The 57671-nt window shown below is 37.9% G+C and carries 59 protein-coding genes (2 of these 59 cut by a window edge); 35 read left to right on the plus strand and 24 right to left on the minus strand.

Annotated features, from left to right (window positions below; genetic code table 11):
* From F938_RS12240 to F938_RS12280, 9 genes are all read right to left on the minus strand, one after another.
* Positions 1-448: the 5' portion of a M48 family metalloprotease gene (locus F938_RS12240; RefSeq protein ID WP_005032149.1), read on the minus strand. The gene continues 1445 nt to the left of window position 1, outside the view; 448 of the gene's 1893 nt are visible here — the first part of the coding sequence; it begins with the start codon at positions 446-448; the stop codon falls past the left edge of the window.
* 86 nt (positions 449-534) lie between these two features.
* Positions 535-2079: an amidophosphoribosyltransferase gene (gene purF, locus F938_RS12245; protein WP_004824330.1), complete on the minus strand. Its 1545-nt coding sequence runs from the start codon at positions 2077-2079 to the stop codon at positions 535-537.
* A 24-nt stretch (positions 2080-2103) separates the two neighbouring features.
* On the minus strand, positions 2104-2697 hold the full coding sequence (locus F938_RS12250; RefSeq protein WP_005032151.1) for a CvpA family protein: 594 nt from the start codon (positions 2695-2697) through the stop codon (positions 2104-2106).
* Positions 2698-2699: 2 nt separating this feature from the next.
* A complete protein-coding gene (locus F938_RS12255) occupies positions 2700-3704 on the minus strand; it encodes a quinone-dependent dihydroorotate dehydrogenase (protein WP_005032153.1) in 1005 nt (334 codons plus the stop codon).
* A gap of 90 nt (positions 3705-3794) precedes the next feature.
* The gene (locus F938_RS12260; protein ID WP_010591075.1) at positions 3795-4274 is read right to left on the minus strand and encodes a type II secretion system protein GspM; all 480 of its coding nucleotides are present in this window, start codon (positions 4272-4274) and stop codon (positions 3795-3797) included.
* Positions 4274-5416, minus strand: coding sequence for a type II secretion system protein GspL (gene gspL / locus F938_RS12265; RefSeq protein WP_005032155.1), 1143 nt, complete (start codon positions 5414-5416; stop codon positions 4274-4276). The genes F938_RS12260 and gspL overlap by 1 nt, the downstream gene beginning before the upstream one ends.
* 37 nt (positions 5417-5453) lie before the next feature.
* Complete coding sequence (sixA, locus tag F938_RS12270) at positions 5454-5909, minus strand: phosphohistidine phosphatase SixA (RefSeq protein ID WP_004824336.1); 456 nt, start codon at positions 5907-5909, stop codon at positions 5454-5456.
* Positions 5910-5988: 79 nt separating this feature from the next.
* Entirely contained in the window at positions 5989-7062 is a 1074-nt protein-coding gene (locus F938_RS12275; RefSeq protein ID WP_004824339.1) for an NAD(P)H-dependent glycerol-3-phosphate dehydrogenase, read from the minus strand.
* 84 nt (positions 7063-7146) lie between these two features.
* Positions 7147-7722, minus strand: a complete 576-nt coding sequence (locus F938_RS12280; RefSeq protein ID WP_005032158.1) for a nitroreductase family protein — start codon at positions 7720-7722, stop codon at positions 7147-7149.
* Between the two features lie 296 nt (positions 7723-8018).
* Between F938_RS12280 and F938_RS12285 the strand changes: the two genes are divergently transcribed.
* Positions 8019-8399, plus strand: coding sequence for a hypothetical protein (locus F938_RS12285; RefSeq protein ID WP_005032160.1), 381 nt, complete (start codon positions 8019-8021; stop codon positions 8397-8399).
* 76 nt (positions 8400-8475) lie between these two features.
* Here the strand turns inward: F938_RS12285 and rhlB are convergent, their stop codons facing one another.
* Entirely contained in the window at positions 8476-9627 is a 1152-nt protein-coding gene (gene rhlB, locus F938_RS12290; RefSeq protein ID WP_004824345.1) for an ATP-dependent RNA helicase RhlB, read from the minus strand.
* Positions 9628-9734: 107 nt separating this feature from the next.
* Positions 9735-9947, minus strand: a complete 213-nt coding sequence (locus tag F938_RS12295) for a cold-shock protein (RefSeq protein ID WP_004824348.1) — start codon at positions 9945-9947, stop codon at positions 9735-9737.
* Positions 9948-10326: 379 nt separating this feature from the next.
* On the opposite strand from F938_RS12295, the gene F938_RS12300 reads away from it, so the two are divergent.
* The 8 genes from F938_RS12300 to F938_RS12335 all read left to right on the plus strand — a co-directional run bounded on the left by F938_RS12300 (position 10327) and on the right by F938_RS12335 (position 15797).
* Complete coding sequence (locus tag F938_RS12300; RefSeq protein ID WP_004824350.1) at positions 10327-10581, plus strand: sulfurtransferase TusA family protein; 255 nt, start codon at positions 10327-10329, stop codon at positions 10579-10581.
* 138 nt (positions 10582-10719) lie between these two features.
* A complete protein-coding gene (gene rpoH, locus F938_RS12305; protein WP_004824351.1) occupies positions 10720-11589 on the plus strand; it encodes an RNA polymerase sigma factor RpoH in 870 nt (289 codons plus the stop codon).
* Positions 11590-11746: 157 nt separating this feature from the next.
* Positions 11747-12112 (plus strand): DUF423 domain-containing protein, encoded by a 366-nt coding sequence (locus F938_RS12310; RefSeq protein ID WP_005032162.1) that lies wholly within the window; start codon positions 11747-11749, stop codon positions 12110-12112.
* Positions 12113-12162: 50 nt separating this feature from the next.
* The gene (gene thiS / locus F938_RS12315; RefSeq protein WP_004824354.1) at positions 12163-12360 is read left to right on the plus strand and encodes a sulfur carrier protein ThiS; all 198 of its coding nucleotides are present in this window, start codon (positions 12163-12165) and stop codon (positions 12358-12360) included.
* Positions 12361-12374: 14 nt separating this feature from the next.
* The gene (locus F938_RS12320) at positions 12375-13175 is read left to right on the plus strand and encodes a thiazole synthase (RefSeq protein ID WP_005032163.1); all 801 of its coding nucleotides are present in this window, start codon (positions 12375-12377) and stop codon (positions 13173-13175) included.
* Between the two features lie 437 nt (positions 13176-13612).
* The gene (locus F938_RS12325; protein WP_005032164.1) at positions 13613-14314 is read left to right on the plus strand and encodes a hypothetical protein; all 702 of its coding nucleotides are present in this window, start codon (positions 13613-13615) and stop codon (positions 14312-14314) included.
* A complete protein-coding gene (locus F938_RS12330; protein ID WP_005032165.1) occupies positions 14298-14996 on the plus strand; it encodes a hypothetical protein in 699 nt (232 codons plus the stop codon). The genes F938_RS12325 and F938_RS12330 overlap by 17 nt, the downstream gene beginning before the upstream one ends.
* A 90-nt stretch (positions 14997-15086) precedes the next feature.
* Positions 15087-15797: a hypothetical protein gene (locus tag F938_RS12335; protein ID WP_005032166.1), complete on the plus strand. Its 711-nt coding sequence runs from the start codon at positions 15087-15089 to the stop codon at positions 15795-15797.
* 42 nt (positions 15798-15839) lie between these two features.
* On the opposite strand, the gene F938_RS12340 is transcribed toward F938_RS12335, so the two are convergent.
* The 3 genes from F938_RS12340 to gstA form a co-directional block, all read right to left on the minus strand.
* Complete coding sequence (locus F938_RS12340) at positions 15840-16154, minus strand: putative quinol monooxygenase (protein ID WP_005032167.1); 315 nt, start codon at positions 16152-16154, stop codon at positions 15840-15842.
* A gap of 44 nt (positions 16155-16198) precedes the next feature.
* On the minus strand, positions 16199-16780 hold the full coding sequence (locus tag F938_RS12345; protein ID WP_005032168.1) for an NAD(P)H-dependent oxidoreductase: 582 nt from the start codon (positions 16778-16780) through the stop codon (positions 16199-16201).
* A gap of 208 nt (positions 16781-16988) precedes the next feature.
* Positions 16989-17600 (minus strand): glutathione transferase GstA, encoded by a 612-nt coding sequence (gstA, locus tag F938_RS12350; protein ID WP_004824362.1) that lies wholly within the window; start codon positions 17598-17600, stop codon positions 16989-16991.
* 216 nt (positions 17601-17816) lie between these two features.
* Here gstA and F938_RS12355 point away from each other — a divergent pair, with 216 nt between their 5' ends.
* From F938_RS12355 to F938_RS12365, 3 genes are all read left to right on the plus strand, one after another.
* Entirely contained in the window at positions 17817-19283 is a 1467-nt protein-coding gene (locus tag F938_RS12355; protein WP_005032169.1) for a SulP family inorganic anion transporter, read from the plus strand.
* Between the two features lie 241 nt (positions 19284-19524).
* A complete protein-coding gene (locus F938_RS12360) occupies positions 19525-20217 on the plus strand; it encodes a response regulator transcription factor (RefSeq protein ID WP_005032170.1) in 693 nt (230 codons plus the stop codon).
* Positions 20163-22106 carry a sensor histidine kinase gene (locus tag F938_RS12365; RefSeq protein ID WP_005032171.1) on the plus strand — a complete coding sequence of 648 codons (1944 nt, stop codon included), beginning with the start codon at positions 20163-20165 and terminating at the stop codon, positions 22104-22106. Before F938_RS12360 ends, F938_RS12365 begins: the two co-directional genes overlap by 55 nt.
* A gap of 53 nt (positions 22107-22159) precedes the next feature.
* Here the strand turns inward: F938_RS12365 and F938_RS12370 are convergent, their stop codons facing one another.
* The 4 genes from F938_RS12370 to F938_RS12385 form a co-directional block, all read right to left on the minus strand.
* A complete protein-coding gene (locus tag F938_RS12370) occupies positions 22160-24613 on the minus strand; it encodes an ExeM/NucH family extracellular endonuclease (protein WP_005032172.1) in 2454 nt (817 codons plus the stop codon).
* A gap of 229 nt (positions 24614-24842) precedes the next feature.
* Complete coding sequence (locus F938_RS12375; protein ID WP_005032174.1) at positions 24843-26489, minus strand: AMP-binding protein; 1647 nt, start codon at positions 26487-26489, stop codon at positions 24843-24845.
* Between the two features lie 264 nt (positions 26490-26753).
* Positions 26754-27887, minus strand: coding sequence for an acyl-CoA dehydrogenase (locus tag F938_RS12380; RefSeq protein WP_005032176.1), 1134 nt, complete (start codon positions 27885-27887; stop codon positions 26754-26756).
* 214 nt (positions 27888-28101) lie between these two features.
* Positions 28102-28872 carry a 3-hydroxyacyl-CoA dehydrogenase gene (locus F938_RS12385; protein WP_004824374.1) on the minus strand — a complete coding sequence of 257 codons (771 nt, stop codon included), beginning with the start codon at positions 28870-28872 and terminating at the stop codon, positions 28102-28104.
* 190 nt (positions 28873-29062) lie between these two features.
* On the opposite strand from F938_RS12385, the gene F938_RS12390 reads away from it, so the two are divergent.
* The 5 genes from F938_RS12390 (at position 29063) to F938_RS12410 (ending at position 33772) form a co-directional block, all read left to right on the plus strand.
* Complete coding sequence (locus F938_RS12390; RefSeq protein WP_005032178.1) at positions 29063-30100, plus strand: AraC family transcriptional regulator; 1038 nt, start codon at positions 29063-29065, stop codon at positions 30098-30100.
* Positions 30101-30337: 237 nt separating this feature from the next.
* Complete coding sequence (locus tag F938_RS12395) at positions 30338-30685, plus strand: hypothetical protein (protein WP_004824377.1); 348 nt, start codon at positions 30338-30340, stop codon at positions 30683-30685.
* 278 nt (positions 30686-30963) lie between these two features.
* Positions 30964-31935 carry an aliphatic sulfonate ABC transporter substrate-binding protein gene (locus F938_RS12400; RefSeq protein ID WP_005032180.1) on the plus strand — a complete coding sequence of 324 codons (972 nt, stop codon included), beginning with the start codon at positions 30964-30966 and terminating at the stop codon, positions 31933-31935.
* Entirely contained in the window at positions 31935-32750 is an 816-nt protein-coding gene (locus tag F938_RS12405; RefSeq protein WP_005032182.1) for an ABC transporter permease, read from the plus strand. Before F938_RS12400 ends, F938_RS12405 begins: the two co-directional genes overlap by 1 nt.
* A gap of 110 nt (positions 32751-32860) precedes the next feature.
* Positions 32861-33772, plus strand: a complete 912-nt coding sequence (locus F938_RS12410) for a bestrophin family protein (RefSeq protein WP_005032184.1) — start codon at positions 32861-32863, stop codon at positions 33770-33772.
* 573 nt (positions 33773-34345) lie between these two features.
* Here the strand turns inward: F938_RS12410 and prmC are convergent.
* Together prmC and prfA are read right to left on the minus strand one after the other, a co-directional pair.
* On the minus strand, positions 34346-35164 hold the full coding sequence (prmC, locus tag F938_RS12415) for a peptide chain release factor N(5)-glutamine methyltransferase (RefSeq protein ID WP_005032186.1): 819 nt from the start codon (positions 35162-35164) through the stop codon (positions 34346-34348).
* Positions 35164-36252, minus strand: coding sequence for a peptide chain release factor 1 (prfA, locus tag F938_RS12420; protein WP_005032188.1), 1089 nt, complete (start codon positions 36250-36252; stop codon positions 35164-35166). Before prfA ends, prmC begins: the two co-directional genes overlap by 1 nt.
* A 391-nt stretch (positions 36253-36643) precedes the next feature.
* On the opposite strand from prfA, the gene F938_RS12430 reads away from it, so the two are divergent.
* The 5 genes from F938_RS12430 (at position 36644) to F938_RS12450 (ending at position 41636) form a co-directional block, all read left to right on the plus strand.
* The gene (locus tag F938_RS12430; protein ID WP_004824395.1) at positions 36644-37075 is read left to right on the plus strand and encodes a hypothetical protein; all 432 of its coding nucleotides are present in this window, start codon (positions 36644-36646) and stop codon (positions 37073-37075) included.
* Positions 37076-37681: 606 nt separating this feature from the next.
* Positions 37682-38200, plus strand: a complete 519-nt coding sequence (locus F938_RS12435) for a glycine zipper domain-containing protein (protein WP_004824397.1) — start codon at positions 37682-37684, stop codon at positions 38198-38200.
* Between the two features lie 176 nt (positions 38201-38376).
* Positions 38377-39390 carry an LLM class flavin-dependent oxidoreductase gene (locus tag F938_RS12440; protein WP_005032191.1) on the plus strand — a complete coding sequence of 338 codons (1014 nt, stop codon included), beginning with the start codon at positions 38377-38379 and terminating at the stop codon, positions 39388-39390.
* A gap of 227 nt (positions 39391-39617) precedes the next feature.
* Entirely contained in the window at positions 39618-40097 is a 480-nt protein-coding gene (gene yiaA / locus F938_RS12445; RefSeq protein WP_005032193.1) for an inner membrane protein YiaA, read from the plus strand.
* A gap of 978 nt (positions 40098-41075) precedes the next feature.
* Positions 41076-41636, plus strand: coding sequence for an NAD(P)/FAD-dependent oxidoreductase (locus F938_RS12450; RefSeq protein WP_004824403.1), 561 nt, complete (start codon positions 41076-41078; stop codon positions 41634-41636).
* 43 nt (positions 41637-41679) lie between these two features.
* Here the strand turns inward: F938_RS12450 and F938_RS12455 are convergent, their stop codons facing one another.
* Both F938_RS12455 and ppsR read right to left on the minus strand, forming a co-directional pair.
* Positions 41680-42432, minus strand: a complete 753-nt coding sequence (locus F938_RS12455; RefSeq protein WP_004824405.1) for a hypothetical protein — start codon at positions 42430-42432, stop codon at positions 41680-41682.
* A 112-nt stretch (positions 42433-42544) separates the two neighbouring features.
* Positions 42545-43381, minus strand: coding sequence for a posphoenolpyruvate synthetase regulatory kinase/phosphorylase PpsR (gene ppsR, locus F938_RS12460; protein WP_004824407.1), 837 nt, complete (start codon positions 43379-43381; stop codon positions 42545-42547).
* A gap of 154 nt (positions 43382-43535) precedes the next feature.
* Between ppsR and ppsA the strand changes: the two genes are divergently transcribed.
* The 8 genes from ppsA (at position 43536) to F938_RS24325 (ending at position 52832) form a co-directional block, all read left to right on the plus strand.
* A complete protein-coding gene (gene ppsA / locus F938_RS12465) occupies positions 43536-45914 on the plus strand; it encodes a phosphoenolpyruvate synthase (protein ID WP_004824408.1) in 2379 nt (792 codons plus the stop codon).
* 338 nt (positions 45915-46252) lie between these two features.
* On the plus strand, positions 46253-47029 hold the full coding sequence (locus F938_RS12470) for an RDD family protein (RefSeq protein WP_005032196.1): 777 nt from the start codon (positions 46253-46255) through the stop codon (positions 47027-47029).
* 294 nt (positions 47030-47323) lie between these two features.
* On the plus strand, positions 47324-48388 hold the full coding sequence (gene cyoA, locus F938_RS12475) for a ubiquinol oxidase subunit II (RefSeq protein WP_004824413.1): 1065 nt from the start codon (positions 47324-47326) through the stop codon (positions 48386-48388).
* Positions 48389-48391: 3 nt separating this feature from the next.
* The gene (gene cyoB / locus F938_RS12480) at positions 48392-50383 is read left to right on the plus strand and encodes a cytochrome o ubiquinol oxidase subunit I (RefSeq protein ID WP_004824415.1); all 1992 of its coding nucleotides are present in this window, start codon (positions 48392-48394) and stop codon (positions 50381-50383) included.
* A 4-nt stretch (positions 50384-50387) separates the two neighbouring features.
* Positions 50388-51008: a cytochrome o ubiquinol oxidase subunit III gene (gene cyoC / locus F938_RS12485; RefSeq protein ID WP_004824417.1), complete on the plus strand. Its 621-nt coding sequence runs from the start codon at positions 50388-50390 to the stop codon at positions 51006-51008.
* On the plus strand, positions 51005-51331 hold the full coding sequence (cyoD, locus tag F938_RS12490; RefSeq protein ID WP_026040388.1) for a cytochrome o ubiquinol oxidase subunit IV: 327 nt from the start codon (positions 51005-51007) through the stop codon (positions 51329-51331). Before cyoC ends, cyoD begins: the two co-directional genes overlap by 4 nt.
* Before the next feature lie 6 nt (positions 51332-51337).
* Positions 51338-52216: a heme o synthase gene (gene cyoE / locus F938_RS12495; RefSeq protein WP_004824421.1), complete on the plus strand. Its 879-nt coding sequence runs from the start codon at positions 51338-51340 to the stop codon at positions 52214-52216.
* Positions 52217-52727: 511 nt separating this feature from the next.
* On the plus strand, positions 52728-52832 hold the full coding sequence (locus F938_RS24325) for a hypothetical protein (protein WP_260773480.1): 105 nt from the start codon (positions 52728-52730) through the stop codon (positions 52830-52832).
* A gap of 422 nt (positions 52833-53254) precedes the next feature.
* Here the strand turns inward: F938_RS24325 and F938_RS12500 are convergent, their stop codons facing one another.
* On the minus strand, positions 53255-53740 hold the full coding sequence (locus F938_RS12500; protein WP_005032201.1) for a hypothetical protein: 486 nt from the start codon (positions 53738-53740) through the stop codon (positions 53255-53257).
* Between the two features lie 259 nt (positions 53741-53999).
* Between F938_RS12500 and rpsF the strand changes: the two genes are divergently transcribed.
* From rpsF to dnaB, 4 genes are all read left to right on the plus strand, one after another.
* Entirely contained in the window at positions 54000-54386 is a 387-nt protein-coding gene (rpsF, locus tag F938_RS12505; RefSeq protein ID WP_004824425.1) for a 30S ribosomal protein S6, read from the plus strand.
* An 11-nt stretch (positions 54387-54397) separates the two neighbouring features.
* A complete protein-coding gene (rpsR, locus tag F938_RS12510) occupies positions 54398-54625 on the plus strand; it encodes a 30S ribosomal protein S18 (RefSeq protein ID WP_004719336.1) in 228 nt (75 codons plus the stop codon).
* Positions 54626-54634: 9 nt separating this feature from the next.
* On the plus strand, positions 54635-55081 hold the full coding sequence (rplI, locus tag F938_RS12515) for a 50S ribosomal protein L9 (RefSeq protein ID WP_004824427.1): 447 nt from the start codon (positions 54635-54637) through the stop codon (positions 55079-55081).
* Positions 55082-55302: 221 nt separating this feature from the next.
* A complete protein-coding gene (gene dnaB / locus F938_RS12520; protein ID WP_004824429.1) occupies positions 55303-56748 on the plus strand; it encodes a replicative DNA helicase in 1446 nt (481 codons plus the stop codon).
* Positions 56749-56784: 36 nt separating this feature from the next.
* Here the strand turns inward: dnaB and F938_RS12525 are convergent, their stop codons facing one another.
* Entirely contained in the window at positions 56785-57207 is a 423-nt protein-coding gene (locus F938_RS12525) for a DUF4259 domain-containing protein (RefSeq protein ID WP_004824431.1), read from the minus strand.
* Positions 57208-57500: 293 nt separating this feature from the next.
* Here F938_RS12525 and alr point away from each other — a divergent pair, with 293 nt between their 5' ends.
* A protein-coding gene (gene alr / locus F938_RS12530) for an alanine racemase (RefSeq protein ID WP_004824433.1) crosses the window boundary here: on the plus strand, positions 57501-57671 show its 5' end (the start). Its footprint extends 903 nt past the window's final position; the window shows 171 of its 1074 coding nt (coding positions 1-171); the start codon lies at positions 57501-57503; its stop codon lies off the right edge, out of view.

Raw genomic sequence — 57671 nt, forward strand, 5'->3', positions numbered from 1 at the left:
AAGTTAAAATAATTACAGTATCTCTTGGGTGGAAACCTGCAGTTAAGGCATTAACACCAACTTCATCCGGTAAAACATATAAAGTCGGTGCATCAATCTCAAAGGTTTCTGCAAATTTATCTGCAAGATGAATTGCTACACTTTCTTCTGGGGTACTTTCGATCTGACTTAAACGACGTGCTTTTAACTGTTTGGCTAATGAGTGTCCACCAGTACGAAAAACATAAAATTCATAGGCAATTGACCAACCAATAATGATAATAATCAACCCAATACAGTAAGGGCTTAAAACATGCCACCAAATTTGCTGTTCACGATCGACATAATGTACCAATAACCCCAAAACGGTATTGAGAATAAAAATAGTCAATATGACTGCAAGCAAACAAATACTCGCAGACCACAACATATTCTTGTTTTTTATCAAATAATGGCTGACATCTTTCAATGTAAAATTCCTCATTACATTGCAAAACACTATAAATGAAAAAAGCGGGAACTTCCCGCTTTTTCTCAATGAAAATCAATTCTGATTTACATCTCTTCTTTAATACCACATAGATCAACCGAAGATGCATCAATATTGACATCAATATAACCATCTTTTTGCTTTTTCGCAGTATCATTACGACTTTGCTCAAGATCATTTAAATATTGTTCGTCAATATCGCCAGTCACGTAAACGCCATCAAAAACCGAACAATCAAACTCTTGAACTTCTGGTACTTTACTGGTTCTCACCGCAGCTTTTAAATCATCCAAATCTTGGAAAATCAAACGATCAGCGCCAATAATATTTTGAATTTCTTCAACACTACGATGAGATGCAATCAATTCTGCTTTAGCTGGCATATCGATCCCATACACATTTGGATATTTCACCATCGGTGCAGCAGAGGCAAAATAAACATTTTTTGCACCTGCGTCACGTGCCATTTGAATGATTTCATTACAGGTTGTACCACGTACGATCGAATCATCCACCAGCAACACGTTCTTGTCTTTAAACTCAAGTTCAACTGGGTTTAACTTTTGACGTACAGATTTTTTACGTTGTTGTTGACCTGGCATAATGAAGGTACGACCGATGTAACGGTTTTTCATAAAGCCTTCACGGAATTTCACCCCGAGAATATTCGCCAATTCTAAAGCAGATGTACGGCTTGTATCTGGAATCGGGATAACCACATCAACATCATGCGCTTCACCCCATTCACGAAGAATTTTCTTCGCCAGCGTCTCACCCATTTTCAAGCGTGCTTTGTAGACAGAAATTCCATCTATAGTGGCATCTGGACGTGCAAAATACACATATTCAAAAATACATGGACGATAACGTGGTTGACTGGCACATTGCTGGGAGTAGAACTCACCTTCAGCGTTAATAAATACCGCTTCACCCGGCTCAATATCACGCTCAACTTTAAAGCCCAATGCAGTAATCGCAACTGACTCTGAAGCAATGATATATTCTTTTTCACCATTTTCAGTCAGGCGCGAACCATAGATTAATGGACGAATACCATTTGGATCACGGAACCCCACCAAACCATGTCCAGTAATCATTGCAACAACACCATAGGCACCTTTGCAACGCTCATGTACACGTTTAACTGTATGGAAAATATCGTCTGGAGATGGTGTTAATGAGGCACATTTTTGCAATTCATGTGCAAACACATTCAGCAAGACTTCTGAGTCAGAATCTGTATTCATATGACGCAAGTCAGTTTTAAACAGATCATCATGAATATCAGCAGCATTGGTAAGATTACCATTGTGCGCCAAAGTTATCCCATAAGGTGAGTTTACGTAAAAAGGTTGCGCTTCAGCACTGCTTGAAGAACCAGCAGTTGGATAACGAACATGACCAATACCATAGTTACCGAGCAATGCGCGCATGTGGCGAGTATGGAATACATCACGAACCATACCATTGTCTTTTCTCAAGAAAAGACGACCATTATGACAAGTCACAATCCCAGCTGCATCCTGTCCACGATGTTGTAACATCGTCAACGCATCAAATAACATTTGGTTTACAGGTGCTTTACCTGCTATACCAACGACTCCACACATAACTACCTCGCAGACCAGCTAGGACTAATAAAACGGATTTTTTGTCGAATGTGCTGATTGATCATCCTCTTCAGATGTTGATGATCGTTCAGTATTTCTCACAGCAGCGTCATCGGGATGCGCTTGTGACTGTATATGATTTAATGCTTCATTTGCAGCATCTTTAGAAATTTCTGAAGCTAAGGGTGCAAACGGCAAAAGTGTTTGAATAAATTTTGACTGTTTCCATGTTGGCGAACTGTCAACCCAAGGACCTAATCCTTGCATTGTTATGAGGACAATGAATAAACCTTTCAAGGTCCCCAGTGCACCACCTGCCAAACGATTTAAAGGACCTAGTTTTAAGCTCTTTAAAATTTGATTGAGAATTGCTGTTGCAATCCATGTTAAAACGATAATAACCAAGACAATAAATGCAAATGCTGCAATTTTTTGCACCACAGGATCTTGACTGAGTGCAGACATGGAAGGTGCGATGATATTGGCATATTTAGCACCAACAATCAGTGCAAAAATCCATCCTATCAAGTTCGCAAAGGCTTTCACGAATCCTTGTCGCAAACCGTTTAGCCCTCCAATGAGCAATATAATCAGTATGATAATGTCTAGGGTATTCATATTTAGGTCATAGCATTAACACAGTCTTTGATCAGTGTAGGACCTGTATAGATCATACCACTATAAATTTGAACCAAACTCGCACCTGCCTGTTGTTTTGCAACAGCGTGTTCACCCGATAAAATTCCACCAACACCGATTAACGGAATTTTACCCTGTAATAGTTTTGAAAAGGCAGCCAAACAAGCTGTGCTCTTTTCAAATACAGGTGCTCCAGATAACCCACCAGCTTCATCACCAAATGGTAGACCTTCGACACCTTCACGAGATAAAGTTGTATTGGTTACAATAAGCCCATCAATTTTAAACTGCAACAATTGTGAAGCAATAAATTCAATATCTGTTGTATCTAAATCTGGTGCAACTTTGAGAACAAGTGGAACATAGTGCTGTAATTCTTCAGCCAACTCTAACTGACGTTTTTTGAGGGTTTCTAAAAGTTCAGTCAGTGCATGACCACTTTGCAAAGAGCGCAAATTTTTCGTATTCGGTGAAGAAATATTCACCGTAATGTAAGATGCGTAGTGATAAACTTTTTCTAGACAAATTAAATAATCTGAAACAGCGTCTTCAACAGGCGTTGTGGCATTTTTTCCGATATTGATTCCAAGAATGCCTTTAAATTTTGCTGCTTTGACATTCTCAACCAATTTGTCTACCCCATCATTGTTAAAACCCATACGGTTAATGATGGCTTTTGCTTGTGGAATACGGAAAAGACGTGGGTGTGGATTGCCTTCTTGTGGTTTAGGTGTAATGGTTCCGATTTCAATAAAACCAAAACCCAAACCCGCTAAGGCATCGATATATGCACCATTTTTATCCAAACCTGCAGCTAATCCAACTGGATTAGGAAACTCAATCCCCATACAGGTGACTGGTTTTGACGCAACAGCTTGACGCATCGCACCCAATTTATGGGCAGATTTAAGCATGGATAATGTGAGTTCATGTACACGCTCTGGTGCTAAAGAAAACAACAAAGGGCGAGCAAGTGAATACAACATAGCTATAAAAGTCTACTGCTTTTTAAGTTGCCACATTATAGGCACAGTATGCTGAAAAGGCTATGCTTGAACTGTGTTTATTTTCAGTACTTACTGTACCGTCGCTGTTAATTTAATCTGTGCGCCCTCTTTAACCAGTTCCATCTTTTCCAAGCTAACACCCATCTGCGCGATTTGAGTCAGAAAGTTTGCCAGAACAGCATAATTCTGATGTTGTGCAACAATTTGAAATTGTTCACCAACCTGTTGTGAAGCCACTGAAAGCCCTTGTTGTTGTGCAACACGTTGAATTTTATCTGCGGTGGTTAATGCTAAATCATCCGCAGGTTTCATGGTAACTACATTACTTTGCATCCAAACCACGAGGTCTTTCATTTCATTTAAACGCAACTGTTGTTTTTCAGCAGCTTTATGGGTATACCACAAGGCTGCACCAACGGCGGCAACTATTACAAAAATCGTTGTGAAAATAACCATAATACGTTCACGTGCTGACATTTTTTCTAAATTGTCAGTCATCTTTTCGGACCACGTGTCTAAACGGTTTTGAAAGCTTTCCATTGTTTTCATCATTGTATCTTCACTAAACCAACCACAGTCGCACCCTGTGTCTGAATATTACCCAGCTCCGCCTTAAAACCTTGTTGGTTTAACTGCGTGACCAATGTCTGTAATGCTTCTGAACTCTTGGCAACTAAATCCATGTTCAAGACAGAAGTTTCATAATTAACTCGATTGGCAATAATCTGATGCTGCATCAAAATTGGACCAACACGACTGAGCAATTGCAATGCCTGTGTATTCGCACCCTGACTAAGTTCTAGTTTATTCTTAAACTGACGTTGAACAGATTCCTCAGTAATTCGCTGTTCATTGGGAAACCATTTTTTATACTGATCTACTGCAATCAATGCTGTTTGATCGGCAACTTTTTTCAGTTTAAACCAGCGCAGAGCATCATAACTCAGCTGTGCAACAATCAAAGCCACCACTAAAACTGCACATGCTTGCCAATAACGAGACACTCCGTCATTTGCCTGTTTGGCTTTAGGCAAGACATTAAATGGATGCTGCTTTGCCTTTTTAATTTCAGTAAACTGATAATTAAATGGCTCACGTTGTTCAGCTGTCGCTACAGCAAATAAACTGGTCGCTTGTGCATCAGTCAACGCACTATATAAAAAAGTTTTTTCTCGATCTGCAAAATCCAAATACAGACCAAGATCATCGATTGAATTACCTAGAAACTCATTCTCACGCACCAACAATTGCCCATTGACATTGGCTAAGATCAGCTGATTTTCTTCTGGAATAGACAACATTAGAAAGTCAGGCAATAAAGAAACAATCTTTAAAGGAATCAAAGACAAAGAGTGCTGAATTGTAGTGATCGTATGTTGATTCACACCCAATACTGAAACTTGATCGGGTTGCTGAAAGTGCGAAAACACTTTCATTTGGTCAATCGGTAAAATGACATATTCTTCAAGTAAATATTTAACACCATCTGGGCCCAATTGTTTATATTGAGCTTTGCTAAACTTTTGTTGAAGAATTTGCACTTCACGACTTGGAAAGAACACAACCGCTTCTTCACCTTGGTAAAGTTTAATATCTTGTATTAATTGTTCCAGACTCGAAGATGTAGTCCAATCACTTCCTCGAGACCATTGCCAAACCCCATTGGCTTCAGGCATCCATAAGTACAACATTTATCGTTTTCTGCCGTGTGTTCTTTTAACAATGCTTTTATACAGTTGGAATAAAGGCTTTATTTTGAGTAGATAGACCATTTGCAATGACCGTTTGCTCATAAATACGAGCTTCTGCCAAGGCAAAAGGATTAAAATGCTCATGTGTCAGTTGTTCAGCAATATGCCCAACCACATTCATATGACATACCACCACAATACGTTCAAATGGTAATTGTGACAACCATTCAATTGCTAATTTTGCATCATCTTCAGGCTTAATTTTGTCACAGATCAATACTGATACTTCAGGAAAATAAGCCTGTATATGGGACAATGTTTCCTGTGCTCTCAATAACGTGCTCACAACAAATACATCTGGTTGTACTGTTTCTTTTAAAAATTGTGCTGTTTGTTCCGCTTGTAAATGCCCACGTTCTGTTAAAGGACGTTTACTGTCCACACCATTGATTGCTGGGGCTGCTTCACCATGACGCACCAAAGTCAGTTGCATAAGATTTCCTTTTTAATACCGCACTGATTATAACGAGGCTTTGTTACAAATCTATCTCTCAACCTCAAATTGTAATCAATTAAACCTCATTGTGTGGCAACACAAACTCTACATCACTTCGATGTCCATTTTTCATCAAGGAAACTGCGATATTGAGTGGTGGTGCACCTTCAAAAATAACTTCATAAAGTGCTGTGGTAATCGGCATATAAACGTCCAATTCTTTAGCACGCGCATTTACTTGTACAATGGTATTGATGCCTTCTGCGGTTTGCCCCAGTTCTTTTGTCGCTTGTTCCAGTGTCTTTCCAGAACCTAATGCAAAACCAACTTGATAGTTTCGACTCAATGGACTATTACAGGTTGCAAATAAATCCCCAACCCCAGATAAGCCAAGGAATGTCAATGGATTAGCACCCAACTTAACAGCAAAACGACTCATTTCTGCTAATGCTCGGGTTAAAATCATACTTCGTGTGTTTTCACCTACTTTATACGCCACAGCCATACCCATTGCCACAGCGTAAATATTCTTCAATGCACCGCCAAGCTCGACACCATGTACATCATCACTGCCGAAGACCCGAAATAATGCACTGTGTAAAGCCTGTTGTACTGCATAACGCACCAACTCACTGTCACTTGCGATGACTGTACCTGCAGGTTGTCCAGCCACAATCTCTTTGGCTAAGTTTGGACCAGAAAGTACACCATAAGGTACTTCTGGCAGTTCTTCACGAATAATATCACTCATGAAACTAAAACTTTTGGCTTCAATACCTTTGGTTAAAGACACCACAGCTTGTGCACTAATGAACGGCTTGATCTGGCGCAACACATCACGAAATGAATGGCTAGGAATAGCAACCAGAATAATGTCACGATCACGTACAGCCTTTTCCAAATTTGACTCAGCACGTAGCCCTGCTTCTAATTGAAAGTCTGGAAGATAGCGTTTGTTGATATGCGTCGCATTGATCTCTGCCGCGATAGCTTCATCACGAATCCAAATCATGGTGTCACAACCATTGCGTACTGCTGTGTTCGCCATTGCTGTGCCGAAACTACCACCACCGAGTACAGTCACACGTAATGCTGTTTTTTGATCCAATACCACGGGTTCAATTAAATCTTTAAAGCGTAAATCCGACATTATTATTATCCTAAAAACCTATCCTAAATATTACATGTAAATGTTTAACGAGTTTTCACAGTTGATATCTCGTTATTTTTGTGATTAATTCTGCCAAAAATGAACATATGCTTGAGTGTCACTTTCGGGACGCGGTGCAATTTCTTTTGCAGCAGTACCCACATAGACAATACCTGAAATTAAATCACGTTCATCTAAACCAAGTGCTAACTTTAAGTGTTTAGATTCAACCACTGCCCCACTACGCCACATTGTTGCAAAACCTTGTGCTTGTAAAGACAATAAAAAATTTTGAATCGCTGCGCCACTACTTAATGTCTGTTCAAAAAATGGAACTTTGGGATGATCTTGAAATTTAGTCACAGCCAAAACCAAAATCGGTGCTCGAAATGGATGATGTTTTACGCGTTCAATTTGAACTGGGTCAGTTTCCCCTAAGTCCGCAATAGATTGAGCCAATAACTCACCAAAAGCTTCGCGCTGTTGACCTTCGATCACAATAAATTGTGTCGGTTTTAAACGATGATGGTCGGGTGCTGTAAGCGCTGCCTGAAATGCCACATTCAGTTGCTCATGTGAGGGCGCAGGTTCAATCAAATGACCAATGGACTGACGTTTGTGAATATTGTCATGTACTGCTTTGAAATTTAAATCTGACATTGACCTAGCTGTAATCTATTTAAATGAACTGTTTGTAAGATTAGCACACTCTAAAATCATTACGCTATCTCAGCAGAAATTTACTCAACAGCTATGTCTATTTTTTTAAATAACTCTCAGACAAAACTTTATTTTCTGAGAATTACCATGATCAACAAATAGGCGTTTTTAGCAATAAGTCCCATAAAAACTGCAAAATTTATACATGTTTTTCAATATTTAGCACATATTCTATGTTCAAATCATAGCTAATTAATAAAATTCTTTTTATTTTTCACTGATCATTTGGAGTCAATATGAATAAATTTACTGCTCTTTCACTCCTTGCCAGTTCTGCACTATTTCTTAGTGCATGTGCATCAAACCCAACACAAACATTAGCAATTCAAAAAGCCGACAATCAATATGAAGTCACAGGCTTAGGTAAAGATCAAATTATGGCAAAAAACAACGCCATTGTTGCTGCCAACAAAACTTGTGGCAAAAAAGCAGCACCTGTCTTAATCAATGAAAAAACTGAATATCATGGCAGTTTAAATGGTGTGGTCGATGAGCAGACGGGTAAAATGATCACTGCTGCGGCTGGCGTAATCGGCTCGGTCATGGGTAAAAATTATGGTATTGAAAAAGATACTGACTACCAAAGCACTTTAACCTTTAGCTGTAAAGCCAACTAATACGATGAGTTGAATTAAAAATCCCACGATTAAAGTGGGATTTTTAATTTGATCTATGCCAAGTTAATTTATGTGTTTAGCAATAACCTTCTAAACGGGTCAAAGGTAATTTCTGTCCAATGGCTTTTTCAATCGTTGGCAAATTAAAGGCATCATCTTCCGACAAGAAACTAATACTTACCCCTTGTGTTCCAGCTCGCCCAGTACGCCCAATACGATGTACATAATCATCAGACTGTTCAGGTAGAGTGAAATTGATCACATGCGATACACCATCTACATGAATACCACGACCTGCAACATCTGTTGCGATCATGATGTTATGTTTACCATTTTTAAATTGGTCTAGCATTTTCAAACGCTTGTCTTGTGCAATCTCGCCAGACAGCATGACCACTTTATAACCATCCGCCTTCAAATGATCATACAATTTACGGACCTGATCACGACGATTCGCAAAAATCATCACTTTTTCGATTGGTTCATCCGTTAAAATTTCACGTAATAACTTATATTTGTCTTTCTTTTCGACCACATAAACGCGTTGCTCAACATCAGCATTGGTTTTCTTTTCAGGTTCAATTTCTACAGTGACAGGTTCGAAAAGCCATTGTTGTGCAAGATTAAGTACGTCATAACTAAAAGTAGCTGAAAACATTAAAGTTTGACGTTGTTCTTTACGTGGAGAAAAACGCACAATGCGTTTTACTGAAGGGATAAAGCCCATATCCAATAAACGGTCAGCTTCATCAATGACTAAAAACTCAATTTGATCTAACCAGATTTCTTTTTGTTCAGTAAAATCAATTAAACGCCCTGGTGTTGCGACTAAAATATCAACAAAACCTTGATCCAACTGCTTTCTCTGCTTGTCAAAATCTACACCACCAACCAAAGTGACGACATTTAAACCGCTATATTTCACCAAATCTTTGGCGTCGTTTTCAATTTGAATCGCCAGCTCTCGTGTAGGTGCAAGAATCAAAGCACGTGGTTCACCACGAAAACGCTGTGTTTGAATCGGATTATTGAGCAAATCATTAATAATACTGACTAAGAATGCTGCTGTTTTTCCAGTACCTGTTTGAGCACGCCCAATTGCATCATGACCTGCCAAAGTATACTTCAATACTTTTTGTTGGATGGGGGTCATTTCTTTAAACCCTAAAGCATCAATCGCTTGTTTAAGTTGCGGATGTAAATTAAGGGTTTCGAAACCTGATGACATAAATACGAGCTCTAACTGTAGACACTTTGAATTGCGCCCATTATAAACAAAAAACGCCCCAATTTATAAAAAATTGGAGCGCCACTTAAATTTTTAAAAATTTAAGATTAGTCTAAAGGCTGAACTTCTTCAGCTTGAAAACCTTTTTGACCTTGTACAACGCTAAATTCAACACGTTGACCGTCACGAAGTGAACGATGACCTTCACCTTGAATAGCACGGAAATGAACGAAAACGTCATCACCGCCTGCGCGTTGGATAAAGCCGAAGCCTTTAGTGTCGTTGAACCATTTAACTACGCCTTGTTCACGAGCTGTCATAAGTTAATCCTCAGTTATTAAGAAAAGGGACCACCCGGTGTTGCAAACAGCAGAGCAAACAAAGTTTTAAAATATTTTGTAATTTCAAAGCTTGTAATCATTCTGTAAAACTATTAACAAAATCCCGGTTACATCCATTTGTAATAGGGTTCAAAACAACAATTGTTTCTGACAAATCCTAAATACGCAACGAGCTTAACATGGGTTTATGACAATTAATAGAATTTTTTTTGATAATTATTTTCGATATCAAGCTTATTTTTTAAACACCTTAAATATTATTTTTTATCAACGCAAGAATATTGCAAATTGTGTTGGGTAGTTCTAAGAAACTTGCTAAAATAATACTTCCATAACAGTGTTATATTTTTGCCATAAAATGAATGAAACTTTAGGTCAAATACCTATTGATACAAATCCAATTGAAATTGACAGTATGGGTAAACCCTGCCCTATGCCTTTGTTAATGTTGAAACGTGAATTAAAAAAAGCACTGCCTCAGCAAATGTTCTTGTTAAAGTCATCTGACCCACATAGTATGATCGACATTGCCCGTTACTGCGAAATACATCAGCTCGACTGTCAATTGACTCAAGTATCCGAGCATGAATTTCATTACTTAATTGAATCTTAATTATTTTCAATTAAAATTTATTTTTGCAAATTGGCATATATATTTACATTTCTATACCCAAATTTTCTTACTTATGTACAATATTCGAATTAAGATGAATGCATTAGTAATACGACGAAATTCCTATAAGGAGAACTCATGAGTGACAGCAGCAATCAGTTGATGCCCCTGTCCTTATCTGCACCAGGTGTTAACTTAGGTGCTTATATCAGCACCGTAAATCAGATTCCAATTTTGACAGCTGAGCAAGAAAAAGAGTTAGCTGATCGTTATTTCTATGATCAAGATTTAGATGCTGCAAAAATGTTAGTGATGTCTCACTTACGTTTCGTGGTTCATATTGCCCGCAGTTATGCAGGTTATGGCTTGCCACAAGGTGATTTAATTCAAGAAGGTAATCTCGGTTTAATGAAAGCTGTTAAACGTTTCGATCCTAATATGGGCGTGCGTTTAGTGTCTTTTGCAGTGCACTGGATTAAGGCTGAGATTCATGAATATGTGATCCGCAACTGGCGAATTGTCAAAATTGCGACCACAAAGGCGCAACGTAAATTATTTTTTAATTTACGTAGTCTTAAAAAGTCGAGCAAAAAACTGACCCTTGAAGAAGCACAATCAATTGCTAAAGACTTGAATGTTACACCAGAACAAGTCTTGGAAATGGAAGGTCGATTGACTGCTTATGATGCAGCTTTCGAAGCTCAAGGTGATGACGATGATGAAGGTTCAACCCATGTTGCCCCTGCATTATATCTAGAAGATAACCGTTATGATCCTGCGCGTTTGGTTGAAGAAGAAGATTATGAAGAACAAAGTACTTCGGCTTTACATGATGCGATGGAACAGTTAGATGATCGTTCAAGAAATATCTTGCAACGCCGTTGGTTAGATGATGATAAATCTACATTACACGAGTTAGCGGCAGAATATAATGTTTCAGCTGAACGTATTCGCCAATTAGAAAAAAATGCTATGGATAAAATTAAGATTGCCATGTCATCCAACTAACTTCTATCCGTGAAAACATCGGTTTTAATAAAAGGGCGATCTGCCCTTTTATTTTGCTTAAAGTTTTATTGAATCTCGTATCTTCATAGATTTTGCCTTTAATCCGAGTTAAATTTTATGTTATGGTTATGCGCAAATTGATGCAGATGAATGGCTTATGTGGATTGCAATTTCAGCACTGAATTTAGCACTTGCAGTAATCTTAGGTGCATTTGGGGCACATGGTTTAAAAGCCCGAGCAACAGAAGCACAGTTGACTTGGTGGCAAACAGCAACTGATTATTTCTTCTATCATGCCCTCGGTTTATTGGCATTGGCAATACTCAGTAAAGTCATTCCTCAACTTCCAATCAAAGCCAGTTTTATGCTGATCCAAATCGGAATTCTATTTTTTTGCGGTTCGCTATATATCATGGCACTTGGCTTACCACGTGGCTTAGGTGCAATTACACCGATTGGCGGTGCATTGATGATTGCTGGATGGTTGGTGCTTGCCTGGAATGCATTAAAATACGCAAAATAATTCTGTTTTGACTTTTGAAATCACAATTTGCGCAATCAAATGGAATGTCTATGCAAATTTTCTTAAATGGTGAGCCCCAAGAAACCTCTTGCCAAAATCTTTTACAACTGGTTCAAGAACTTTCACTGGAAGGTAAACGCTTTGCGGTTGAAATGAATGAAATGATCATTTCTAAAAGCAAACTTGAACTCACCCCTATTGCTGAAAAAGATCGTATTGAAATCATTCATGCGGTTGGTGGCGGCTAATTTGGAGCTCTCCCATGCTAGATTTAACGACTAAAAACTCGCCACTTATTATTGGTTCACGCACCTTCCAGTCTCGTCTTCTTGTCGGCACAGGCAAATATAAAGACATGCAGGAAACAGATTTAGCCATCCAAGCGAGTGGTGCTGAAATCGTGACGGTTGCTATTCGACGTGTAAATATTGGACAAAATCCAGATCAACCGAATTTATTGTCGGTGATTCCACCTGAGAAATATACCATCCTTCCAAATACCGCAGGTTGTTTTGATGCCAATAGTGCGGTACGTACCTGTATGTTGGCACGTGAGCTTTTGGACGGACACAACTTGGTCAAACTTGAGGTTTTGGGTGATGAAAAAACCCTGTACCCGAATGTGACCGCAACACTCGAAGCAGCACGTACGCTTATTGATGATGGGTTTGAAGTGATGGTTTATACATCGGATGATCCAATTGTTGCACAAGAACTTGAAAGTATGGGTTGTGTCGCGATTATGCCTTTAGGCAGCCTCATTGGTTCAGGGCTTGGAATTTTAAATCCACATACCATTTCCATCATCAAAGAAAATGCAAAGGTTCCAGTGTTGGTCGATGCTGGTGTTGGTACAGCGAGTGATGCAGCTATTGCAATGGAATTGGGTTGTGATGGTGTATTAATGAATACAGCAATTGCTGCTGCACAAAATCCTGTTTTGATGGCTTCAGCAATGAAAAAAGCTGTCGAAGCGGGTCGTGAAGCTTATTTGGCAGGTCGCATGCCACGTAAGCGAATGGCAAATGCAAGTTCACCTGAAACAGGTTATTTCTTTAAATAACTTCAACCAAATCGCTTGTTGATGATTCACTCAAAGACTTAGATTGTCTAAAAGGGTTTTTCGAAATTCTTTTAGACTGAAAATATCTTACTAACTGATGTTACGCACTTGATTTAAATTAAGTAGGTAAAAAAGAAAAAGCTAAATTTACACGACGGAGTCTTACATCCAAAGTTTAAATTTATGGAATAGCCTTCGGCTCAAGGTACTTTTGTTTTGTCAAAAGTACCCAAAACCATTGTCATCCGCAGAACTCGTTCACTATCGTCAAAATATTCAAAGTTTCGCAGAAACTTTACTTATTAGAAGGAGTCCTGCCTCAAGCAATTGCGGATGACGTTTTCGCGTATCCATATTCTTCTAGCTCCAAAATTTAATTTTAGAGTTACTGCGTAACATCAGTTAATAAACAGTTAATAAATCAATTGAGAAAAATGATGTTTAAAATAATAAATACATGTCTTTTCATAATGGCTTGTTTACCCGTCATAAGTTTTGCAAATCAATCAATAGGCGCTCTACAAAAATTTGTACCGCATGATTGGGAAATACTTTCTCAAGCCAAGGGTGATTTGAATCAGGATGGAAAAGAAGATATTGCACTGCTCATCCAACCGAAAAACAAACATCAACACAAACGTAAACTTTTGATATTATTAAAAACGGATCAGCAATTACAACTCAAACTAAGTCAACACATTCCAAAGTGGACCTACCGTGCAAATGAGCCTTGTGCGGAAGATGCGCTTGATGATTCATCTTTAAACATTAAAAATCAACGTTTGGAATTGTTATTCAATAGTATGTCATCGTGTAGCAATACCTATGGTTTAATTACCACATATAGTTTTAAACTAAACCAAAATCACTTCCATTTAATTGGCTATGACTCATCTTATCTGGATAAAATTACTGGTCAACAAGACGAAATTAGTATTAACTTTTTGACACGTAAAGCCAAACTCAGCACAACTCCAAATATTTTTGCTGAAGTTGAAACGCCACCTAAAGTGATTTGGAAAACAATCAATTCAGCCAAAAGCCACACTGTGGAAACTGTACCTTGGGAGAATGAAGCGTTAGTTTTCAATTTTAGTGCTCAATTTATTGGAGAAAAAAATAATGAAAAACAAAATTGATTTAGTTTTATTTTGTGCATTGACGACCTGTTCAACTTTAGCTTGTGCAAACAACACCACACCCTATCAATCATTTATTCCTAAAAAATGGAAAGTATTGAGTCAAGCACAAGGTGACTTAAATGGTGATCGGCAAACTGATGTTGCCTTGATTATTGAAAATACTGATCCCAAAAATATTGTGACCAATGATCGCTTAGGTAACCCTCAACTGAATTTAAACCAACGAAAGCTATTAATTTTACTTAAATCCCCTCAAGGCTATCGTCTTGCAGCAAGTAATTCCACTTTACCCAGCGAAGGAGACCAAGAATCTCCTTGTCTTGCCGACCCTTTAGGCGAAGGTAATCCACTCACCATCAAAAATGGATTAGTGCAAATTAATTTACATTATTGGCTCAGTTGTGGTTCATGGTATGTGAGCAATCATGTTTTTACTTTCCGCTACCAAAATCAATCTTTTCAGCTGATTGGATATGATGTTAAAGACTTCCATCGTCCGTCTGGTGAAACCAATGCAAAAAGTATCAATTTTTTAACAGGAAAAATCAAAAAAACTACGGGTGGCAATGGCTTTGAAGATCAAAAACAAACTGCCCAAGTATCATGGTCAAAGTTAAAACAAAAATATGCACTCACACTGGAACGAATTGACTTTAAAAACTATGGAGAATATGAATAAAAACGTTTTAAACTTGATCAAGCCGACATTAAATGAATGATAAAAACAAATTCATTATAGGTTTAATAAAAATTATATGGGATCAAAACAATGTATCGTAAAAATTTATTCTGTCTATTTTTTGCGCTCGCAAACTGCTCAAGCTTGGTTATGGCAGATATTGGTGAAACTACTGGACTTGAAACGTATATTCCAAAAGGTTGGAAAATACTAGGTAAAGCTGAAGGTGATTTAAATGGTGATCAACAACCCGATCTTGCTTTGATTATTGAAAATACTGACCCCAAAAATATTGTTCATCATGACTCATATGATAAAAATTCAGAAAATCAAAGACTGAACCTAAATGAACGAAAATTACTGGTTTTATTTAAAGATGATCAAACTTACCATCAAATCGCCAGTAACGATTCACTGCCAAGGGAAAACAGCAATGAAAAGAAATGCCTAATTGACCCTCTGATCGTAGACCACTCCCCCATTATCCAGAATGGATTACTCAAAATCTCTCTAAATTTTGGGTTTCGTTGTGAGTCATGGGAGGTTTTTAATAATTTATATAGCTTCCGTTATCAAAACCAAGCATTTTATCTAATTGGCTACGATTTACATTACTTTGATCGACCATCAGGCAATAGTCGTAGTGAAAGTACTGATTTTTTAACCAGAAAATTCAAACAGAGCTTAAGCACTCCTGAGCTTGACCTTAAACGTTCACCACAAATATCACAGTCAAAATTAAACAAAGCACCTTTACTCAAATTGGAGCAGATCAACTTTGCGCTTTATGTTCACCGTTAGCCTCTCCTAAAGGGAGAAGCAACAGTTTGAAGAAAAGCAGTATTAGAACCCGTGCTCTAAAATACGGATTTTAACTTCAGCCACATGGTCTTTGACTGCAAGCTGATATGCTTGCATATGCTCTGTTTGTAAGTGAGCATTAAGATGCTCAATACTTTCCCATTTTTCAAGCATGACAATCAAATCAGCATCCTGAGTTTGATAATTCACATCGACATTGGCATCAACTAAAAGCTGATAGCCATGACAGCCCTGTTCTTGCAGTACTGTTGGCGTGATTTTCCTAAAGGCTTGAATAATCTGTTGTTTATGTATGCCATTCGGATGAGCATAAATTTCAGCAATAATTGTTAACATTTTATCTTTCTCGGCATTGTCAATGGGCTATTAATTTGCATTACTTAAGCAAAAAGGCGATTCAAATGATCACGATATTGCTGCTCATATTGTTCAACGTGAGGTGCTTTAATGACATCATTCACAATAAACGTATCCAAACTTTGCATACCTAAAAATTGATTGGCTTTATGAAAAGGTAAATAAACACCATCTACCCCCACGCCATGAAAGAATTGTTCTGGGTCATCAAATGCATCTATAGGTGCATTCCATGTCAGTGACAACATATACTTTTTGTCATGAATTAAGCCGCCGGAACCATACTTTTTAGCAGCATCAGAACGAGTTCGACCATCATTGGCATATAAGCTTCCATGACCAGTGGTAAATACATCATCAATATACTTTTTCATTGTCCACGGTGCACCCATCCACCATCCTGGCATTTGATAAATCACGGTATCTGCCCAAAGGTATTTTTCTACTTCTTCCTGAGCATCATAAGATGAATCTGTACGAGTGATTTTAATGCTATGCCCTAAATCAGATAATACGTGTTCAGCTAAAGTGGTCAAGGTATCGTTTAATTCACCATTTGAATGTGCAAACTGTTTTGCGCCATTTACAATCAAAATATTACTCATTGCTCACCTGTGTCTCAGCTATGTATTAAGTTTATGGCGCCACTATAGTGAGAATTTTTATCGCAAAAAATGCAAAAATAAGCAAAATATTATTGACTAAAAATCAACAATTATGATTAACACATGATTTAAAGTACTGATCGAAATGCAATGGCAATTAATCATGCATAAAAAAACACCCGAAGGTGTTTTTAAAATGATCAGCACATCAAGGAATCAGCCCTTCATCACGCATTGCAATTTGCACAGATTGGCGTTCAGCCACTTTATTGCGTAAAGCTACAATATTGGTAAACGGCGTTAAATCATGTTGAATATAATTCGACCAGTTGGTTAGCACGAATAAATATGCATCTGCTGGACCAAAACGGTCGTTAACCAAATAATCGTATTCTGATTCTGCCAAATAATCATCAATATATTTCAACATTTTATCTAATGTAGCATAGCCACGCACTTTCTCATCTTCTGTTATTGCTGGATCAAAAAATACAGCATATTCATCATGTAGTTCTGAGTTTAAATAACCTAGCCATTCCAATACTTTGGCACGTCCCAAACCAGATGGTGGGATCAAATCTTGTTTTGGATCATGTTGAGCGATAAAAGGAAGAACCGCGACATTCTCAGTCAAAATCAAACCTGGATTAATTTCTAAAGCGGGGACATAGCCTTTTGGATTAATTTCGTAATAATCAGCACCCTTTTCTGTCTTATGCGTTTTTAAATCAACACGTTCCAGATCAAAATCAACATTAATTTCATTCAATAGAATATGAGCAGCTAAAGAACATGCACCTGGTGAATAATATAACTTCATATCTAATCCTTGTTATATGACTGTTTAAGTTGTAAATGGCTTCATCGGTAATTTCAAGTTAAGAAACATAGAAATTTGCAAATCAGCTTAAATTTATAAAACTGCTACAACTTGAATATTCAGCAAAACGAAGACTTTTTCAAGTCAAACTTAGCTGCATTTTCACTAAAAGATGTTTTAACATACGCATCTTTAAAGAATGATGAAAGGTTTGTAGTGATTAGTCTGAAAAAAGCAGAATGGTTTTCCAATATTCGTACAGATGTACTCGCTGGATTAGTCGTTGGCTTAGCACTTATTCCTGAATCTATTGCATTTTCTGCAATTGCGGGTGTTGACCCTCAAGTCGGGCTTTATGCTTCATTTTGTATTGCTGTGACCATAGCTTTTTTTGGTGGTCGCACAGCCATGATTTCCGCTGCTACAGGCGCTATGGCATTGCTTATGGTGACTTTGGTCAAAGATCATGGTCTACAATATTTATTTGCTACCACAATCTTAACAGGCATTATTCAAATCCTCGCGGGCTATTTCAAAGTCGCAAAATTACTGCGTTTTGTTTCTCAATCTGTGGTGTATGGATTTGTGAATGCATTAGCAATTTTAATTTTTGTCGCACAAATTCCCGAATTGCAACGAATGGATTTGACCGCCTATCTATTTGTTGGATTAGGACTTCTTGTTGTCTATTTATTTCCATATATTCCAAAAATTGGCAGACTGATTCCCTCACCTTTGGTATGTATCATTGTACTTAGTCTGGTCGCAATGCTGTTCAACACAGATATGCGTACTGTGAGTGATTTAGGCAAATTTCCCGATACATTGCCTATTTTTCTTATTCCTGAAATACCGCTTAACCTTGATACTTTAAAAATCATTTTTCCTTATGCAGTTACATTGGCAACTGTAGGTTTACTTGAAACCATGATGACGACCACAATTGTCAATGAAGTCACGCAAACTGAAGGCGATCGTCATAAAGAATGTCGTGGTCAAGGTATTGCCAATATCGCCAGTGGATTTATGGGTGGTATGGCAGGTTGTGCAATGATTGGACAATCGATTATCAATGTTTCTTCAGGTGCACGTACACGTTTGTCAACGCTGGTCGCTGGAGTATTTTTACTGTGTTTAGTGGTCTTTTTAAAAGATTGGTTGGCATATATTCCAATGGCTGCTTTGGTAGCAATTATGATTATGGTGGCATTCACAACTTTTAATTGGGATTCGCTCAAAAACTTTTCCAAACATCCTAAACAAAGTAATACAGTCATGCTCACAGTGGTTGTTATTGTATTGATGACCCACAACTTAGCTTTGGGTGTATTGGTTGGCGTTCTATTATCTGCACTGTTCTTGGTAAATAAACTTGAAAGCGGAGTCAGTGTTCGTTCTGAATTATCCGAAGACCAAAGCCGTCACTATTATGTTTATGGTCAGATTTTCTTTAGCAGTGCCGAAAAGTTTTTTCAATTTTTTGATTTTCATGAAACAACAGAAAAAGTCACTATTGATTTAACTCATGCGCATATTTGGGATATCACCTCGGTCAATATGTTAAAGCAGGTACAAAATAAATTTCTACAGAATAATGTTCAAGTTGAAGTGATCGGTATGAATGAAGCAAGCCGTACGCTTGTAGATCAATTTAGTTCATCAACAGCAAGCGCTACTTCATGATTTGAGAAATGTTATAAAGCATGTGGTGTACTTTTACTGCGAGTGAACTGCATGTTTAAAATTTAAACGGCATCAACTTAGGTTGTATGCTGTTTGCTTTCCGTAGACACCCTCCAAAAAACTATAATTTCCATGTTCTAAATCATGTTTAAATCGTAAAAATACCTATTATCAGGTATAGCGAAGTATCTAAATATCTGAAAAACTAGATACATTAAGCATCAATGAGCTTTTTCACATCATGAACAATGAGTTAAGTTTACCTGTACCTGTCATCATAGTAGAGGATGAACCGCTTATACAAAAAAGGCTATCAGATATATTGGTGAATATTGGCTATTCAACATCAGACTTAGCTTTTGCCCAAAGTTTAGCGCAAGCCAAAGAATTACTTGAAACACAATCTGCATCTTTTGCCTTGGTTGACTTAGGTCTCCCTGACGGAAATGGGATTGAGTTTATTGAAATTTTAAAGAACTATGATCCGACCATTACGGTTTTAGTAATCTCGGCGTGGAGTACTGAAGATGCGATTCTCAACGCATTAAGTGCTGGTGCAACAGGGTATGTACTTAAAGAACGTGATGATATTGAAGTCGCACTTTCAATTAAAAGTGTCTTACGTGGCGGTGCGCCTATAGATCCATTTATCGCGCAAAAAATTTTAAAACAATTACACTTCAATGAAAAAAATAATGGAAATAAACCGATAAATAGCCAAAAATCGATTGAAAATGAGAGTATTTTATCAAAAAGAGAACTTGGAATTTTAGAGCTGGTGTCACAGGGTTTAAGCAATAAGGAAATTGCAGATCAACTCAATTTATCTCGCTATACCGTTGAATCTCATATTAAACATATTTACCGGAAACTTGCGGTATGCAACAGAGCCAAAGCCATCGATACAGCACGCAACATGGGCTTACTCGATTAACTCTCAATATTATTGGTTTTCTGTATTTGCTTTTCGCTATGTTGCAAAATGCATCTTTTGCTCAAGCAAATCTCTTAAATCAACATCTTGAAGCAAATAGCAGCTGTCATTTTGAAATTCTTAATATAGAGGTTGCACAAGCGACGGCGAATCAACCAGAACATGCTCCTCAATCTGGCTGGGAGCGTGTTCAATTACCTGATGACTGGGAAAAGCGTTGGGCTCACTATACGGGTAGCGCATGGTATAAAATTCAATGGCGTTACCAATGTAATCAAGACCATCAAGCCGTTGCACTTTTGATAGAACGTATTAATTTAGCTGGTGCAATTTATAGCAATAATGAATTGTTATGGAAAGATAAGTCTCTCGTTGAACCATTATCAAGAAGTTGGAACATGCCAAGATATTGGGTTCTTCCGTCTTCCTCTGTTCAAAATAAGCAAAATGAAATTTTAGTCCGTGTTGTTGGTGTTTCATCACAACATTCTGGCTTAGGCAAAATTCGATTTGGGCGTGCAGAAGATATTATCAATCAAAATGATCAACTGATTTTCGAACGACGTACTTTATTTCTTATCAATATTATCATCAGCTTTGTTCTAGGAACCATTGGCTTTACGATTTGGTTGTTTCGGCGTGAAGAAAAAGCGTTTGGATGGTTTGGCTTAACCTCATTTTTCTGGGTGTTATTTGCGTATAACATTATATCCACCGTACCCCTTCCATTTACAGATACTTTATTCACAGCTCGACTGAATTTAGTCTTTTTAGTGGGTTATGTATATTGTCTATGTTTATTTGCATGGCGCTTTGCACTTCAACAATACACTTATCTTGAACGTTCGCTTTTCGCAAGCTTCATGATTTGCATCATAGCATTACTCTTTACGCCTAACGCATATTTGACCAAAAGCTTACTGATTACATTTCTTTATGCAGGTCTGGTGTTTATTTTTAACTGCATGCTGTTTCAATGGATTGCTTTTAAAAAACCCAAAGTCGACATTTTACTTTTAGCCTTTATTTTTCTAATTTACTTGGTGATTATTGTTCATGACCTCTACATCATGCTCCATCATGATGATCAGGAGCTCTATTGGACGCCATTTACAGCACCAATCACGAGTTTGGCAATTTCTTTTATTCTCGCTTATCGAATTTCACAAAACGTTTCTCGAATTGAAAAGTTCAATCAAACGCTTGAAGAAACAGTTGAGACAGTTACTTTTGATTTAGAACAGTCTTTAGAGAAAAAGCACCAACTGCAAATCGATAATATGCGTTTACAAGAACGCTTGAACTTGTCTCATGAATTGCATGATGGGCTGGGTGGTTCAATTGTACGTTCAATGATTTTACTCGAGCATAGTGAACATATCGAAAAACAACAAGTGCTCTCCATGTTTAAACTTTTACGGAATGATCTCCGACAAGTGATTGACTCAGGTACAAGTTTAGGTGAAAAAGTTCCTGAAAATCCAATCATGTGGGCTGCACCTTTAAGACATCGATTTATTCAACTTTTCGAAGAAATGGAAATTGAATCGACATGGGTATTTGCTGAAAATTGGCTACTCAAACCACCACCTTTGATTTGTTTAACCTTGTCGCGTGTAGCGGAAGAAGCTTTGACCAATATTATAAAACATAGTCAAGCTTCAGATGTCGAGGTCGCCCTAGTTGAAAATGAACGCCAGCAATTGATTTTAACCATTCAAGACAATGGCATCGGATTTGAAGTAGATCAGGTCCAGTCAGGGCTACATGTTGGCTTACAAAGCATGCAGGTTCGGGTCAAACGAATTGGAGGGAGTTTTGAAATACATTCACAGCAAGGATTTACACTCATCCGTGCTATCTTGCCCTTAAAAGATAAAAATGACTGAATTTAAAAAGAGAAACTAGATCTCTAGTTTCTCTTGGTTTGGACTGTTCAAGTTTATTTCTTTTTAGCGCGTGCCAATACCGATGTTGCTGTCAATAACATCAAGCCAAGTAAAGACCATAATCCAGTACTTCCCCCACTACTTTTTCCACTTGTTGTAGTTGATTCATTTAAGTCTAAATCTACAACAACAGGATCATGATCAGAAGAACGGAATGCATCTTCACTATAGAAAGATGCAATTTGTTCTTCTGTTTTAAACTCTTCATTATAGTCTAAAGCTGTTGGCTCATCTGCATTGATGTGCCATGCAAAAGTACGTTTAACCATTGGATATAAGTTTGCATCTGCTATGGCATGATCTAGATTACCCGCGCCGCCATTACCCGTTGCATCACTCGCAACTCCAAAGACATAGCTATATGCTAATTTACCTTGACCGATTTTTTCATCATTTAACAATACCTTATAGTTGGCTTTTTCAAAGGCTAAGATTGGGTCTTCTTTGGCATAACTGTTCATATCTCCAACCAATAAATAATTAGGCTTTTCAGCTTTGGTTGGATTTGTTGCAATCCATTGAATTAACTTTTGTACAGCAGTTACACGGGTTGGATTCCAGCAGCCTTGACCATCATTTTGATTGGCTTCAGGTGACGTTTTATCATCAGGACAACTGCCTTTGGATTTTAAATGATTCGGTATGACCGTAAAGGTTTTACCCCCTGTTAGCGCTTGGAAGCTTTGTGCCATAGTGACACGGTTTTTCTGGGTCAAGTCATCATAAACTACTGGGTTACCCACAGTTTTGACACGCTTACTGTTGTAGATAATCGCAACTGCGATCACATCAGTACCTAATTTATCCATATTTGGTGGAATAACATATTTCCAATCTGCCCCCAAAGCCTTGGTCAAATAAGCGACTGCACTTTTATCACCATAACCATTGTTGGCAATTTCCATCAAACCATAGACATCAGCATCAATTGCTTTAATCGCACTCACCGTTTTTGCGTGTTGACGATTAAATTCTGAAGAGGTATTCGCACCACGATCTGGTTTAACACCAATTAATGGAGAGTTGTCATAGTTCAATACATTAAATGCCGCCACACGGACTTGTTTGCTATCTTTAAGAGGAACATTCGCATTACGTAGGTTGGTGTCTTTGACGATTTCTGGCAGTGTTTTATTTTGAATGGGTTGTATGCGCCACGCATTGAAACGATATTCTAAAATCCCTTCAACATTCTTTAACTGATAACCTGTACGTAGAGTATTGGCAGCATTAAAATTCGCTGGAAGCCAAGGTGTTCTATTTTGATTATTATATCCATCATCTAAAATGATTTTTGATAAAAGGTTGGTTTTAGCTAATGCGACTGCTTCGGCTGATTTTGCTGGATATAAGTTGGTCGGGATATATAAACGTCCTAAACTTAATGACAACTGACCATAACGACCATAATCATAGTTTTCACTGACCGTTAAGGTTTGTGGCATTTTCACCAACATTCCCTGATAACGTTTAGGTGAATGACCAGTTGCGTCCGTTAAACTTGAAAATGGAAGTTGAATCGGTGTTGCACTGATCAAATTAGCAGCTTGATTATTACAAGTGCCAATATTGTTACTCAGTTGATCAAGCTGCAACTGATTTTGATAGGTCGTTAAACGTCCTTTGAGAATAACTTCCTCACCCACTTTTCCACCAGTGACTGTACTTCCAGCAGGAATATACACAAAAATGGCATTACTTAAATTCGCTTTGGCTTTTGTGTCAGGTGTTTGGATATAAAAACCTGAAAATCCATCTTGATAACGATAGTCAGCTGTGATTACACCACGAACAACATATTGCTGATTCTGAGTTGCAGATTGCAAATCTGCGATGGGGGTATCTGCTGTACTACAGCTCACTGCTGTTGCTGGTGGCGTTGCTGTATCTCCTCCTAAATAGATACTAAAGGCATTACGATCTGACCATTTTGTCCATTCACTATCTAAGTCGAAAGCACTATTTGGATCTACTGAACTCACATCATTTTTATTTTTTATTCTGCTTAGGCTATTTCCAGCACTCTTAAATGTTGTTCCCCAACCACCTGTTGGAGCTTCACCAATACGCCCAAAACGATCGACTGGGGTTCCTTTATATAAAAGCACCAATGCATCATCACCATTAAATGCCAAACCAGCGACCTGATTTACTTTATTCCCAATTTCTGCCTGTAATTCACTACGACCTAGAATGAATTTTGCTTTACTGGCTAAATTTCCTTGTAAAGTATATGTTGCAGTTTTGCTCGTTACTCCATTGGTATATTGTTGAATCTCATAATCCGCAAGGTTAATAGTGGATGCATCTGGATTATATATTTCTAATCCCTTTTTATTTGCTGTGCCGTCAATATATTGACTAAACATCAACTGAGCATAACTTGGAAATGAACAGCCCAATAAAGCTAGGCTTAAACATAGAGTATGAGGTTTTAAAATTTGCATGATTTTTAACGTTTGTTGAAATTTACAGCAGATTAATTTTTATTAATGACAATATCGTGAATTTGAATGATAGATTTATACGCATTTATTTATTGATGAATAATCAAACATTATATGGGTGAGTATAAGCCCTCAAAATTGCGGAAATTTTCAAATGCTCTCTTACAAAAAAAGCACCCTTTCGGGTGCAAGAGCATGGGGCTTTAACAACTTTATAAAATATTACAGATTAAGCCTCGAATTGCAGTTGCTGTAACTTAGCCACTTCCTGTTGCTTGAGTAAATTACGTTGAATTTTACCACTGGATGTTTTTGGCAAACTTTCCACAAATTCAATTTCACGTGGGTAAGAATGCTTGGATAAACGTGATCGAACATATTTTTGCAATTTTGCATTTAATTCATCAGATGAAACAACTTGAGGTTTTAGTACAATAAAAGCTTTTACAATTTCTGTTCGTTCAGGGTCAGGTTTACCAATCACGGCTGATTCTAAAACCTCTGCACACTCCAACAGGGTGCTTTCTACATCAAACGGACCAACACGATAGCCTGACGTTGTAATGACATCGTCTGCACGACCAATAAAATCAATCCCACCTAGTTCATTAAGTCGAACTGTATCTCCAGTTAAATAATAATCTCCCATAAAAGATTTACGGTTATTCCCACCATATCCTTTAAACCAAGTGAGCGGTGATTGCTTGAAGTCAATCGCCAAAGTTCCGATCTCGCCCACTGTCACTTCTTTATAATCTTGATTTAAAACTGCAAAACGATGCCCAGGATTTGCAAAACCTGCCGAACCTACCTTGATTGGATGTGCTAAAGCGTGATGGTTTCCAATCACCATGCCTAACTCTGTTTGTCCATATTGATCATATATATTAACGCCTAGATCATGGTTAAACCAATGAATCACTTCAGGGGTCAAAGGCTCTCCCGCACTACTGACCACACGTAAATGGTCTTTGATTGAACCATCGAATTGTTCTTTAAAACCAAAGAACATTCGAAAAGCCGTAGGAGAACCTGTTAAATTACTGACTTTATACTTCTGTATAACCTCTAAGGCATGATCGACACTGAATGCATGCTCATCCATAATAATACTGTGTCCGAGTCCCAGCGGACCTGTAATACCATAATATAAACCGTATGCCCAACCTGGATCGGCAAGATTCCAAAATGAATCTTCTTCGCGTAAATCAACGGCATGACGCATATATTCTTTAAATGCTAAAACAGCTTTGAGTGGCACAGGAACTGATTTAGCTAAACCCGTAGTTCCTGATGTAAACATCATTAAAAAATCGTCTTCAAAATTTAACATAACCGGATTATGTATGGCTGATTGCTTGGTTAAGGTTTCCCAAAAATCAGCTTCTTTTATCTGACTTGAGTCCTTGAGATGGACTGTCAGAATATGAGGTAATTCAATTTGATCTAATTTGCTACGTTGTTCTTGATTGGTGACCATTAACTGCGTATTGGCTGTTGTTATACGATGTTCAATTGCCTTAGATTCAAATGCAGTAAATAAAGGTTGATAGATTGCACCAATTCGCCATGTTGCCAAAATAGTAATGAGTAATTCTGGTGTACGTGGCAATAATCCAGCAATACAATCTCCTGGTTTTAAACCAATCGATTGGAAATAATTTGCCAGCTGTCCAGAAGCTTCTGCAAGTTGCTCAAACGTCCATTGTGCTGATTCACCATTTTTTCCTTCCCAGATCAAAGCAACTTTATTTAAACCAACAAAGCGCCCACAACACTCTTTATAGGCATTGATTGATTGAGGGTTTCCAGCCAGTTGTTCGTCGATCAACTTTTCATAGTCGAATTCGAGATAAGCTTGTTGCAATGTTTTCATGGCAATATCCTTGTATTTGTTACACACATCATCTCGATGTGCAATTCCATATATCTGCGTTCTAGCTCTTATTAAAATGCCGAATCATTCAGCATTTGTTCCTATGCATATAGATAAACATGATTATAAATCATACACAATTTCCAAATACCTCAATCATTCTGCGGTGTTTGGACACTACTACTTGCGTTCCAAACAACAATAGAAAGACCAGCATTTAGCTGGTCTATATTTGCTTTTAAAAGGAGTTTTCTCAGTTGTGTGTTATTGAATCACAGCACGCGCAATGACCAAACGTTGGATATCTGATGCACCTTCATAAATCTGACTAACACGCACATCTCGATAAATCCGTTCAACAGGAAAATCTGAAACATAGCCATAGCCACCATGTATTTGAATGGCATCTGAACAAACTTTTTCAGCGATTTCCGATGCAAAAAGTTTTGCCATAGATGCTTCTTTTAAACAAGGCAAGTCAGCATCTTTCAAACTTGCGGCATGGTAAATCAATTGACGTGCTGCCTCGATTTGAGTTGCCATGTCAGCCAGTCGAAATGCCACCGCTTGGTGCTGAACCAGTTCCACACCGAAAGCTTTACGCTCATTGGCATATTCAACGGCGGCATCCAATGCTGCACGAGCCATACCTACACATTGCGATGCAATGCCAATTCGTCCTGACTCTAAATTGGATAAGGCAATTTTGTAGCCCTCACCCTCATTTCCCAATAAATTTTCAGCAGGAATTCGACAGTTTTCGAAAACAATCGTCGCAGTATCAGAACAGTGTTGCCCCATTTTGTCTTCGATACGGGAAACAATATATCCCTCCGTATCAGTTGGAACAATAAAGCAAGAAATTCCCTTTTTTCCAGCTGTCTTATCCGTCATGGCGAATACAATCGCAACTTGGGCATTTTGTCCCGAAGTGATGAACTGCTTGGTGCCATTAATGACCCATGTATCTCCATCCCGTTCAGCTTTACATAATAGAGCACCAGCATCTGAACCTGCTTGTGGCTCTGTTAAACAAAAACAACCAAGCCATCGCCCTGTTGCCAATGGGATTAAATAATCTTGTTTTTGTTGCTCTGAGCCATATTTTTGAATAATCCCACACGGTAATGAGTTTTGTACACTCACAATGGTAGAAATCGCGCCATCACCAGCCGCAATCTCTTCAATTGCAACGACCAAGGACATATAGTCCAAACCTGCGCCGCCCCATTGTTCTGATACGGTCATTCCTAATGCACCCAAATCTCCCAATGCTGCTAATTGCTGTTTCGGAAATTGTGAATGCTTATCTCGTTCAGCAGCAGTTGGCTTGAGTTCATTTTGAGCATAATTCCGCATCATTTCTTGAACCATCTTTTGATCATCATTGAGTATCATCGAGCTTCCCTTTTAGTTCGTTTTTAACAATTTTGAATATTTAAATTCCTATCTCAAAATCAAGCACAGGAACTGATCAACAAAATTTAAAGTCAAATTTGCCCAATACCACCTTTTAAGCAGTATGGGACATTATTTTTCAGGTGTTTTGCTTTATAAATGGCGTAATCAACAGTTGAAGCTAATCCCATCTAAAAGCATAAAGGGATGTAACTTACTTCGGTTGCATACGAATCGCGCCATCTAAACGAATTGTTTCTCCGTTTAAATAACTATTTTCACAAATATGCCCAACGAGTTGTGCAAATTCTTCAGGTTTGGCAAGACGCTTAGGAAAAGGCACCATTTCCCCTAAAGCATCTTGAACATTTTGTGGCAAAGCTTTCAACATCGGTGTCTCCATAATGCCGGGAGCAATCGTCATGACACGAATTGCATGTTGCGACAACTCTCTTGCCAAAGGTAAAGTCATTGCGACAACAGCTCCTTTGGACGCAGCGTATGCAGTTTGCCCAATTTGTCCATCAAAAGCCGCCACTGAAGCTGTGTTGATAATGACTCCACGATCTTCTTCACCAGCTGCAAGTTCATAACGTGAGATAACATCTGCGGCAAAACGAAGCATATTAAATGTACCTGATACATTAATATTTAAAACCTTCTGAAATGCATCCAAAGCATGGATACCGTTTTTCCCTAATACCTTTGCAGAAGGACCAATACCTGCACAGTTAATTAAACCGTTAAGTTGTCCATAATCTTGTTCGAGTTGTTTAAAGAATTGTTCTACCGCAATTTCATTGGTCACATCCAATGGTACAAATTTGGATTTTTCACCAAGACGTTTTTGCATTTCTTCACCCAGTTCATGGTTCATATCTACCATGATCACGCTTGCGCCTTGAGCCACCAAATGTGTTGCCGTTGCAGCACCGAGTCCAGATGCACCACCTGTTACCACAAAGACTTTTCCTTCAATTTTCATTTTTCTTCCTTAATTCATTGTTTAAATAAATAGCTATAGATTTTAAATTAAACCCATTTTCGACTTAAGATGAAGAGTAAACATAGTCCAGCTTGAGTACAATTTCCAAAAGTTGCATCCTGTATGATGGATTTGGACAATTTAGAATTTTTGGGTCACTTAACCACGTCTTAAATGCGCTCACAAGATAATGGAATATACTGTGAACAATCAACACTTCATTGAAAGTAAAGGAACCATCTCAATTGCACTCGTACATGAGGCGTTGATTGGTGCAAAAAACAAAGGCTTCGATATTGAAAAAATCTTAGCCAATGCCGAGATTCCGCTTGAACTTTTTAATGCGCCTAAAGCAAGAATTGCTGTTTCAAGCTATGCAAAACTTTGGACTGAAATTGCAGATCAAATGAATGATGAATTCTTTGGTATGGATTCTCATCAAATGCGCCGTGGCTGCTATAAATTACTCACGAAGATGGTGATGCAAGCCGATACACTTCACATTGCCATCGAACAAATCCTACAATTTTTTAATCTTGTTCTTGATGATTTTTCCAGTAAATTGGTAATTGATGAAAATTATGCCTACATTGTCATTACAGATAAATTACAAACCAAAGCCATGTTCTGTTATGCCACCTACATTATGCTGATTCATAGTTTGATTTGTTGGTTAGCTGATCAACGTATTCTACTCAAACAATTACAATTAAAATGCACAGCTCCTGAAGACGATCAAGATTATCGCGTTCGCTTTTGTGAACATATCACTTATCAAACAGACGAAAACTATCTGCAATTCGATGCAAATTACTTAAGTATCCCGATTAAACGTGACCAAAAATCTTGGTATACATTTATCAAAAACAGTCCTGAAAACTTGCTATTAAGGTTTAAGAATCCTTTGGCATTGAGTTCTATGGTACGAAAAAAATTACTTTCTCTTTCACCTTGTGCTTGGTTGGAGTTAGGTGATTTAGCTGAACAACTGAATATTTCTGAAGCAACAATTCAGCGTCGTTTAAAAAGCGAAGGTACAAGCTATCAACAGCTTAAAAATGATATTCGCTGTGACATGGCAATTGATCTTTTAACCAAAACAACGCATACCTTACAAGACATCAGCGAATTATTAAACTTTCAAGATGCAAGTGCATTTCACCGTGCTTTTAAAAAATGGACTGGTGTAAGCCCTGGTGCTTATCGCGAACATAAACATTTAGGTTAAAAGAATAAGCTTAAATGGCTTTGCAAAAATGATTTCATGTTCTTACTCAAGTATGTATTAAAGGTATTTTAATTTTATTCTTATAAATTTGAAAAGCTTGTATAAAGTTTTACAGCTTATCTGAACATGGTTGCAAATTCGCCATTATTAGTATATTTTTCACTCAATTCAAAGCAGTCTTTCTGCTTACTTCCTGTGGTACCCTCCTCCCCTTTAATCAGCTTTCAGGTCACTAACATGATTAAGATGATTGATGTACTAGAGCAAAATCTAGTTCAAAATTTTATCCATTCCCTTTCTGCTCAAACTGAACATTTAGATGAGTTGATAGAAGGAATTTTAAAAGCTTCAGATCGTGATGTTGCAGATGCGATCAATGACTTTCTGAACATCAACAATGCTTCAGATCTTGCTCAAGCACTCGATATCCAGCAAGAGCGTATTGAAGCGATCCAATCTGGTTTGGCAATGAAAAAAGAAAATATTGCAGATACAGCGAAAATTGTAGCACTGTGTCTTGCACTTGAAACCAATGCCTTAGACCAAGTTGAAATTGCAGATAGCCTCGAAGATTATCCAATATAAAAGTAGTTCAATAAAAAACGGTTTGAAATCAAGCCGTTTTTTTATGTTTAAATCGCAAAAAGTGCTAAGAATTTTTTTTACTATCGCTTTCTACTAATCTACTAAATACATCAAAAACAGATTAGGATAATTATTGTATATAAAAATCAATCAATTAATCGCAAAAAAATGATAATTCTGTTTTATTGAAGTGCTTATCTATTATTCTTTTTTGTACTGATGCCATAAAAACTATACATATCTACTCTGTTTTTCTCTTTGAATTTTATGGGGTATTTATGAAATCTTTTGGTCAAAAAATAACAGCTTTAGTGTCTAGCGTTGCTCTTAGCTTAACAGTTACAGCATCTTTCGCTGCCATCCCAACAATATTAAAACTCGACTATGCTTATTATGCTCCAACAAGTTTAGTCGTCAAAGAGCAAAAACTCTTAGAAAAAGCCTTGCCAAAAACAGAGATCAAATGGGTGTTCAGCCAAGGGAGTAACCGTTCGCTCGAATATCTAAACAGTGGCAGTATCGACTTTGCATCAACAGCTGGGCTGGCTGCAGTATTAAGTCGTGCCAATGGAAGCCCAATTAAAACTGTTTATATTCAAAGCCAACCTGAATGGACAGCGTTGGTGGTGGCTAAAAACTCAGCCATCAAATCACTAAAGGACTTAAAGGGTAAGAAAATAGCGGCAACCAAAGGGACTGATCCATTCCTTTTCACTCTCCAAGCACTTGAAACAGTTGGCTTAAGTAAACGCGATGTACAACTGGTACATTTACAACATCCAGATGGTAAAACTGCTTTAGAACGAGGACAGGTCGATGCTTGGGCTGGGCTTGATCCACTTATGGCTTCTGCACAGTTACAATCAGGTGCTAAGCTGCTTTATCGTAATGTTTCATTTAATAGCTATAGTGTTTTAAGTGTTAAAGATCAGTTTGCAGCACAAAGTCCTGAAGCTATAGATGCCGTAATCAAAGCTTATGAACAAGCACGTAAATGGGCAAAAGCCAACCCTGACAAAGTAGCTGAACTGTTGGCCCGTGAAGCAAAATTACCACTTGAAGTTGCTAAACTTCAACTTAGCCGAACCAATCTCGACCAAAACATTCCAACCACAAAACATTTGAATGCCTTAAAGAAGGCAGGAGCGATTTTGAATGAAGAGGAGTTAGTACGTAAAGGTACCAATGTTAACCAAGTCATCGATCAGTTATTTGACAGTAAATACGCGCAAAAGGTTGTAGGGAAATAATGAACAAAATTTCTGCTTCAGCATCACATACAAATGTGCCTACAGTTGTTAAAAACCCTGTAATTAAAGCTCATTTATTGAAGTGGCTAAAAGCAATCACCCTCCCTGTTTTGATCATACTCCTATGCGAATACCTTGTTCGCACAGGGTGGATTGAACCCTATTTACTGCCAGCACCCAGCAGTTTACTCGCATCATTTCGAGATTTGGCACAGGGTGATTTATTCACGCATGTATATACCAGTACATGGCGAGTTTTCTTTGGCTTTTTTGTAGGAAGTGCACTTGGGCTTATCTTTGCAATCGCTGTTGGTTTAAACCAACATATTGAAGCATTTTTAGAACCGACATTTTCTGCAATTAAATCAATCCCGAGCCTTGCATGGATTCCACTACTGCTATTGTGGTTAGGAATTGATGAAGCTTCAAAAATTACTTTAATTGCCATCGGTGCATTCTTCCCCACCTATACCAATACAGTTTCAGCCATTCATAATGTAGATAAAAAATTATTTGAAGTCGCAAAAGTCTATCGACTAAGCCATATGCAAATAATTTTTCAAATCGTTCTTCCTGCAGCTTCACCAGGAATTTTAGTGGGGCTGAGAAATAGTTTAAGCTTGGCTTGGATGTTTATGATTGCAGCCGAACTGATTGCAGCAACACAAGGGATTGGTTATTTACTTAGTGATGGTCGCGAAACTTCACGACCAGATATTGTAATTATCGCGATTATTTTATTGGCTGTTCTTGGTAAATTAACAGACACCATGATGAAATGGATTGAAAACTGGTTGTTACGTTGGCGGACGTAAATCAATCAAATACGGCTTTTCTAAGCCGTATTTTTTAATTTCCTTATCTGAAACTTGCATTTAGGGTTTTTCATATGGAACACTGTTGCCGTTACATTTAGGTAGACAGTATGATCATTCGCGATAAAAGTAATAGCTTTGCCCTACTTTTTGCTTGGCATGGCACCATTCTTCCCAAAGTCTTGCCTGCATTGGCATTCGTTGTGCTGATCTCCACAATTTTAGTCTATTTATCTTCCCATCATTATTTCACCTTTCCTGCCGTACCCGCAATTGGATTTACTGTATTTGGTATTATTCTTTCAATTTTCTTAAGCTTTAGAAATACTGCTTGTTATGACCGCTGGTGGGAAGGTCGTAAATTGTGGGGTGCATTGATCGCCACATCTCGCCATATTTCACGAGACAGTCATGTTTTACCTGAACAGCAACGTCAAGTGCTGATGTATCGTGTCATGCTTTTTACTTGCTTGCTCAGAAATCGCCTACGCAATCAGAATCAACCCATTGCGTTTTATAAAAACAAAGTTGCCTTAGATGACTCTATATTCGATCAACTGCCTCATCACATCAATGCCTCACAATATGTTTTAGAACAGATTCAAAAATCCTTAGTATCATCTCTTCATCAAGGTGAAATTTCAGATATTATTTACCAAGGTTTAAATCAACATATTGTTGCTTTGGGAAATATTCAGGCTGGTTGCGATCGTATTTTGAGTACACCACTACCTTATTCTTACTCAGTATTACTACATCGTACGGTGTATTGCTTCTGCTTAATTCTACCTTTTAGTTTAGAAGCCAGTCTTGGTATCTGGACACCTGTGATTGTTAGCTTAATTGCGTATTTATTTTTAGGCTTGGATGCATTGAGTGCGCAACTCGAAGAACCTTTTGGCTTACAAGAAAATGATTTGCCATTAGATGCAATTACCCGTTTAATCGAAAGAGAAATGCTGAGTTCTCTGGGCGAGGAATTGCTCGAACCGATTAAATTGGTTAAAAGTAATTTGACTTAATATGGATTTTTTAATTGATCGGATTTTTAACTTCATAGCAGTTTAATATATGCACGTCATGCAGATCATCAGTAATATAATTGGCTTGAACTTATGAAAATGAGTGTGCAAAACTTTTTAAGAAAAATAAAACTGCTTTTGGCACTCACTTTAATATTTATAGTCAAACCGCCTGATTATTCACATAAGTGATTTGGCTGATTCATTTATTTTGTACTTTTGAATCATAAACAGTATTGCTATCACGAGGCGACATGGATGTCGCCATGTTGAGCGGCGGTATTAGGATGTACCCCTCGCTCAACGGAAGATTTTTGTTACTTTTCATCTCTGAAAAGTAAAGTATCGCCTACGCAAAACAATTTAAACTCTAGAGCTAAAGCGTGGCAGTGCAAGCTTTATATCATCAAACAATATATTGATCGCTTTAATTTTATTGATCAAGAGAAATGATATTCTACTGTATGAATTTTTCAACAGATTGACTATAGAATAAAAAACAAGAATAAATAAAAAGGCTTTACCATCTGTCTACCCAAACACCTAGTAAAGCCTTATTGATACAGCAAGAAATTAATTGGGCCACTGACCTAAAGTCACACGATCATTACCGCCATAATCTTTTACAGTTCGAACCTGTTTAAAACCTGCACCCTTAAATATCTGCTGTACTGCCTCAGCTTGATCATAACCATGTTCAAGCACGATCCAACCTTGTGTTGCAAGCCATTTTTTACCCTGCTGGATAATATGTTCAATGTCTACTAAACCATGTTGATCGGCAACTAAAGCACGTTCAGGTTCAGAAGCAAGCTGTGGCATATGTTCATCCTCAGCATCAATATAAGGAGGATTGGAAACAATCACATCAAAATATTGCCGATTTAAGGCATTGAACCAACTGCCCAAATAAAACTTCACCTGTGGTAAATCATGTTTTTCAGCATTGTGTAGTGCAACCTCTAAAGTTGGCTCATAAACATCTGTCGCTGTTACAGACCAATTCGGACGTTCACTTGCCAATGATAAAGCAATCGCTCCAGTCCCTGTCCCCAGATCTACAATACGGCAATCTTCTGGTAAATCTAAATGCAGTACAGTTTCCACCAAAACTTCGGTATCAGGACGAGGAACTAAAGTATCTTTGCTCACTGTTAAATCCAATGTCCAGAACGGCTGTGAACCCGTCACATAAGCCAAAGGTTCACCAGCTTGAATACGTGCTAAACCATGCGTATATTGCTGTTCTTGTTCAGTGGTTAATTCCTGAGCTGATTTAAGTGACAAATCAAAAGCATCAATTTTTAGAATATGCTCAAGTAACCAAGCATTCTCTTGACGCTCATAACTTTCTGGCTCTCCACGTAAGGCTAATGCCTGTGCAATATTCATTATCCACCGTTTTGTTGAGCAAGCATTGCCAGCTGATCAGCTTGATATTCACGATGCAAGCTATCTAAAAGTTCAGTCAAATCACCTTCCATAACAGCATCCAACTTATATAAGGTTAAATTGATACGGTGATCTGTCATACGACCTTGCGGATAGTTATATGTACGGATTCTTTCTGAACGGTCACCAGAACCGACCAAGTCACGGCGCATTTCAGAAGTTGCAGCATCTGCCGCAGCACGTTTTGCATTTTCTAAACGTGATGCCAATAACGCCATCGCTTTGGCTTTGTTTTTATGCTGTGAACGCTCATCCTGACATTCAACAACTGTTCCCGTTGGAATATGAGTAATACGGACTGCTGAATCAGTTTTGTTAATGTGCTGACCACCTGCACCAGATGCGCGGTATGTATCGATACGCAGATCAGCAGGATTAATATCAACCGTTGTATCTACATCAACTTCTGGAAGAATTGCAACTGTACATGCAGAAGTATGTACTCGCCCTTGCGACTCTGTGGCAGGTACACGTTGTACACGATGCGCACCACTTTCAAACTTTAAGCGCCCATAAACGCCCTCACCATTGACGAGGCAAATGATTTCTTTATAGCCACCATGCTCACCCTCGTTTTCAGATAAGATTTCAATACGCCAATTTTGTGACTCAGCATATTTGCTATACATACGGAATAAATCACCTGAAAAGATCGCCGCTTCATCACCACCTGTGCCGGCGCGAATCTCCAAATATGCCGAGTTCGCATCGTTCGGGTCTTTTGGAATCATGAGAATATTCAACTCAGATTCGAGTTGCTCAATTAAAGCTTTATTCTCTTTGATTTCCTCAACAGCCATATCCTTAAAATCTGGATCGGTTAACATCACTTCAGCTGTTTCAATATCTTCTTCAGCTTGCTTATATTTTTTCCAAACTTCAGTAATTTCTGATAAATCATTATGCTCACGTGATAAATTACGAAAGCGCTTATTGTCAGAGATGACTTCAACGTCTGCCAATAATGCCTCTAATTCCTCATGCCGATCACAAAGTTGATCTAATCGTAAACGTAACGATTCTTTCATTTTAAATACATTCTCAAGCTAAGCCTTAACCACATTTTAAGATTTAAAATACAACCTCAATCACATGGCTAAGAAAATTCTAAAATTGTGCATAGTTTACCGATTCTGCCATTTAAATGACACATTTATATAGGCGCTCTGCCGTGAACTTAACGAATTTATCTGCCAATTTACGAGCTTTATGCTTATTCATAACCGTATTATCTTCATCATTTCTCCTTTTTGTCCCAGCGTTTGCATGTTTTAAAATCACTTTTAATAGAAAACATACATTCAGATACCAAACGTTATCAATTTTCGGGTTCATCTCCACATTTTTTGGAAAAACTTTTGTTACATTTGCTTCATCGAATACAGATAGAGCTGTCCATCTAAGGACATGGAGCAACAGATGAAATTTAATACAATCTTATTTAGTACTGCTTTAGCAGTAACTTCAATGTTTACAGTAAGTGCCCATGCTGACAACTCAACACGTATTGCAGCAACTTCGGCTTTAGGAAGTGTTGTTGGTACAGCTGTAGGTAAACAAATTGGCGGTAACACTGGTGCAATGATTGGTTCAGCAGTGGGTGGTGCTGGTGGTGCAGCAGCTTCAACCAATAGAAGAGATCGTACTGCTGCTGCAATCGGTGGCGGTTTAGGTGGTGTGGGTGGTTATACTGTTGGTAAAAATATGGGTGGCACTACTGGCGGCTATATTGGTGCAGCAGCAGGTGCAGCGGGTGGTTCCGTTTTAGGTAAAAAAGTATCTCAAGACCGTCATGCCGATCAACGCAAGTACAATAAAAAGTACTACAAAAAACATCGTCGTCATCACTAATTGATCCGTGAATGACATCAAGCACCTTCGGGTGCTTTTTATTTGTTATATCAGCCTTTTACACTCAATATTTAAAAATGATTCCATCTCGCCTTTAATGGTCGACTGTATCCATGCCACCCAACATGATAATGGCATCAGCTAGAATTGGATGATGGAAAAAGCAAAGAACATTTCATCTATATTAAGTCAATAATATTGTCGCTACCTAAGCCCTATATGATTAATTTAACAAGTTATTTAGCGGATTGAGATAACAATAATCTTCACGAACTCATGTTAAATTTTCATCTAATTTTAAATCTAACTGACGGCTCACCCGACTTATTTTTGCTATGAGGTGCTAGGCTGTGATAGTCGCATTTAGAGTTCAATCTTCTATTTTGTCTCGCTTGTTGCATAATTTTAATATGAATGCTCTCTGATCAATCGCGCTGAGAATAAAGTTTAACATTCACATAATATGAACCAATTAAAGAGCAAGAAATACAATCTAGAAACAAAACACAGAAATTGCTTACATCCACATCCATAATTATTGCTAATTGTTTCGTTATTCTAAGCTCAAGTTAAATAATTTGAAGAAGCTTCGACAAGGAGTTTGAAATGAAACTACAAGCAATACTTGGTGCAACTGTTCTTGCAGCAACTCTAGTCACAACTGCACATGCAGGTAACTCAACCAATACAGCCTTAACATCTGCACTTGGTGGTGTTGTAGGTGCAGCAATTGGTCAACAAATGGGTGGCTCCACTGGTGCAATGATTGGTTCAGCGATCGGTGGTGGTGTTGGTGCTGGTGCGGCATCGAATAAACGTGATAGAAATGGTGCAATCATTGGTGGCGCTTTAGGTAGCGCAGGTGGTTATACTGTTGGTCGTAATGTGACAGGTACATCCACAGGTGGATATATCGGTGCAGGTCTTGGTGCTGCTGGTGGTTCAGCTTTAGGTAAAAAAGTCAGTGAAGATCGTCGTTATGATGACCGTTATGACAACCGCTATGGACGTTATAATGACCGTTATGATCGTAACGGATACCGCAATGTAGACTATCGTTATAATAATCGTAATTATCGCCATGACAACGGGCATCACTATGGTCAATATAAAAACCGTTGGTAGAGTTAATTTCCCGCTTCTACTGATATAACAATATATTCAATCAAGCATTTACCGATGCTTGATTTTTTTTATCCGTCGTATTTTCTCAGCTTTAAATACAAATATCGACAATTTTCGATATACATTACTCAACATATATCGTAGTATTTCGATATATAGTTATATCGAGTTAAAAAATGACATCTATAGCAGATTCGGCATTAAAAACTACCAAGTTTTCTATTTTAGAGCTTGCACCTGTACGTGAAGATCAAACAGTTGGGTTTTCTCTTAAACATAGCTTAGAACTTGCTCAACATGCTGAAACCTTAGGATTCGATCGTCTTTGGTTAGCTGAACATCATAATATGGATGGCATTGCCAGTTCTGCAACAGCAGTACTCTTAGGTTATATCTTGGCAAATACGCATAGCATCAAAGTTGGTTCAGGTGGGATCATGCTACCCAATCATGCACCACTGGTGGTTGCTGAACAATTTGGTACTTTGGCAACACTTTATCCGAATCGCGTTGAATTAGGTTTAGGACGTGCGCCCGGTACAGATCCTCTGACTATGCGTGCATTAAGACGTGGTCGCCAAGAAACTGAAGATCAATTTCCACAAGATGTCTTAGAGATATTGAGTTATTTTGCAGATGCTCATTCAAACCAAAGAATTAAGGCAACACCTGGACAAGGCACGCATGTTCCAGTTTGGCTTTTAGGTTCAAGTTTATTCAGCGCTCAGCTTGCAGCAAAATTAGGGCTTCCCTATTCATTTGCCTCACATTTTGCACCGAGAATGTTGGGACAAGCCATCCAGCTTTATCGTGAAAACTTTCAACCTTCTGAATATTTGGATCAACCTTTTGTCTCTATGGGTGTACCTACTGTCGTCGCTCAAACAGATGAAGAAGCTGAATATCTTGCAACCAGTGTCTATTTGCGAATTCAAGCTTTGCTGACAGGGCAAAGTTTAAAACTCAAACCACCTGTTGAAAGTATGGAAGGTCGCTGGTCTGTTTCAGAAAAAATGGCCGTGCAAAATTTCCTCGCAATGGCGCAAATTGGCTCACCAGAAACAGTGAAAAAAGGTTTGAATCGACTGCTTGAACAATATCAAGTGGATGAATTTATTTTCACTTGTGACATCTATGACACATCGAAACGTTTAGATAACTTTAGTTTATTAATGGATTTAAAAAAATAATACAAACCCATTATCTTTTCCTCTTTACCAAAATGAAATATGAATTTTCATTTTGGTTTTTTTTGATTTCAATATCACTAAATCATTAATTTAAATATAAATTTACAGTGATTTATGATTTAAAACATAGATTAATACAACAGAAAAAATGAAAAGATTTGCCATCTCTTTTCAAATCAGCATAATAGAACATATAAAAATCAGTAGAATATCAACTAGGAACAACAATGAATCAATATATCAATAAGCCAACACCTGCTTTTGTTGCAGTGAGCTGGGTGGCACTACTTGCTGGCGCTGCCGCCTACTGTGTGGGTCTGTTTAATGCACAAATTCTCTTAAACGAAAAAGGCTATTACCTCATCTTGATTCTTTATGGATTATTTTCTGCTGTTTCATTGCAAAAAATTGTTCGAGATAAGTTAGAAGGACAACAAGTTACCGCTATTTACTATGGCTTATGTTGGGTCTCAGTGGTGATTTGTGTTGTACTTTTAGCACTAGGTTTATGGAATGCCAACATGGCTTTGAGCGAAAAAGGCTTTTATATTATGGCATTTTTACTCAGCCTATTCGGAGCTGTTGCAGTACAGAAAAACATTCGTGATTTAGAGTATTTGAGAACACATACACAACCTGAATTAACCCATTCTCTTCCATCCCAAGTGGAAATAAAAGAGATCGAAACACAGGATGATAAATTATAATTTGTTCAAGGCACTGATAATTTAGGTATTGATCAATTAATCAGATTGAGAGACACGCGATTCAATTTCAACAGATAAAATGATGGAAAACGCTTAGCCTAACTTTTGTTGGGCTTTTTTAATGCATCAAAATACAGAAGAAATTACCGAAATGTGCCTCCAAAAAAGTACCTCGTCTAGCCCTATGATCAAACCGTCTAATGATTCATACAAGTACTTTGTTATTAATCATTGATATTCAATAAACTGTATATTCCTTAGAAGATTTTGATCATTTATATATTTCGCCCTTTTGAATCATAGATGGTCTTGCTATTGTAAAGCGACATAGAGGTCGCTATGTTGAACGGGTGTATATGAGCAAAAACAAAGCACTGCTTGTTTGCAGCGCAAATAATGCTATTGGATAAAAATGAGCTGGACAAAGTAAACCATCGCCTACGCAAAACGGTTTAAACTTTTAGAGCTAAAACGTGGCAGTACAAACTTTAGATCATCAAACAATCTATTGATTTTATTGATTAAGAAAAATGATATTTCACTACATGGTTTTTTCATCAGGATGACTATATGTCTCAACAATCTTTTCATATGACAAATAATTCACTGAGTTGTTATCGAGTTGATATTTTCATCACTTGATAATGAATAATTTCGCCAATCTTTTCAAAATGAGATGAAATAGAATAAATAACAATATTGACCATTCATCACGCAGAAGAATTGAATTCAACTCTGGTGTTATTGACTAAAATCTTGACGAATATGGATATTCAAGTACATCAGAAATAGTTTTTTTTAAACCTCAAAATTGCAAAATCATATTTTCGATATAGTTTGTGTGTTTTTTCATTACAGCGTTGCGTCTATAAAATATGACTGGTGAGATTTTGAAAAGACTTTACCTCTGTGATTAAGTTGGTTATATCAATAAATGTCGCGATTCTCAGCGACCTATAAATAAAAAAAGGAATAAATATGCTCACCAGGAACAAGAGCCAAAACGAAGGTTTTTTTCAAAACCAATCCGAGTTTTTTAAGCCATATACAGGTAAAATCATTGCGTCCACAGACATGAAACTGCATGACTTTTCTGGTTTAAAAGTTGCAATTATTGGGGTTGATCAATTTACTGTAACGCAACTTGATCAGCTATTAAAGCAAGCTGAACTGGTCAAAGTTTTTCAGATTTCGCCTGCTTTTGTATTACCACAAACAGAACGTGGCATACACAAACTCATTTCGCATCCATTAATTATTAAAAATCGTCGTTTGTTTAATCATCGAATTAAAGCAATGTTGGCTATTCGATATTTAGATGCTCAAGTCCAAGACCAGTGGTTAAAACGCCAGCTTACGCCTAATCTGGCAATGAAAAATAAAGTCTTTTTGAAATCCGATAATTATTATTCAGCCTTGCAACATCCTCGATGCAAGCATATTGCTTGGCCAATTGTTAAAATTACATCCAATTCAATACACGGTATGGATGGAACAGAGTATGTCGTTGATGTTGTTATTAGTACCTATACATCATAGATTTGAATAAAATTTAATTGAAGGAGGCATGTATTGCCTCCTTTTATTTTGTCTGTCCGATATAGCGATAACTATTGGCAGTCTTTTGATAGCGCAAGTAGTTGTTCGTCAGTTTTCCAGCGTTATTGATCAGCATAATATCGATATTCTTTAAATCTTTAGAAATACGGATAAAATCTTCCAATGGACGTTCCCAGTCCTGACAATCGTTTGCAACGTCTATTGAGTCCAAATTTTTCGTTTTCGTTTCAAAAATTTGAACTGGGGCGAATTTATCTTGGTTCAATATGAATGAATTTATACGATAAGTTCTTGAGCATGTACTCCCAACAAAAACACTGGTGATTAAATATACATCTCGATTTTTTATTTTAACTTGCTCAATTTTATTGATAAATCCAACTGTTGTTAAATCTTGAGTGATTGGACCTTTTTTGCCTTTCAATTGAATCAAATTCGTGGAGTCTCGCATCGTACCGCCAGCAGAAATATCCATTGTATAAGATTTAATTTTGCGATCTGGGCTGTAATGAATTTTCAACATATTCTTTTCGGTTAGTTTAGGAAAAGAATAAGTGAAACTTGCAGGATCCTTTTTTATTTTTGTTTCAATCGCATTAGAAATATTTTCATTGTATTGATCACATTCATTTCGCGACGAACAACTATTTTGATAATATTTCTGAATCAACGTTGTTTCGAAATCCTTTAAGGATTCGGCATGCAACTGCGTTAGTATCATGCCCTGCGCACAAAAAAACATCGAAAATGAACTTATTTTTAATATCTTTTTCATATAACAACTCAACATTATCATAATCATCTATACATATTTTATAAGAGCAAAATGTGCATTCTGCTCTTAGCAGTCATTCCATCATATTCGCAAGATCAAAGCTAAGGACAATTTATCCAATTCTGCGTTTTAAGCCTGTCATTTGTAGGACTCGTGTTGAGATTTCTTCAATCGACATTTCAGAAACATTGAGATATTTGATTCCTTCAGAAATATAAATACCCTCTACAGCGCGAAGTTCCATCTGGCATTGTGAAAAACTTGCATAGCGACTATTGGCTTTGCGTTCTGAACGAATTGCAACCAAACGCTCAGCATCAATCATTAAACCAAATAGTTTATGTTTATGTTCTTTGAGTACAGCAGGTAAACGGTTATCGTCCAAGTCTTCTTCAGTGAGCGGATAGTTAGCAACACGAATTCCAAATTGTAATGACAAATAAATAGATGTCGGTGTTTTACCTGAACGAGAAACCCCAATCAAAATCAAATCCGCTTTATCATAGTGTCGCGTACGCGCGCCATCGTCATTGTCTAAAGCAAAATGTACAGCATCAATACGTGCTTTATAAGACTCAGAATCTGTTACAGCATGGGTTTGTCCGACTAAAGTTGTAGGCTGAGTTCCTAAAACATCAGACAACTTACTAATAAGCCCTTCAAAAACATCAAGATTCACTGCATTTGCAGTATTAATAATGTCACGCACATAAGGGTCAACCAAAGTATCGAATACCAATGGTTGCTGACCATCTTTATCAGCTCTTCGATTGATTTCTTCGACCACATTCATCGCCGCTTCTTCAGATGTAATGTAGGGAATGATATGAATATCAAACTTTACATGAGGAAATTGCGCTAATAATGAATGTCCAAGGGTTTCAGCTGTGATCGCCGTACCATCAGAAATAAAAAATACGCTCCGCTTTATTTGGTTACTTTCTGACATTAAAAATCTCCTCAAACATTTGTCTTAGCGATGTATAATCTTTATAGTAAGCCCATCTTACATGACTATCACTTAGTTGAATCAAAATGCTAAGTTTTTTGTTATAATTTCATGCCAAGATAGTGATTAATACTGCATAAGTGGAGTAACAACTTTGGAAGCACGCGTAATCGGTCTGGAAAAATTAGGTAAACACGACGTTGAGATCGTGGGTGGTAAAAACTCTTCACTTGGGGAAATGATCAGTCATTTAGCAAATGCTGGCGTATCTGTACCAGGTGGATTTGCAACGACTGCTGATGCATATCGCGAATTCCTAGAGCAAAGTGGCTTAAATGCTAAAATCAATGCAGAACTTGCAGCATTAAATGTTGATGATGTCATTGCACTTGCTGAAACTGGCGCAAAAATCCGCCAATGGATTGTAGAAACTCCACTTACTACAGGTCTAGAGGCTGAAGTTCGCGAAGCATTTGCTGCACTTTCTAATGGCAATCCTGACATTGCAGTTGCTGTTCGTTCTTCTGCGACTGCTGAAGATTTACCTGATGCTTCATTTGCTGGTCAACAAGAAACTTTCTTGAACATTCGTGGTATCGATAATGTTTTGATCGCAATTAAAGAAGTTTTTGCTTCTCTTTATAATGACCGTGCGATTGCTTACCGTGTACACCAAAACTTTGCACATGATATCGTTGCCCTTTCTGCTGGCGTTCAACGTATGGTTCGCTCTGAAACTGGCGCTGCGGGTGTAATGTTTACACTCGATACAGAATCTGGTTTCCGTGAAGCAGTATTCATTACCGCTTCTTATGGTTTAGGTGAAATGGTTGTTCAAGGTGCAGTCAATCCTGACGAATTCTATATTTCAAAGCCACTTCTCAAAAATGGCAAACATGCTGTTATCCGTCGTAACCTTGGCTCTAAACACCAAAAAATGATTTATGGCGAAGAAGGTGCTGCAGGTAAATCTGTCGTTGTGGTTGATGTTGAAAAAGCAGATCGCCAACAATTTGCTCTTAATGATTTAGAGCTTCAAGAGCTTGCTAAACAAGCATTGATTATTGAAGAACATTATCAAGCGCCTATGGACATTGAATGGGCAAAAGATGGTGATGATGGTCAAATCTATATCGTTCAAGCACGTCCTGAAACAGTAAAAAGCCGTGAAAATGTTGGCACAATGGAACGTTACCTTCTTAAACAAAAAGGTACGGTTCTTTGTGAAGGTCGTTCAATCGGTCAACGTATCGGTTCTGGTAAAGTCCGTATCGTGACATCGATTAAAGAAATGGACAAAGTACAAGAAGGCGACGTACTCGTTTCAGACATGACTGACCCAGACTGGGAACCAGTAATGAAACGTGCAGCAGCAATCGTGACTAACCGTGGTGGTCGTACTTGTCACGCAGCCATTATTGCTCGTGAATTAGGTGTTCCTGCAATTGTTGGTTGTGGTAATGCCACAGAAGTGCTTGTCGATGGACAGGAAGTGACTGTCTCTTGTGCTGAGGGTGATACTGGCTTTATTTATGAAGGTTCGTTAGATTTTGAAATCCAACGTAATTCTATTGAATCTATGCCTAAACTTCCGTTCAAAATTATGATGAACGTTGGTAACCCTGACCGCGCATTTGACTTCGCTCAAATTCCAAACGAAGGTATTGGTCTTGCACGTTTAGAGTTCATTATCAACCGTATGATTGGTGTACACCCTAAAGCATTACTCAACATTGACAGCCTGCCACGCGAAACTCGTGCTGCTGTTATGGCACGTACTGCAGGTTATGCATCTCCAATCGAATTCTATGTTGAAAAATTGGTTGAAGGTATTTCTACGCTTGCAGCTGCATTTGCAGATAAACCAGTGATTGTTCGTATGTCTGACTTTAAGTCAAATGAATATGCGAACTTAATCGGTGGTAAGCTCTATGAGCCTGAAGAAGAAAACCCAATGCTTGGTTTCCGTGGTGCAAGCCGTTATGTCTCTGACAACTTCCGTGACTGTTTTGAACTTGAATGCCGCGCATTGAAAAAAGCACGTGATGAAATGGGCTTAACCAACATTCAAATCATGATTCCTTTCGTACGTACTGTATCTGAAGCGAAGCGTGTTATTGAGTTATTGGCTCAAAACGGTCTGAAACGTGGTGAGAATGGTCTTAAAGTCATCATGATGTGCGAATTGCCAACCAATGCATTATTGGCTGAACAATTCCTTGAACATTTCGACGGTTTCTCAATCGGTTCAAATGACTTAACACAATTAACTCTTGGTTTAGACCGTGACTCTGGTATTGTCTCTCACCTATTTGATGAGCGTGATGCTGCGGTTAAAGCCCTCCTCTCTATGGCGATTCATGCATGCCGTAAAGCTGGGAAATATGTCGGTATTTGTGGTCAAGGTCCTTCTGACCATCCAGATCTTGCAAAATGGTTAATGGAACAAGGTATTGAGTCTGTGTCTTTAAATCCTGACTCAGTGTTAGATACTTGGTTCTTCCTTGCAGAAGAAAAAACCAAACAAGCTTAATTTGTATGCTCTAAAAAAGACCCTCCTGTAGGGTCTTTTTTATTTTTGAAATAATATTTATAACTTCAATTCATTTGAACTCAACTGCTGAATACGCAGTTATGTATTAAAATTTCCATCGCTAAGTTTTAAAGTTAAACACATTTTCACGATATTAATTCCTTATAAAAGCAACATGATATTGCTTCATATTTTAAGATTTCGTGTAAATTTAATATTAATATGTGCAAAAATCGAGTATACATAGTGGATTACAATGTAGATGAATATTGATGATAACGCTATCGTTGATCATCTACGCTTTTTGTATTTTAGATTTATTTTGAGAATTGAGTTTTATGCAAATTTACTTGGCGAGAAATAACCAACAAGCTGGACCCTATTCCATAGAACAACTGAATCAAATGCTTGCGAGTCAGCAAGTCTTATTAACTGATTTAGCTTGGCATCAAGGAATGACTGAATGGAAAGCACTTGGTGAACTTACACAAGGTAAACTTGTCTATGAACCTGTTGGTTATATTACACCGACAACTTTTACCCCTGAACATCCCACTCAACAAAACCAAGCAATTACCAACATAAAAGTTGAAAGATCCACTAAAAAAGCAATTAAAGCTGCACCTGTTGGTAAACGTATTTCAGCAAAACTCGTCGATTTTGCAGTATTGTTTTTACCGCAAATTCTTGCTATTGCTTATTTTATGCCTGAAAGTGCAGTCAACATTGCTGAAGGTGGATTTTCTAGAGAAAGCCAAATGCAGATCGCTGAAATAATCAGTAAAAGCATACCAAACTATGTCAATATTGGTTTAATGGTATTCGTATTGGCAATCTTGATTATTCAATGTTTTATGATTACCAAGTCGGGGCAGTCGATTGGTAAAAAAATATTCAAACTTCAAATCGTTGATGTGAATACCAATCAACTACCGGGCTCATTCAGAGGCTTTTTTGTACGTTCGTTTTTATTTCTGATTCTCTCTCAGTTGATGAGCATTGTTCCGCTTATTGCAATTGTATTTATTGTTGATTTATTTATGTTTTTTTCAAAAAACAACTATGCACTCCATGATCGCCTGGCAAAAACCAAAGTGATTGATCTTGCAGAATAAATGAAATGGCGGTGACCCCGCCATTTTTGATACTAAATCACGAAAAAATAATAATTTATGTTTTTGTTTTTTTTATAATTCCGACTAAAAATATCAGGTATTTTTACATTAATATATTCATGCCCTATCTATAGCTAAGTTTGCCGATATGAGGCATAATGCCCTACAACGTAGCGGTGTCAGATCATTGAGAATGTTTTCTATTTGTAAACAATAGTCATTTTCAATCATGCGACACTTTAATCGCTATCCCATATTTATATAGGGAATGGGACTCTTCACCGAGGTTGTAAAATGAGACAAACGACTTTAGCTGTATTGTCTTTATCTGCGATGGCTGCACTCTTAACTGGGTGTGGTGGTGATTTAGTACTTCTAAACTCGAAAGGTCCAGTTGCTGAAGGTCAAAGTAGCCTGATGATGACTGCGATCTATTTAATGCTTTTGGTCGTAATTCCTTCGATCTTAATGGCATTGTGGTTTGGTTGGAAATATCGCGCGTCGAATAAAGATGCAGACTATAAACCTACATGGGCACACTCAACTGCAATTGAAATTGTAGTATGGGGTATCCCGTGTATTATTATTGCTATTCTTGCGTATTTAACATGGTGGGGTTCACATAAGTATGACCCTTACAGACCATTAACAAATACTCAAGGTCAGATGGAAGAACATTTAAAAATTCAAGCTGTCGCTGAACAATTTAAATGGGTATTTATCTATCCTGAACAACAGATAGCTACAATTAACGAAGTTCGTTTCCCAGTCAATAAACCAATTGAATTTCAAATCACTTCTAACTTTACGATGAACTCTTTCTTCATTCCTAAGTTAGCAGGTCAGGTTTATGCAATGGCAGGTATGCAAACTAAGTTACATATGCTTGCAGAACATCCAAGTCCAGCAGAAGGCTACCGTGGATTCTCAGCGAACTATAGCGGCTATGGCTTTACGCAAATGCGTTTCCGTGCGCACGCTGTTTCTGATGCTGATTTCAACGCATGGGTAGACGCAATCAAAGCAGGTAAAGGAACTTCAATTAATCCTGAAGCAATCCAAAAAACCACGCTTGATGCGACTGAATTTGCTACGCTCAAAGATGGTGACCGTTCTAAACACCAAATTGAAGCAATGCTGAACAATGCGCATACGCCAGAAGAAATTAAAGCTGCACACGAAGCTGAACGTAAAGGTCCATTCCCTACTAAGCCTCATCCTGTGACTTATTATTCTTCAGTTACGCCTGACTTGTTCAAGAGCATTATCAACACTTACATGAGCAACTATCATGGTGCAGACCATGCAGGTGCTGAACATGCAGGTGCTGAACATGCAACTGCTTCTGTAGGGGAATAAGACATGTCTTTGTTATTAGGTAAACTCAATTGGGACGCGATCCCTAAAGAGCCTATTGTACTTGTGACAATGGTCGTTATGGCCCTTGGCGCAATTGCAGTTTTAGGCGGTATCACCTATTTCAAAAAATGGGGATATCTCTGGAATGTATGGTTTAAATCAGTAGACCATAAAAAAATCGGTATCATGTATATCCTTGTATCTGTAGTGATGCTACTTCGTGGCTTCGCTGATGCAATCATGATGCGTCTTCAACTGTTCCTTGCAAAAGGTGGTGGTGAAGGTTATTTACATCCAGACCACTACGATCAGATCTTCACCGCACACGGTGTAATTATGATCTTCTTCGTAGCCATGGGTCTTGTTGTAGGTATGATGAACATTACTGTACCACTTCAAATTGGTGCACGTGACGTTGCATTCCCATTATTGAACTCTGTAAGTTTCTGGTTATTTGCTGGTGCTGCTGGTTTGATGATGGTTTCACTTGTATTAGGTGAATTTGCTGCGACTGGTTGGATGGCTTACCCTCCACTTTCAGGCATTCAATATTCTCCTGGTGTTGGTGTTGACTACTATATCTGGGCACTTCAGGTTTCGGGTCTAGGTACGCTTCTGACAGGTGTTAACTTCTTTGTTACCATCATTAAAATGCGTGCGCCTGGTATGAAACTTATGGACATGCCGATCTTTACTTGGACTGCACTTTGTACAGCCGTTTTGATCATCGCATCGTTCCCAGTATTAACAGCAACTATTGCAATGTTAACACTTGACCGTTACTTCGATTTCCACTTCTTCACCAACGAGCTTGGCGGTAGCCCAATGCTTTACGTGAACTTGATTTGGACTTGGGGTCACCCAGAAGTTTATATCTTGGTATTGCCTGCTTTTGGTCTTTACTCAGAAATCGTTTCAACGTTCTCTCGTAAAACGTTATTCGGTTACAAATCTATGGTGTATGCAACAATTGCAATTACTGTACTGGCATTTGTCGTATGGTTACACCACTTCTTTACCATGGGTGCTGGTGCCAACGTTAACGCGTTCTTCGGTATCATGACCATGATTATTGCGATTCCTACTGGTGTGAAAATCTTCTCTTGGTTATTCACCATGTATAAGGGTCGTATTACATTTACATCACCAATGTACTGGACACTTGGTTTCCTTGTGACTTTCGGTATCGGTGGTTTAACTGGTGTATTAATGGCTGTTCCACCAGCTGACTTCTTAGTACACAACTCATTATTCTTGATTGCTCACTTCCATAACGTAATTATTGGTGGTGTTGTATTCGGTATGTTCGCAGGTATCACTTTCTACTGGCCAAAAATGTTTGGTTGGAAGTTAAATGAGACTTGGGGTAAAGCATCTTTCTGGTTCTGGTTCTTTGGTTTCTATTTTGCATTCATGCCACTTTATATCCTTGGTTTCATGGGTATGACTCGTCGTCTGAATACATATGACAACCCTGAATGGGATCCGTACCTAGCTATTGCTTTATTCGGTGCTGTACTTGTCGCTATCGGTATTGCTTGTTTCTTAATGCAAGTCATCGTAGGTTTCTTACAACGTCATGACAACATGGACCACACTGGCGATCCATGGGATGGTCGTGTACTTGAATGGTCTACTTCTTCCCCTGCTCCGTTCTATAACTTTGCTGAAATTCCAAAAATCAATGGTATTGATACTTTCTGGAATGACAAAGAGAATGGTGTTGCATATGCGCGTCCTGAGAAATATGAAGATATTCATATGCCAACCGACCGTGCTGCAGGCTTTGTTATTGCGTTGTTCATTACATCAATGGGCTTTGCTTTAATCTGGCATATCTGGTGGTTAGTCGTTGTAACTTTCCTTGGTGCTGTTATTAGCTTCATCGTAAGTTCATTCACGAAGAAAGTGGATTACTATGTACCTGCTGCTGAAGTAGAACGTATCGAAAATGAGCGTTATGCTTTACTTGAAAAACACTTGAAGAAGGACTAAGGATATGGCTGAAGTACTTCATCACGACAACCATGGACACGATGAGCATCATCATCACGATGATACTGACATCACAGTCTTTGGTTTCTGGACATACTTGATGAGTGACTTGATTTTATTCGGTACACTCTTCATCGCGTTCGCTGTATTAAGCAGTCATATTCCGCCTGGTACTCCAAGTCCAAAAGAGTTATTTGGTGAGTCTTTAGGTTTCGTACTTGTAGAAACTTTCGCTCTCTTGATTTCTTCTGTGACTTTTGGTTTCGCGGTTCTTGCTTCATACAAGAAAAATGTCAACCAAGTGCTAATGTGGTTAATTATCACTTGGCTCTTTGGTGCAACATTCATCGGCATGGAACTTTATGAATTTCATCATTTAGTTCTTGAGGGTCATGGTCCTAGCCACAGTGCGTTTTTATCTGCGTTCTTTACTCTAGTTGGTACGCATGGTATCCACGTAACTTCTGGTTTAGTCTGGATGATCGTGTTAATGGTTCAAATCAAGAAATATGGTTTGACATTACCAAACACGCGTCGTCTTGCTTGCCTAAGCTTGTTCTGGCACTTCCTTGACATCGTTTGGATCTGTGTATTCAGCGTAGTTTATTTACTGGGAGCTTTATAATGAGTCATGATCATAATGCTGCTGGTGCGTCGCACGGAAACATCAAACAATACTCTATCGGCTTCATCCTTTCTGTCGTTTTGACCATCATCCCATTTGGGATGGTGATGAAAGGCATGACTGGTGGTGCTGTTGTTGCAACAATTGCGATCACTGCTGTTGCTCAGGTTCTTGTACAGTTGATTTTCTTCTTGCACATGAATTCATCTTCTGAACAACGCTGGAACGTCATTGCATTCATCTATACGATTCTGACGATTGCCGTTCTCTTAATTGGTTCTGTATGGATCATGAACTACTTACATTCAAACATGATGCTCTAGGGTGTCATGTTGAAAAAATATCTATTCCTGACTAAGCCAGGAATTCTCTTTGGTAACTTCGTTACCACTTTGGGCGGCTTTTTCTTAGCCGCTCAAGGTTCAGTAGATTTCCTTTTACTTCTCATCACACTCATCGGTACAACACTTGTTGTTGCTTCTGGCTGTGTTGTGAATAACGTCATTGACCAAGACATTGACCAAAAAATGCAACGCACAATGAATCGTGCGCTTGTCAAAAAGACCATCAGTCCAACAGTTGCTTTAATATTTTCTGCTGTACTGGGTTTAATTGGCTTTGCTTTGTTGTGGTTTTTTGTCAACGCCTACGCATTTGGCTTCGCTGTACTCGGCTTTGTTGTGTATGTGATTTTTTATAGTCTTTGGAGTAAACGTACCACCATTCATCAAACTGTGATTGGAAGTATTTCTGGCGCAAGCCCTCCTGTGATTGGTTATACTGCTGTTTCCAATGAATTTGATATTGCCGCTTTGCTGATTTTTTTAGCATATGCACTTTGGCAAATGCCACATTCTTGGGGAATTGCAATCTATCGTTTCGATGACTATAAAAATGCAGATATTCCTATTTTGCCTGTAGCACGTTCGATTTTTCGAACCAAAGTTGAAAGTTTAATTTATGTTGTACTTTTTGCTGCGGTTTTAAATGGGTTATATTGTTTTGGCTATACCAACATTTTCTTTTTAATCACCTTTAATGCTTTGTGTGCCTATTGGCTCTATTTGTCTATTATTGGCTTTAAAGCAGAGAATGATCAGGTTTGGGCAAGAAAATATTTTTTGTATTCAGTAATTCTAATTACAGCGCTCAGTTTTAGCTTTAGTTTTAGTTACGTCTCCCCTGCACCACATTTGCCACTGTTTTAAAAAAGATAGAGTTTACTCTATCTTTTTTTTTGATCTTTTAATTTTCCATAAATGCATTCTCAAAATAATTGAAATCTTATTTACGTTTGAAAATATTCATCCTGTAAAAATTTATATCGAGCAAAATTTTTAATTTTTTTGACATTGCAATTATATTTAATTGAATACTATCCAACCTGATTTCGACGCACCAACTCTTTGACTTATTGAAAAAATAAATTGCTTCGCAGTCTTGCTGGGTTTTACTCAATTTCAGGATCAGCCTAAAGTTCGCGCTACTTTTCTTTCGTTAAAAGATGAATAGACAAATCTTAGCCGATAAATTTGGAATTACAGCACATCACCAATCACCAATCACCAATCACCAATCACCAATCACCAATCACCAATCACCAATCACCAATCTTTTCAATAGAATTTGGACGATTTTCAGCAAAATGGTCAAAAGCAATGTGTCTAGAATTGGTTAAAATTTTTTAGAGAAAATCAGTTGGCTGTTAAACAAGTTGCAATGCAATGTGGCTTGAATCATCAACAGGTTTTAAGGCAATTATTTATGAGGAATTTAGATATGAGTCCTGTTGAATATAAAAAACTCTATCAATATCGATTTTAAATACAATGATTTGATTGTAACTTAAAAAAATAACAATTTGATCAAATCTCCATCTTCTAAAAAATGCTTGTGTGCTAACACTGTTGTGTATTTACTCGACTTGGTGATTTAATTATTCAATATTACTTTTCAGCCTAAAAAGGCAACATGTAAAAACAAAGAAACAGCAATGCAGTTCCAACACATAGCTTACTAAAAATTAGTGACTATAATTTAAAAAGCGACATACTTATTTCAAAGCAACAATGAACATTTTTTCCAAAAGCATATATAAAAACATCTACATTCCATCCTAAGAACTTGTTTTTAATTGGATTTTATTCAACTTCAATTCTAACGACTATTTAACATGTTCAATATTCAAGCAACACCCTAATTAACCGATCCTTTGATCAGTTTAATGGCTGATTTAAAAAGTTAAATTAACTTCCAAAAAATACAGAATCATGCTCAAACCGAGCAAACAAATCATCCATTTTTTCAGCATATTTGAGATCTAATTGATGCCATAATTTTTGGGGCAGTGGGATAAATTCTAATGTGTCTGAACCATCAGAAGCTTTACAGAAACGGATTTCATACTCTGGATGTAAAATTTCATTGAGTGCTCGTAAAGTTGTATCACGATCAGCACCCTCACCTTGATAAGGAATCAGTAATGTTTTTTCACCCAACTGAATCGTAATGGTAAAACCTCGTTTGTTATTGGCAGCTTCAAATTTTGCAGACAGTTGTCCAGTTTCTAGAATTTTTTCACAATATGTGATGATTGCATCATCCTCCTCACCCCAATCCACCACCATGACAATGTCATAACGACCATCAAATACCTCAAAGTAAAACTCTTGTGTTGGATTTTCAATATAAGATTCAATGGTTTCAAGTTTCTCAATACGGTAGTTTGTCATTGTTGCTATCCTTTTTTATTCAGTTTTAATCTAAATAGTGACAATACAAAATTCAATTCACCCTCTGTAAAAATTTAGTGGCTTTTCCAATAAATAATTGAATATTAAATTGTGTTTGCTCATAAACTTTCCTATAATAGGCGCTCGCAATTTTTGCGGCATAATCTATTGCTTTTAACTCTTGTTTAAAGGCATTACAGATTGTGACTCCTTGCTTCATTCTTTTGAATGGGGCTGTATAAACCGTAAGGAGCTGACAATGCGTCACTACGAAATCGTAATTCTGGTACACCCAGACCAAAGCGATCAAGTTGTGGGAATGGTAGAACGCTACATTTCTCACATCAAAGATGCTGAAGGTCAAATTCACCGTCTTGAAGATTGGGGCCGTCGCCAATTGGCTTACCCAATTAACAAAATTCATAAAGCGCACTACATTTTGATGAACATCGAATGTAACCAAACTACGCTTAATGAATTAGAAGAATTGTTCCGTTATAACGATGCAATCCTTCGTAACGTGATTATCCGTCGTGAACACGCAATCACTGAAGAATCATTACTTGCTAAGAGTGCTGAAGAAAAACGTGCGCGTAAAGCTCAACGTGAAGAAGCACAACAAGCTCAAGATTCTGTTGAAGCATAAGGAGAACATCAATGGCACGTTTTTACCGTCGTCGCAAGTTCTGCCGCTTTACAGCTGAGAACGTTACGTACATCGACTACAAAGATATCGACACTTTAAAACAGTACATCACTGAAAATGGCAAGATTGTTCCTAGCCGTATTACAGGTACTAAAGCTCGTTACCAACGTCAATTGGCGCTTGCTATTAAACAAGCTCGCTATTTAGCGTTGATTCCTTACACTGACAATCATAAGTGAGGTTGAGCCGTGGATATTATCTTATTACAACGCATTAAAAACCTTGGTAAATTAGGCGATAAAGTATCAGTTAAAGCTGGTTACGGTCGTAACTATTTGATCCCTCAAGGTAAAGCAGTTGCTGCGACTGAAGCAAACACTGCTGCTTTTGAAGCTCGTCGTGCTGAACTTGAGAAAGCTGAAGCTGAAGTTTTAGCTGCTGCTCAAGCACGTGCTGATCAATTGAACGAAGTAAATATCGTTATCACTGCGAAAGCTGGTGATGAAGGTAAACTATTTGGTTCAATCGGTACTCGTGACATCGCTGACGCGTTAACAAATGCTGGTCTTGTTGTAGACCGTGCAGAAGTTCGTTTACCGAACGGTGCGCTTCGTCACACTGGTGAATTCAACATCGCAATCCAATTGCATCATGATGTTGTTGCTGAAGTTCTCGTTACTATCGTATCTGAGTAATTTTCAAGCAAAAAAAAGAGCATACTTTTGTATGCTCTTTTTTTATCTCTAAGCTTTTAGTTTCAAACTTTACAGTTGTTTTTTTTCACTTCATTAAGTCTCTACTTATCGGTATTACTGTTAGATACTTTCTCAATTTTACATTAAGATAAGTAAGTACTGAAGTGTCTCCATACATTATTTTAAATAATGTTTTCGCAAGATTTAAAACAAGGTCTTCTATGTCTCAGGCAACCGCCACTGCTCAACAAAACTCTTTCAATGCTGATGCAAAAAATAAAGACAATGCACAGTTAAAAGAGTTTCGTACGCCACCCCACAATTTGGCAATTGAACAAGCTGTACTTGCTGCGTTAATGACTGTCGCTGAATCTTTTGAACAAGTGAGCGATACTTTAAGTGAAAATGATTTTTACGCAACGCGTCATAAATATATCTTTCGTGCAATCGAAAAACTTGCTCAAGAAAGCTCACCTTATGATGCGGTATTGGTCAATGACTGGCTGATAAAGCAAAATTTACTCGATGCAATTGGTGGTGAAGAGTATTTAATGCAATTGATGGCAGACTCCCCTTCAAGTTTCTATAATTTAGAAACTTATGCTGGAAAAATCAAAGAGTTTGCGACTTTGAGAAATATGATTAAAGTCGGCAATGAAATTTTGCAGAATGCCTATGACACCAAAGGTCGTGATGTCAGTGAGATTTTAGATCTTGCTGAAACCAATATTTTCTCTATTGCAGAGCAACACAATAATAATGCGAAGGCACAAGGTCCTAAAGCAATTACTTCCGTGGTTGCTGACGTTTTTGATAAATTAAATGAATTATCTCAGCTAGATGGCAATATCACTGGCTTAACTACAGGTTTTATGGAATTGGACAATAAAACCTCAGGTATGCAAGCAGGTGATATGATTATTGTTGCGGCACGTCCGTCCATGGGTAAAACGACCTTCGCAATGAATTTAGTCGAAAGCGTTTTATTCAACTGTGACCTACCCGCACTGGTTTTCTCTATGGAAATGCCAGCAGACTCTATTGCAATGCGTTTAATCTCTGCCTACGGTAAAGTTCATCAAGGACACTTACGTTCAGGAAAACTGGATGGTGATGAATGGTCTAAAGTGACTGGCACGATTTTACAACTTCAAGAAAAGCATCTTTATATCGACGACTCCTCTGCACTTCCTCCAACAGAGGTACGTGCACGCGCACGGCGTATTGCCAAACAACATGGTGGTAAATTGGGGTGTATCATGATCGATTATCTCCAATTAATGAAAGTCCCTGGTATGGGTGACAACCGTGTGGGTGAGATCGGTGAAATTTCACGAAGCTTAAAAGCGCTTGCAAAAGAAATGATGTGTCCTGTTATTGCACTGTCTCAGCTTAACCGTTCTTTAGAGAATCGACCAAATAAACGTCCTGTTATGTCAGACTTACGTGAATCTGGTGCGATTGAGCAGGATGCCGATTTAATTATGTTTATTTACCGTGATGAAGTTTATAACAAAGAATCAAAAGAAGCTGGCACTGCCGAAATTATCATTGGTAAACAACGTAATGGACCTATTGGTACAGTACGTCTAGCCTTTGAAGGTCAATACACCCGATTCAGTAATTTATCTCCTGAGTACTATGCTCAATACGAAGACGAAGAATAAGCTTTATCGCCAATAAATAATGAAGAGACTTTGGACTCAGATCTTAGATTTTAAAGTCTCTTTCAATTCATCAATATTTCTGATCCAGTCTTCATAATCATCTGAATCTTGCCATAGCTCATCCAATTCAGAGCTTTCAGAAGTCAACAAGTTTAATGCAAGTAGGGCTTTTGGAATCAATGCATAATTTTGCTTATTTCTATTCTGCTCTAGCCATTTTTCTACAGGTTCAGGGTAATATTCGTTGTCAGCAATACTCGCTGTAAAAGATTTTGCCAACACCTCTGCTGCCGCATGCGCAATACATCCCAAATCAGCGTCAATAAACTCTTCTGTGGTCATATCAATGATTTGATCAAATGCATCCTCAATCACGTCATAACCGTTATGTTCTTCGAATTCATATGCCCAATCACTGGCTGTATCATTGCCAAAAGGTTCATGAGACCATGTTCCCATACACGTATACCTTAATCATGAAATTGAATATAAAATGTACGATTTTGTAAAAAAAATAAAGATCAATATTTTTACAAATTATGTTTAAGCAAAAATACAAGAATTTTATCGATACAAAATCAATAACTCATTAAAAACACAAATGTTCGTGTCCATTTAGCCTTGATCGGACTACAATAATCTTGGTTCTTGATCATGATCTTTTTAAGACAATATAGAACCATCATTACATTTCTAACCGCATAATTTCATCAATTTTATGCTGTATTTGCCATTCCCAAGGAGTAACGAGGGTGCGCCAAGCAACAGTTTATATTGACAGCGAAGCGCTGCAATATAATTTAAACCGTGTCAAACAACTTGCCCCAACCGCAAAAATTGTCAGTATGGTAAAAGCCAATGCATATGGTCATGGCGTCAAGGATTGCTTAGCCGCCTTAAGTTCAACTGATGCTTTCGGTGTC

Origin of the sequence: Acinetobacter bereziniae LMG 1003 = CIP 70.12, from assembly GCF_000368925.1 — a bacterium.
GTDB lineage: Bacteria > Pseudomonadota > Gammaproteobacteria > Pseudomonadales > Moraxellaceae > Acinetobacter > Acinetobacter bereziniae.

Bases quoted from the DNA above. Each gene is read 5' to 3' on its own strand.
- rpsF (WP_004824425.1), top strand. From the start codon at position 54,000: ATGCGTCACTACGAAATCGTAATTCTGGTACACCCAGACCAAAGCGAT.
- F938_RS12260 (WP_010591075.1), bottom strand. From the start codon at position 4,274: ATGAAAACAATGGAAAGCTTTCAAAACCGTTTAGACACGTGGTCCGAA.
- cyoB (WP_004824415.1), top strand. From the start codon at position 48,392: ATGTCTTTGTTATTAGGTAAACTCAATTGGGACGCGATCCCTAAAGAG.
- F938_RS12295 (WP_004824348.1), bottom strand. From the start codon at position 9,947: ATGACAGCTCGTGAACAAGGCGTAGTTAAATGGTTCAACGACACTAAA.
- F938_RS12360 (WP_005032170.1), top strand. From the start codon at position 19,525: ATGAACAATGAGTTAAGTTTACCTGTACCTGTCATCATAGTAGAGGAT.
- F938_RS24325 (WP_260773480.1), top strand. From the start codon at position 52,728: ATGCAATGTGGCTTGAATCATCAACAGGTTTTAAGGCAATTATTTATG.
- F938_RS12370 (WP_005032172.1), bottom strand. From the start codon at position 24,613: ATGCAAATTTTAAAACCTCATACTCTATGTTTAAGCCTAGCTTTATTG.
- F938_RS12405 (WP_005032182.1), top strand. From the start codon at position 31,935: ATGAACAAAATTTCTGCTTCAGCATCACATACAAATGTGCCTACAGTT.
- F938_RS12525 (WP_004824431.1), bottom strand. From the start codon at position 57,207: ATGGGAACATGGTCTCATGAACCTTTTGGCAATGATACAGCCAGTGAT.
- thiS (WP_004824354.1), top strand. From the start codon at position 12,163: ATGCAAATTTTCTTAAATGGTGAGCCCCAAGAAACCTCTTGCCAAAAT.
- F938_RS12255 (WP_005032153.1), bottom strand. From the start codon at position 3,704: ATGTTGTATTCACTTGCTCGCCCTTTGTTGTTTTCTTTAGCACCAGAG.
- F938_RS12470 (WP_005032196.1), top strand. From the start codon at position 46,253: ATGCAAATTTACTTGGCGAGAAATAACCAACAAGCTGGACCCTATTCC.
- F938_RS12435 (WP_004824397.1), top strand. From the start codon at position 37,682: ATGAAACTACAAGCAATACTTGGTGCAACTGTTCTTGCAGCAACTCTA.
- sixA (WP_004824336.1), bottom strand. From the start codon at position 5,909: ATGCAACTGACTTTGGTGCGTCATGGTGAAGCAGCCCCAGCAATCAAT.
- F938_RS12385 (WP_004824374.1), bottom strand. From the start codon at position 28,872: ATGAAAATTGAAGGAAAAGTCTTTGTGGTAACAGGTGGTGCATCTGGA.
- rhlB (WP_004824345.1), bottom strand. From the start codon at position 9,627: ATGTCATCAGGTTTCGAAACCCTTAATTTACATCCGCAACTTAAACAA.
- F938_RS12430 (WP_004824395.1), top strand. From the start codon at position 36,644: ATGAAATTTAATACAATCTTATTTAGTACTGCTTTAGCAGTAACTTCA.
- F938_RS12390 (WP_005032178.1), top strand. From the start codon at position 29,063: ATGGAATATACTGTGAACAATCAACACTTCATTGAAAGTAAAGGAACC.
- F938_RS12340 (WP_005032167.1), bottom strand. From the start codon at position 16,154: ATGTTAACAATTATTGCTGAAATTTATGCTCATCCGAATGGCATACAT.
- F938_RS12275 (WP_004824339.1), bottom strand. From the start codon at position 7,062: ATGTCGGATTTACGCTTTAAAGATTTAATTGAACCCGTGGTATTGGAT.
- cyoC (WP_004824417.1), top strand. From the start codon at position 50,388: ATGGCTGAAGTACTTCATCACGACAACCATGGACACGATGAGCATCAT.
- dnaB (WP_004824429.1), top strand. From the start codon at position 55,303: ATGTCTCAGGCAACCGCCACTGCTCAACAAAACTCTTTCAATGCTGAT.
- F938_RS12375 (WP_005032174.1), bottom strand. From the start codon at position 26,489: ATGAAAACATTGCAACAAGCTTATCTCGAATTCGACTATGAAAAGTTG.
- F938_RS12380 (WP_005032176.1), bottom strand. From the start codon at position 27,887: ATGATACTCAATGATGATCAAAAGATGGTTCAAGAAATGATGCGGAAT.
- F938_RS12455 (WP_004824405.1), bottom strand. From the start codon at position 42,432: ATGAAAAAGATATTAAAAATAAGTTCATTTTCGATGTTTTTTTGTGCG.
- prmC (WP_005032186.1), bottom strand. From the start codon at position 35,164: ATGAATATTGCACAGGCATTAGCCTTACGTGGAGAGCCAGAAAGTTAT.
- F938_RS12400 (WP_005032180.1), top strand. From the start codon at position 30,964: ATGAAATCTTTTGGTCAAAAAATAACAGCTTTAGTGTCTAGCGTTGCT.
- F938_RS12320 (WP_005032163.1), top strand. From the start codon at position 12,375: ATGCTAGATTTAACGACTAAAAACTCGCCACTTATTATTGGTTCACGC.
- purF (WP_004824330.1), bottom strand. From the start codon at position 2,079: ATGTGTGGAGTCGTTGGTATAGCAGGTAAAGCACCTGTAAACCAAATG.
- prfA (WP_005032188.1), bottom strand. From the start codon at position 36,252: ATGAAAGAATCGTTACGTTTACGATTAGATCAACTTTGTGATCGGCAT.
- F938_RS12280 (WP_005032158.1), bottom strand. From the start codon at position 7,722: ATGTCAGATTTAAATTTCAAAGCAGTACATGACAATATTCACAAACGT.
- gspL (WP_005032155.1), bottom strand. From the start codon at position 5,416: ATGTTGTACTTATGGATGCCTGAAGCCAATGGGGTTTGGCAATGGTCT.
- yiaA (WP_005032193.1), top strand. From the start codon at position 39,618: ATGAATCAATATATCAATAAGCCAACACCTGCTTTTGTTGCAGTGAGC.
- F938_RS12330 (WP_005032165.1), top strand. From the start codon at position 14,298: ATGAAAAACAAAATTGATTTAGTTTTATTTTGTGCATTGACGACCTGT.
- rpsR (WP_004719336.1), top strand. From the start codon at position 54,398: ATGGCACGTTTTTACCGTCGTCGCAAGTTCTGCCGCTTTACAGCTGAG.
- cyoA (WP_004824413.1), top strand. From the start codon at position 47,324: ATGAGACAAACGACTTTAGCTGTATTGTCTTTATCTGCGATGGCTGCA.
- F938_RS12285 (WP_005032160.1), top strand. From the start codon at position 8,019: ATGAATAAATTTACTGCTCTTTCACTCCTTGCCAGTTCTGCACTATTT.
- ppsR (WP_004824407.1), bottom strand. From the start codon at position 43,381: ATGTCAGAAAGTAACCAAATAAAGCGGAGCGTATTTTTTATTTCTGAT.
- rpoH (WP_004824351.1), top strand. From the start codon at position 10,720: ATGAGTGACAGCAGCAATCAGTTGATGCCCCTGTCCTTATCTGCACCA.
- cyoE (WP_004824421.1), top strand. From the start codon at position 51,338: ATGTTGAAAAAATATCTATTCCTGACTAAGCCAGGAATTCTCTTTGGT.
- F938_RS12365 (WP_005032171.1), top strand. From the start codon at position 20,163: ATGCAACAGAGCCAAAGCCATCGATACAGCACGCAACATGGGCTTACT.
- F938_RS12335 (WP_005032166.1), top strand. From the start codon at position 15,087: ATGTATCGTAAAAATTTATTCTGTCTATTTTTTGCGCTCGCAAACTGC.
- F938_RS12250 (WP_005032151.1), bottom strand. From the start codon at position 2,697: ATGAATACCCTAGACATTATCATACTGATTATATTGCTCATTGGAGGG.
- gstA (WP_004824362.1), bottom strand. From the start codon at position 17,600: ATGAAGTTATATTATTCACCAGGTGCATGTTCTTTAGCTGCTCATATT.
- F938_RS12310 (WP_005032162.1), top strand. From the start codon at position 11,747: ATGTGGATTGCAATTTCAGCACTGAATTTAGCACTTGCAGTAATCTTA.
- F938_RS12410 (WP_005032184.1), top strand. From the start codon at position 32,861: ATGATCATTCGCGATAAAAGTAATAGCTTTGCCCTACTTTTTGCTTGG.
- F938_RS12440 (WP_005032191.1), top strand. From the start codon at position 38,377: ATGACATCTATAGCAGATTCGGCATTAAAAACTACCAAGTTTTCTATT.
- F938_RS12300 (WP_004824350.1), top strand. From the start codon at position 10,327: ATGAATGAAACTTTAGGTCAAATACCTATTGATACAAATCCAATTGAA.
- F938_RS12500 (WP_005032201.1), bottom strand. From the start codon at position 53,740: ATGACAAACTACCGTATTGAGAAACTTGAAACCATTGAATCTTATATT.
- F938_RS12450 (WP_004824403.1), top strand. From the start codon at position 41,076: ATGCTCACCAGGAACAAGAGCCAAAACGAAGGTTTTTTTCAAAACCAA.
- F938_RS12325 (WP_005032164.1), top strand. From the start codon at position 13,613: ATGTTTAAAATAATAAATACATGTCTTTTCATAATGGCTTGTTTACCC.
- F938_RS12345 (WP_005032168.1), bottom strand. From the start codon at position 16,780: ATGAGTAATATTTTGATTGTAAATGGCGCAAAACAGTTTGCACATTCA.
- F938_RS12395 (WP_004824377.1), top strand. From the start codon at position 30,338: ATGATTAAGATGATTGATGTACTAGAGCAAAATCTAGTTCAAAATTTT.